Source organism: Microbacterium natoriense (assembly GCF_030816295.1).
Classification (GTDB): domain Bacteria; phylum Actinomycetota; class Actinomycetes; order Actinomycetales; family Microbacteriaceae; genus Microbacterium; species Microbacterium natoriense_A.
Window position 1 is genome coordinate 1,989,220 of the sequence record NZ_JAUSXV010000001.1, and the last position, 54,468, is coordinate 2,043,687.

At 68.0% G+C, this 54,468-nt stretch carries 60 protein-coding genes, 2 pseudogenes and 1 riboswitch (2 of these 63 cut by a window edge); of the genes and pseudogenes, 32 read left to right on the top strand and 30 right to left on the bottom strand.

The window, feature by feature from the left end:
• On the top strand, positions 1–125 hold the 3' end of the coding sequence (locus QFZ53_RS09080; RefSeq protein WP_307295572.1) for an aminotransferase class V-fold PLP-dependent enzyme. It extends 1,006 nt beyond the left edge of the window; only the last 125 of its 1,131 coding nucleotides appear in the window; its start codon lies beyond the left edge, outside the window; it ends in the stop codon at positions 123–125.
• A 255-nt stretch (positions 126–380) separates the two neighbouring features.
• Positions 381–1,667 (top strand): PhoH family protein, encoded by a 1,287-nt coding sequence (locus tag QFZ53_RS09085; RefSeq protein ID WP_307299379.1) that lies wholly within the window; start codon positions 381–383, stop codon positions 1,665–1,667.
• 90 nt (positions 1,668–1,757) lie between these two features.
• On the opposite strand, the gene QFZ53_RS09090 is transcribed toward QFZ53_RS09085, so the two are convergent.
• The 6 genes and pseudogenes from QFZ53_RS09090 to xseA form a co-directional block, all read right to left on the bottom strand.
• Positions 1,758–2,594 carry a type IV toxin-antitoxin system AbiEi family antitoxin domain-containing protein gene (locus tag QFZ53_RS09090; RefSeq protein ID WP_292910766.1) on the bottom strand — a complete coding sequence of 279 codons (837 nt, stop codon included), beginning with the start codon at positions 2,592–2,594 and terminating at the stop codon, positions 1,758–1,760.
• 204 nt (positions 2,595–2,798) lie between these two features.
• Positions 2,799–4,217: a class II fumarate hydratase gene (locus QFZ53_RS09095; RefSeq protein WP_307295573.1), complete on the bottom strand. Its 1,419-nt coding sequence runs from the start codon at positions 4,215–4,217 to the stop codon at positions 2,799–2,801.
• 50 nt (positions 4,218–4,267) lie between these two features.
• Positions 4,268–4,919 (bottom strand): annotated as a pseudogene (locus QFZ53_RS09100) (carbonic anhydrase).
• Positions 4,916–5,560 (bottom strand): DUF4245 family protein, encoded by a 645-nt coding sequence (locus tag QFZ53_RS09105; RefSeq protein ID WP_307295575.1) that lies wholly within the window; start codon positions 5,558–5,560, stop codon positions 4,916–4,918. Before QFZ53_RS09105 ends, QFZ53_RS09100 begins: the two are co-directional and overlap by 4 nt.
• Positions 5,557–5,787, bottom strand: coding sequence for an exodeoxyribonuclease VII small subunit (locus QFZ53_RS09110; RefSeq protein WP_045259082.1), 231 nt, complete (start codon positions 5,785–5,787; stop codon positions 5,557–5,559). Before QFZ53_RS09110 ends, QFZ53_RS09105 begins: the two co-directional genes overlap by 4 nt.
• Before the next feature lie 127 nt (positions 5,788–5,914).
• Entirely contained in the window at positions 5,915–7,192 is a 1,278-nt protein-coding gene (gene xseA / locus QFZ53_RS09115; RefSeq protein WP_307295578.1) for an exodeoxyribonuclease VII large subunit, read from the bottom strand.
• A gap of 53 nt (positions 7,193–7,245) precedes the next feature.
• On the opposite strand from xseA, the gene QFZ53_RS09120 reads away from it, so the two are divergent.
• The 3 genes from QFZ53_RS09120 to QFZ53_RS09130 all read left to right on the top strand — a co-directional run bounded on the left by QFZ53_RS09120 (position 7,246) and on the right by QFZ53_RS09130 (position 9,650).
• On the top strand, positions 7,246–8,325 hold the full coding sequence (locus tag QFZ53_RS09120; protein WP_292910754.1) for a 4-hydroxy-3-methylbut-2-enyl diphosphate reductase: 1,080 nt from the start codon (positions 7,246–7,248) through the stop codon (positions 8,323–8,325).
• Between the two features lie 267 nt (positions 8,326–8,592).
• The gene (locus QFZ53_RS09125) at positions 8,593–9,105 is read left to right on the top strand and encodes a DUF6264 family protein (RefSeq protein ID WP_307295581.1); all 513 of its coding nucleotides are present in this window, start codon (positions 8,593–8,595) and stop codon (positions 9,103–9,105) included.
• Entirely contained in the window at positions 9,102–9,650 is a 549-nt protein-coding gene (locus QFZ53_RS09130) for an MOSC domain-containing protein (protein WP_307295582.1), read from the top strand. Before QFZ53_RS09125 ends, QFZ53_RS09130 begins: the two co-directional genes overlap by 4 nt.
• A gap of 69 nt (positions 9,651–9,719) precedes the next feature.
• Here QFZ53_RS09130 and fbaA read toward each other — a convergent pair whose 3' ends face one another.
• Positions 9,720–10,748 (bottom strand): class II fructose-bisphosphate aldolase, encoded by a 1,029-nt coding sequence (gene fbaA / locus QFZ53_RS09135; protein WP_292910748.1) that lies wholly within the window; start codon positions 10,746–10,748, stop codon positions 9,720–9,722.
• Positions 10,749–10,931: 183 nt separating this feature from the next.
• On the opposite strand from fbaA, the gene glpX reads away from it, so the two are divergent.
• Positions 10,932–11,918 (top strand): class II fructose-bisphosphatase, encoded by a 987-nt coding sequence (gene glpX, locus QFZ53_RS09140; protein ID WP_307295585.1) that lies wholly within the window; start codon positions 10,932–10,934, stop codon positions 11,916–11,918.
• Between the two features lie 158 nt (positions 11,919–12,076).
• The gene (locus QFZ53_RS09145) at positions 12,077–12,367 is read left to right on the top strand and encodes a hypothetical protein (RefSeq protein WP_292907091.1); all 291 of its coding nucleotides are present in this window, start codon (positions 12,077–12,079) and stop codon (positions 12,365–12,367) included.
• 30 nt (positions 12,368–12,397) lie between these two features.
• On the opposite strand, the gene QFZ53_RS09150 is transcribed toward QFZ53_RS09145, so the two are convergent.
• The 7 genes from QFZ53_RS09150 to QFZ53_RS09180 all read right to left on the bottom strand — a co-directional run bounded on the left by QFZ53_RS09150 (position 12,398) and on the right by QFZ53_RS09180 (position 18,127).
• On the bottom strand, positions 12,398–13,678 hold the full coding sequence (locus tag QFZ53_RS09150) for a DNA recombination protein RmuC (RefSeq protein WP_307295588.1): 1,281 nt from the start codon (positions 13,676–13,678) through the stop codon (positions 12,398–12,400).
• Positions 13,679–13,731: 53 nt separating this feature from the next.
• Positions 13,732–14,286, bottom strand: a complete 555-nt coding sequence (locus tag QFZ53_RS09155) for a hypothetical protein (protein WP_307295590.1) — start codon at positions 14,284–14,286, stop codon at positions 13,732–13,734.
• On the bottom strand, positions 14,279–14,806 hold the full coding sequence (locus QFZ53_RS09160) for a hypothetical protein (protein WP_307295592.1): 528 nt from the start codon (positions 14,804–14,806) through the stop codon (positions 14,279–14,281). Before QFZ53_RS09160 ends, QFZ53_RS09155 begins: the two co-directional genes overlap by 8 nt.
• A gap of 11 nt (positions 14,807–14,817) precedes the next feature.
• Positions 14,818–16,590, bottom strand: coding sequence for an alpha/beta hydrolase (locus QFZ53_RS09165; protein WP_307295594.1), 1,773 nt, complete (start codon positions 16,588–16,590; stop codon positions 14,818–14,820).
• A complete protein-coding gene (locus QFZ53_RS09170; protein ID WP_292907101.1) occupies positions 16,587–16,883 on the bottom strand; it encodes a hypothetical protein in 297 nt (98 codons plus the stop codon). Before QFZ53_RS09170 ends, QFZ53_RS09165 begins: the two co-directional genes overlap by 4 nt.
• Positions 16,880–17,416 (bottom strand): hypothetical protein, encoded by a 537-nt coding sequence (locus tag QFZ53_RS09175; protein WP_307295597.1) that lies wholly within the window; start codon positions 17,414–17,416, stop codon positions 16,880–16,882. Before QFZ53_RS09175 ends, QFZ53_RS09170 begins: the two co-directional genes overlap by 4 nt.
• Before the next feature lie 102 nt (positions 17,417–17,518).
• The gene (locus QFZ53_RS09180) at positions 17,519–18,127 is read right to left on the bottom strand and encodes a 3'-5' exonuclease (protein WP_307295598.1); all 609 of its coding nucleotides are present in this window, start codon (positions 18,125–18,127) and stop codon (positions 17,519–17,521) included.
• Between the two features lie 59 nt (positions 18,128–18,186).
• On the opposite strand from QFZ53_RS09180, the gene QFZ53_RS09185 reads away from it, so the two are divergent.
• From QFZ53_RS09185 to QFZ53_RS09195, 3 genes are all read left to right on the top strand, one after another.
• Positions 18,187–18,927, top strand: coding sequence for a class I SAM-dependent methyltransferase (locus QFZ53_RS09185; protein WP_307295600.1), 741 nt, complete (start codon positions 18,187–18,189; stop codon positions 18,925–18,927).
• A 161-nt stretch (positions 18,928–19,088) separates the two neighbouring features.
• The gene (ychF, locus tag QFZ53_RS09190; protein WP_292907109.1) at positions 19,089–20,162 is read left to right on the top strand and encodes a redox-regulated ATPase YchF; all 1,074 of its coding nucleotides are present in this window, start codon (positions 19,089–19,091) and stop codon (positions 20,160–20,162) included.
• A 75-nt stretch (positions 20,163–20,237) separates the two neighbouring features.
• Positions 20,238–20,906, top strand: coding sequence for a hypothetical protein (locus tag QFZ53_RS09195; protein ID WP_307295602.1), 669 nt, complete (start codon positions 20,238–20,240; stop codon positions 20,904–20,906).
• 52 nt (positions 20,907–20,958) lie between these two features.
• Here QFZ53_RS09195 and QFZ53_RS09200 read toward each other — a convergent pair whose 3' ends face one another.
• Entirely contained in the window at positions 20,959–21,630 is a 672-nt protein-coding gene (locus tag QFZ53_RS09200; RefSeq protein WP_307295604.1) for a class I SAM-dependent methyltransferase, read from the bottom strand.
• 94 nt (positions 21,631–21,724) lie between these two features.
• On the opposite strand from QFZ53_RS09200, the gene QFZ53_RS09205 reads away from it, so the two are divergent.
• The 4 genes from QFZ53_RS09205 to QFZ53_RS09220 all read left to right on the top strand — a co-directional run bounded on the left by QFZ53_RS09205 (position 21,725) and on the right by QFZ53_RS09220 (position 23,987).
• Positions 21,725–22,549 (top strand): DNA-formamidopyrimidine glycosylase family protein, encoded by an 825-nt coding sequence (locus QFZ53_RS09205; RefSeq protein ID WP_307295605.1) that lies wholly within the window; start codon positions 21,725–21,727, stop codon positions 22,547–22,549.
• Positions 22,550–22,596: 47 nt separating this feature from the next.
• Positions 22,597–22,956 (top strand): Cd(II)/Pb(II)-sensing metalloregulatory transcriptional regulator CmtR, encoded by a 360-nt coding sequence (cmtR, locus tag QFZ53_RS09210; protein ID WP_307295607.1) that lies wholly within the window; start codon positions 22,597–22,599, stop codon positions 22,954–22,956.
• A complete protein-coding gene (locus tag QFZ53_RS09215; protein ID WP_373426323.1) occupies positions 22,929–23,630 on the top strand; it encodes a cation transporter in 702 nt (233 codons plus the stop codon). The genes cmtR and QFZ53_RS09215 overlap by 28 nt, the downstream gene beginning before the upstream one ends.
• Positions 23,631–23,819: 189 nt before the next feature.
• Entirely contained in the window at positions 23,820–23,987 is a 168-nt protein-coding gene (locus tag QFZ53_RS09220) for a hypothetical protein (RefSeq protein WP_307295609.1), read from the top strand.
• A 73-nt stretch (positions 23,988–24,060) separates the two neighbouring features.
• Here QFZ53_RS09220 and QFZ53_RS09225 read toward each other — a convergent pair whose 3' ends face one another.
• Positions 24,061–25,233, bottom strand: coding sequence for a hypothetical protein (locus tag QFZ53_RS09225; protein ID WP_307295610.1), 1,173 nt, complete (start codon positions 25,231–25,233; stop codon positions 24,061–24,063).
• A gap of 75 nt (positions 25,234–25,308) precedes the next feature.
• Between QFZ53_RS09225 and QFZ53_RS09230 the strand changes: the two genes are divergently transcribed.
• Entirely contained in the window at positions 25,309–25,875 is a 567-nt protein-coding gene (locus QFZ53_RS09230) for an alpha/beta fold hydrolase (RefSeq protein WP_307295611.1), read from the top strand.
• A gap of 34 nt (positions 25,876–25,909) precedes the next feature.
• Entirely contained in the window at positions 25,910–26,176 is a 267-nt protein-coding gene (locus QFZ53_RS09235) for a DUF4190 domain-containing protein (protein ID WP_307295612.1), read from the top strand.
• Between the two features lie 9 nt (positions 26,177–26,185).
• Here the strand turns inward: QFZ53_RS09235 and QFZ53_RS09240 are convergent, their stop codons facing one another.
• Positions 26,186–26,530, bottom strand: a complete 345-nt coding sequence (locus tag QFZ53_RS09240) for a LysR family transcriptional regulator (RefSeq protein WP_307295613.1) — start codon at positions 26,528–26,530, stop codon at positions 26,186–26,188.
• Between the two features lie 117 nt (positions 26,531–26,647).
• On the opposite strand from QFZ53_RS09240, the gene QFZ53_RS09245 reads away from it, so the two are divergent.
• The 4 genes from QFZ53_RS09245 (at position 26,648) to QFZ53_RS09260 (ending at position 30,873) form a co-directional block, all read left to right on the top strand.
• Positions 26,648–26,818: a hypothetical protein gene (locus QFZ53_RS09245; RefSeq protein WP_307295615.1), complete on the top strand. Its 171-nt coding sequence runs from the start codon at positions 26,648–26,650 to the stop codon at positions 26,816–26,818.
• 52 nt (positions 26,819–26,870) lie between these two features.
• On the top strand, positions 26,871–28,535 hold the full coding sequence (locus QFZ53_RS09250; protein WP_307295617.1) for an ABC-F family ATP-binding cassette domain-containing protein: 1,665 nt from the start codon (positions 26,871–26,873) through the stop codon (positions 28,533–28,535).
• A gap of 104 nt (positions 28,536–28,639) precedes the next feature.
• A complete protein-coding gene (locus QFZ53_RS09255) occupies positions 28,640–30,235 on the top strand; it encodes a cation:proton antiporter domain-containing protein (RefSeq protein WP_307295618.1) in 1,596 nt (531 codons plus the stop codon).
• The gene (locus tag QFZ53_RS09260; protein ID WP_292907131.1) at positions 30,232–30,873 is read left to right on the top strand and encodes a DUF1345 domain-containing protein; all 642 of its coding nucleotides are present in this window, start codon (positions 30,232–30,234) and stop codon (positions 30,871–30,873) included. The genes QFZ53_RS09255 and QFZ53_RS09260 overlap by 4 nt, the downstream gene beginning before the upstream one ends.
• A 7-nt stretch (positions 30,874–30,880) precedes the next feature.
• Here QFZ53_RS09260 and QFZ53_RS09265 read toward each other — a convergent pair whose 3' ends face one another.
• Positions 30,881–31,327 (bottom strand): DUF2231 domain-containing protein, encoded by a 447-nt coding sequence (locus QFZ53_RS09265; RefSeq protein WP_307295619.1) that lies wholly within the window; start codon positions 31,325–31,327, stop codon positions 30,881–30,883.
• A gap of 91 nt (positions 31,328–31,418) precedes the next feature.
• Between QFZ53_RS09265 and QFZ53_RS09270 the strand changes: the two genes are divergently transcribed.
• The 3 genes from QFZ53_RS09270 (at position 31,419) to QFZ53_RS09280 (ending at position 33,189) form a co-directional block, all read left to right on the top strand.
• The gene (locus tag QFZ53_RS09270; RefSeq protein WP_292907135.1) at positions 31,419–31,925 is read left to right on the top strand and encodes a sigma-70 family RNA polymerase sigma factor; all 507 of its coding nucleotides are present in this window, start codon (positions 31,419–31,421) and stop codon (positions 31,923–31,925) included.
• Entirely contained in the window at positions 31,922–32,611 is a 690-nt protein-coding gene (locus QFZ53_RS09275; RefSeq protein WP_307295620.1) for a zf-HC2 domain-containing protein, read from the top strand. Before QFZ53_RS09270 ends, QFZ53_RS09275 begins: the two co-directional genes overlap by 4 nt.
• A gap of 65 nt (positions 32,612–32,676) precedes the next feature.
• Positions 32,677–33,189, top strand: coding sequence for a COG4315 family predicted lipoprotein (locus QFZ53_RS09280; RefSeq protein ID WP_307295621.1), 513 nt, complete (start codon positions 32,677–32,679; stop codon positions 33,187–33,189).
• Between the two features lie 62 nt (positions 33,190–33,251).
• On the opposite strand, the gene QFZ53_RS09285 is transcribed toward QFZ53_RS09280, so the two are convergent.
• Positions 33,252–33,548, bottom strand: a complete 297-nt coding sequence (locus QFZ53_RS09285; RefSeq protein ID WP_307295622.1) for a Fe-S cluster assembly protein HesB — start codon at positions 33,546–33,548, stop codon at positions 33,252–33,254.
• 164 nt (positions 33,549–33,712) lie between these two features.
• On the opposite strand from QFZ53_RS09285, the gene QFZ53_RS09290 reads away from it, so the two are divergent.
• Positions 33,713–34,258: a Dps family protein gene (locus QFZ53_RS09290; protein ID WP_307295623.1), complete on the top strand. Its 546-nt coding sequence runs from the start codon at positions 33,713–33,715 to the stop codon at positions 34,256–34,258.
• On the opposite strand, the gene QFZ53_RS09295 is transcribed toward QFZ53_RS09290, so the two are convergent.
• From QFZ53_RS09295 to QFZ53_RS09305, 3 genes are read right to left on the bottom strand one after another with little or no spacing between them, the layout of a single operon-like run.
• A complete protein-coding gene (locus QFZ53_RS09295) occupies positions 34,259–34,765 on the bottom strand; it encodes a DUF6328 family protein (protein WP_292907144.1) in 507 nt (168 codons plus the stop codon).
• Between the two features lie 33 nt (positions 34,766–34,798).
• Positions 34,799–35,383, bottom strand: coding sequence for a 1-acyl-sn-glycerol-3-phosphate acyltransferase (locus QFZ53_RS09300; RefSeq protein WP_292907146.1), 585 nt, complete (start codon positions 35,381–35,383; stop codon positions 34,799–34,801).
• A gap of 41 nt (positions 35,384–35,424) precedes the next feature.
• A complete protein-coding gene (locus QFZ53_RS09305; RefSeq protein ID WP_307295624.1) occupies positions 35,425–36,012 on the bottom strand; it encodes a carboxymuconolactone decarboxylase family protein in 588 nt (195 codons plus the stop codon).
• A gap of 132 nt (positions 36,013–36,144) precedes the next feature.
• Here QFZ53_RS09305 and QFZ53_RS09310 point away from each other — a divergent pair, with 132 nt between their 5' ends.
• Positions 36,145–36,297, top strand: a complete 153-nt coding sequence (locus QFZ53_RS09310) for a hypothetical protein (RefSeq protein WP_307295625.1) — start codon at positions 36,145–36,147, stop codon at positions 36,295–36,297.
• Between the two features lie 18 nt (positions 36,298–36,315).
• On the opposite strand, the gene QFZ53_RS09315 is transcribed toward QFZ53_RS09310, so the two are convergent.
• Complete coding sequence (locus tag QFZ53_RS09315; protein ID WP_307295626.1) at positions 36,316–37,794, bottom strand: MDR family MFS transporter; 1,479 nt, start codon at positions 37,792–37,794, stop codon at positions 36,316–36,318.
• 155 nt (positions 37,795–37,949) lie between these two features.
• Between QFZ53_RS09315 and QFZ53_RS09320 the strand changes: the two genes are divergently transcribed.
• Positions 37,950–39,995, top strand: coding sequence for an ABC transporter ATP-binding protein (locus QFZ53_RS09320; protein ID WP_373426282.1), 2,046 nt, complete (start codon positions 37,950–37,952; stop codon positions 39,993–39,995).
• 4 nt (positions 39,996–39,999) lie between these two features.
• Here the strand turns inward: QFZ53_RS09320 and QFZ53_RS09325 are convergent, their stop codons facing one another.
• The 7 genes and pseudogenes from QFZ53_RS09325 to QFZ53_RS09355 form a co-directional block, all read right to left on the bottom strand.
• The gene (locus tag QFZ53_RS09325) at positions 40,000–40,773 is read right to left on the bottom strand and encodes an SDR family NAD(P)-dependent oxidoreductase (protein WP_307295627.1); all 774 of its coding nucleotides are present in this window, start codon (positions 40,771–40,773) and stop codon (positions 40,000–40,002) included.
• 110 nt (positions 40,774–40,883) lie between these two features.
• Positions 40,884–41,831 carry a glycosyltransferase family 2 protein gene (locus QFZ53_RS09330; RefSeq protein ID WP_307295628.1) on the bottom strand — a complete coding sequence of 316 codons (948 nt, stop codon included), beginning with the start codon at positions 41,829–41,831 and terminating at the stop codon, positions 40,884–40,886.
• 305 nt (positions 41,832–42,136) lie between these two features.
• Positions 42,137–43,267 (bottom strand): cysteine desulfurase family protein, encoded by a 1,131-nt coding sequence (locus QFZ53_RS09335; protein ID WP_307295629.1) that lies wholly within the window; start codon positions 43,265–43,267, stop codon positions 42,137–42,139.
• Positions 43,267–44,118 (bottom strand): carboxylating nicotinate-nucleotide diphosphorylase, encoded by an 852-nt coding sequence (nadC, locus tag QFZ53_RS09340; protein WP_307295630.1) that lies wholly within the window; start codon positions 44,116–44,118, stop codon positions 43,267–43,269. Before nadC ends, QFZ53_RS09335 begins: the two co-directional genes overlap by 1 nt.
• The gene (gene nadB, locus QFZ53_RS09345) at positions 44,118–45,602 is read right to left on the bottom strand and encodes an L-aspartate oxidase (RefSeq protein WP_307295631.1); all 1,485 of its coding nucleotides are present in this window, start codon (positions 45,600–45,602) and stop codon (positions 44,118–44,120) included. The genes nadC and nadB overlap by 1 nt, the downstream gene beginning before the upstream one ends.
• Positions 45,599–46,949 (bottom strand): annotated as a pseudogene (gene nadA / locus QFZ53_RS09350) (quinolinate synthase NadA). The gene nadB and the pseudogene nadA overlap by 4 nt, the downstream one beginning before the upstream one ends.
• A complete protein-coding gene (locus tag QFZ53_RS09355) occupies positions 46,946–47,656 on the bottom strand; it encodes an NUDIX hydrolase (RefSeq protein WP_307295632.1) in 711 nt (236 codons plus the stop codon). Before QFZ53_RS09355 ends, nadA begins: the two are co-directional and overlap by 4 nt.
• 267 nt (positions 47,657–47,923) lie before the next feature.
• Between QFZ53_RS09355 and QFZ53_RS09360 the strand changes: the two genes are divergently transcribed.
• From QFZ53_RS09360 to QFZ53_RS09385, 6 genes are all read left to right on the top strand, one after another.
• Positions 47,924–49,615, top strand: a complete 1,692-nt coding sequence (locus tag QFZ53_RS09360; RefSeq protein ID WP_307295633.1) for an ABC transporter substrate-binding protein — start codon at positions 47,924–47,926, stop codon at positions 49,613–49,615.
• Positions 49,616–49,659: 44 nt separating this feature from the next.
• Positions 49,660–50,655 (top strand): ABC transporter permease, encoded by a 996-nt coding sequence (locus QFZ53_RS09365; protein ID WP_307295634.1) that lies wholly within the window; start codon positions 49,660–49,662, stop codon positions 50,653–50,655.
• Entirely contained in the window at positions 50,648–51,622 is a 975-nt protein-coding gene (locus QFZ53_RS09370) for an ABC transporter permease (protein WP_307295635.1), read from the top strand. The genes QFZ53_RS09365 and QFZ53_RS09370 overlap by 8 nt, the downstream gene beginning before the upstream one ends.
• Positions 51,619–52,476, top strand: coding sequence for an ABC transporter ATP-binding protein (locus tag QFZ53_RS09375; protein WP_307295637.1), 858 nt, complete (start codon positions 51,619–51,621; stop codon positions 52,474–52,476). Before QFZ53_RS09370 ends, QFZ53_RS09375 begins: the two co-directional genes overlap by 4 nt.
• Complete coding sequence (locus tag QFZ53_RS09380; protein ID WP_307295639.1) at positions 52,473–53,333, top strand: ABC transporter ATP-binding protein; 861 nt, start codon at positions 52,473–52,475, stop codon at positions 53,331–53,333. Before QFZ53_RS09375 ends, QFZ53_RS09380 begins: the two co-directional genes overlap by 4 nt.
• A gap of 114 nt (positions 53,334–53,447) precedes the next feature.
• A riboswitch (glycine riboswitch) is annotated at positions 53,448–53,543 on the top strand.
• A 231-nt stretch (positions 53,544–53,774) separates the two neighbouring features.
• Positions 53,775–54,468: the 5' portion of a glycine cleavage system aminomethyltransferase GcvT gene (locus tag QFZ53_RS09385; RefSeq protein WP_307295641.1), read on the top strand. 491 nt of this gene lie beyond the right edge of the window; the window shows 694 of its 1,185 coding nt (coding positions 1–694); it begins with the start codon at positions 53,775–53,777; its stop codon lies beyond the right edge, outside the window.

The window sequence follows — 54,468 nt, forward strand, 5'->3', positions numbered from 1 at the left end:
TCGTCGTCACCGCGCGCGGATCGGCGGTGCGGATCGCCCCGCACGCAGGCACGGATGCCGCGACCCTGGAGCTCCTCGACGAGGCGCTCGGCGCGTTCGGCAACGAGACGTTCATCAGCGCGTAACGAATGGCGGCGTGTCGAGCCGCGGTTAAGCAGACGGGTGGTCGTAGCTTCTAGGCATCGGGCATGGCGCCCGATCGAGTCGGCCTCAGGTACGCGACTCGTGACCCCCTGGTCGACTCGTTCGAATAGCCGGGAATCCCCGGGTCGGGAGTGGTCGTGACCTCACGTACAGCGCAGCAGACAGGCAGCACCGCGCAGCAGCAGTCCACCCGCAAGACGCCTCGCCAGGCAGCATCCGCAGGTCCTGATCAGGATCTGCGCACCTATGTGCTCGACACGTCGGTGCTGCTGAGCGATCCTCAGGCGTTCTTCCGATTCGCCGAGCATTCGGTCGTGCTTCCCGTGGTCGTCATCAGTGAACTCGAAGGCAAGCGGAACGACCCCGAGATCGGCTACTTCGCGCGTCAGGCGCTGCGGCACCTCGATGATCTGCGCATCGAGCACGGCCGCCTGGACTTCCCCGTGGAGGTCGGCGAGGGCGGAACCCTGCGCGTGGAACTCGCGAACACCGACGCCTCGGTCCTTCCCGCCGGCATCCGTCTGAGCGACAACGACACGCGCATCCTCTCGGTGGCCATGCACCTCGCCCAGGACGGGCAGGACGTGACGATCGTGTCGAAGGATCTGCCGATGCGCGTCAAGGCGGCGTCGCTCGGCCTTCGTGCCGAAGAGTACCTCGCGGAGCAGGCCGTCGACTCCGGCTGGACCGGCATCACCACTCTCGACCTCTCCGGAGACGAGATCAGCGACCTCTACGAGAGCGAGGTCGGAATCAGCGAAGACGCCCGAGGGCTGCCGGTCAACACCGGCCTCATCATCCACTCCGAGCGCGGCTCCGCCCTCGGACGGGTGACAGGTGACGGGGAGTACAAGCTCGTGCGCGGCGATCGAGAGGTGTTCGGCATGCACGGGCGTTCGGCTGAGCAGCGGATCGCGATCGACCTGCTGCTCGACCCGGAGGTCGGGATCGTGTCGCTGGGGGGACGCGCCGGCACCGGAAAGTCGGCTCTCGCGCTGTGCGCAGGCCTCGACGCCGTTCTCGAGCGTCAGCAGCAGAAGAAGATCATCGTGTTCCGGCCGCTGTTCGCGGTCGGCGGGCAGGATCTCGGGTACCTCCCGGGCGACCGCGACGAGAAGATGGGCCCCTGGGGTCAGGCGGTGTTCGACACCCTCGGCTCGGTGGTCTCGGGCAACGTCATGGAAGAGATCGTCGAGCGCGGGATCCTCGAGGTGCTGCCCCTGACGCACATCCGCGGACGCTCGCTTCACGACGCTTTCGTGATCGTCGACGAGGCGCAGTCGCTCGAGCGCAACGTGCTGCTGACGGTGCTCAGCCGCATGGGCCAGAACTCGCGCGTCATCCTCACGCACGACGTCGGTCAGCGAGACAACCTCAGGGTCGGACGGCACGACGGCATCGCGAGCGTGATCGAGACGCTGAAGGGCCACGACCTCTTCGCCCACGTCACGTTGATGCGCTCCGAGCGCTCCGCGATCGCCGCGCTCGTCACCGAGCTGCTGGAGGGCACCGAGCTCAGCTGAGCGGTTCCACTTCCGGGGCCGACACGCCACATCGGGGGACGGATTCCGCATTTCGTCCCCTGATCTGGTGTGTCGTCCCCCGAACTGAATTCACGCGTGATCCCGCAGCCGGGTCATCGCGGCCAGGATGGCGGCTTGTACGGTCGACCAGTCGTGAACGACCTGGGCGTAGGTGAACCTCAGGGTCTCGTATCCGAGACGGGATGCCGCGGCATCCCGCACCAAGTCGTCATGGCGCCGATCAGGGCCGCTGTGATTCTCCTTCCCATCGACCTCGATGATCAGGCGATCTCCCACCACGAAGTCCACTCGTCCGACACCAGGGATCTGCACCTGACTCGCGAGGACGATTCCGATGATGTGAAGCCGCAGGCGCAGAAGGGACTCCAGACCGCTCTGCGCGTCGGAGCGCGCGATATCGACCAGCCACCGAGCCAATGCCGGCAGAGCGCGACGTATGCGCAGCGCAGCAGCACGGCTCAGCTTGCGGAGGTTCAACGCGGACTCCAACGAGGCGAAGAACGACTCGTCGCCCTCGCACTGGTGCAATTGAAGAAGTGCTGTCTCGATGTCGACCACGCCAAGGGGAACATCGCCGAGGAAGTAGTGGCTCGTGCAACGGCATCCGCGGTGCTCGAAACGACGTCCGCGGCGGCCTACCCAGACGTGCGGGCGGAGGTCGTCATTGAGCACCCAGACACCGTGCTTTCGGAGCGCGACCGCGCAGGTGAGCGCGCCGCCGTGCTGTGTCGCGGATCGCACTTCCGCGTGCACCGAGGTCGTACCGAATACGCCCGGACGCAACCGCTCCACTTCGCCATCGCGAACCGCACGCGACAGCCGCGGCCTGCTTATGCCGTGTGCCTGAAGAGTGGTCCCGCGAGCAATGCCGCCGAGGGAGATGAGGGTGGCGCGAGGATCGAGCATGTGCTCATCGTGCGAGGAACACTCCGTGTCGGCATCCGCTGATCCGCCAAGACGACGGACTCGGTGGAGAACTCCCGCCGCCTTGGCGATTGTGCAGGACGAACACAACGGGGGCCGACACACCAGATCGGGTGACGAAAAGAGGTCTTCGTCCCCCGATCTGGCGTGCCGGCCCCCGAAGAGGGATGCCCCGGGGACCCGGCGTCAGCCGGCGTGGGTCATGCTCAGCAAGTCGAGCTTCTCGTCGAGCTGCTCCAGCGTGAGTTCGCCGCGCTCCACGTAGCCGAGGTCGATCACAGCATCGCGCACAGTGATGCCCTTGGCGACCGAGTGCTTCGCGATCTTCGCGGCGGCCTCGTATCCGATGAGCTTGTTCAGCGGGGTCACGATCGAGGGGCTCATGCCGGCGAAGGCGGCGGCGCGGTCGAGGTTGGCCTGAAGGCCGTCGATCGTCTTGTCGGCGAGCACGCGCGAGGCGTTCGAGAGCAGGCGGATCGACTCGAGCAGCGCCGTACCCATGACGGGGATCGCGACGTTGAGCTCGAAGGAGCCGGATGCTCCGGCCCACGCGACCGTCGCGTCGTTGCCGATCACGCGGGCGCAGACCATGAGCACGGCCTCGGGGACGACAGGGTTGACCTTGCCGGGCATGATCGAGGAACCGGGCTGCAGGTCGGGGATGTGCAGCTCGCCGAGGCCCGTGTTCGGCCCCGAGCCCATCCAGCGCAGGTCGTTGTTGATCTTCGTCAGCGAGACGGCGATCGTGCGCAGGGCGCCGGATGCCTCGACGAGGCCGTCGCGGTTGGCCTGAGCTTCGAAGTGATCCTTCGCCTCGGTGATGGGCAGCTCGGTCTCGGCGGCGAGCAGCGCGATGACCTTCTGCGGGAAGCCGAGCGGGGTGTTGATGCCGGTGCCCACGGCGGTGCCGCCGAGCGGGACCTCGGCGACGCGGGGGAGTGCCGACTGCACGCGCTCGATGCCGAGACGGATCTGGCGCGCGTAACCGCCGAACTCCTGGCCGAGGGTGACGGGGGTGGCGTCCATGAGGTGCGTGCGGCCGGACTTGACTGCGTCCTTCCACAGCTCCGCCTTGGCCTCGAGGGCCACCGCGAGGTGGTCGAGAGCCGGGATCAGGGTGTCGATGAGTGCCTGCGTCACGGCGATGTGCACGGATGTGGGGAACACGTCGTTTGACGACTGCGAGGCGTTCACGTGGTCGTTGGGGTGCACGGACGCGCCGAGGATGCGGGTCGCGAGGGTCGCGAGCACCTCGTTCATGTTCATGTTGGAAGACGTGCCGGAGCCGGTCTGGTACGTGTCGACCGGGAACTCGCCGTCGTGCGCTCCTGCGGCGACCTGGTCGGCAGCCTGCGCGATCGCGTCGGCGATCGCGCCGTCGAGCGTGCCCAGCTCCTTGTTCGCCAGAGCGGCGGCCTTCTTGATGCGTGCGAGGGCGGCGATCTGCGTCGACTCCAGCCCCTTGCCCGAGATCGGGAAGTTCTCCACGGCGCGCTGCGTCTGCGCCCCGTAGAGCGCGTTCACGGGCACCCGCACCACACCCATCGTGTCGTGCTCGATGCGGTACTGCGCCTCGTCGCCGCTGCGCTGGTGTGTGTCGGTCATTCCGAACCCTCCTTGGTTTCGGGGGCGTTCCCCTGGATGTGTGTGTGGTGCTATCGGGGGTCTGTGGTGTCGAGGCCGACCGTGATGACGGGGACGGCGGTGCCTTCGGACAGGCGGTAGTTGGCGCCGACGATGCCCAGCCGGCCCTCGGCGACGGCGTCCGCTGATCAGCTCGGACGACTGCAGCAGATCGCGCACGGTGTTGCGCAGGTGCTCCTGGCCGACGAGTTCGGAATCGATGTCGGCGACCGTCGTGCCGCCGTTCTCGACCAGCACCTTGCGGGCGGCGGGCACGATCGGTGCGATGAGCTTCCAGATGTGCGGCGGCAGGGGCGCGGCGTCGATCGCGGTGCCGTCGATCGCGGCCCGGACGGCGCCGCACGAGTCGTGGGCCAGCACGACGATCAGCGGCACATCGAGCACGGCGACCGCGTACTCGAGGCTCGCCACGATCGACTCGCCGATGACCTGCCCGGCGTTGCGGACGACGAAGAGGTCGCCGAGTCCCAGGTCGAAGATGATCTCGGCCGCAAGACGCGAGTCGGAGCATCCGAACAGGGTCGCGACGGGATTCTGCGCGGCCGCGAGGGTCTTGCGACGGGCGACGTCCTGGTTGGGATGAGCGGGCGCGTCGGCGACGAAGCGCTGGTTACCCTCCTGCATCTGCTTCCAGGCGGCAGCGGGGGTGAGCGTCCGGGTCATGATGCCTCCGAGAGCGAATCGATCTGCGGTGTGAGGGATTCGGCGAGCTCTGCTGTCGAATCGGCCGATCGTGAGCCGTAGAGCAGCACGTAGTCGGCCCCGACCTGCGTGCCGATCGCGTACGTGATGTTCTGCTTCGCACCGGCGTCGCCGGGCTCGTACACATCCCACTCCCGACCGTCGATCCTGACGGTGTCGGTCGTCGCGGTGCCGTTCAGACGCTGCGGCGCCCAGGACGAGTCCGCGTCGAAGGCCTGGGCGAACTTGATGAATCCGCGTTCGTCCTCGTCTTTCGGGGCGAGCGTGACATCCCAGACCACGGTCGAGCCGCTCGTGAGCTCGGCCTTGTTCACTCGCCAGAATGTGCCCGGTTCGGGCACGATGACGGCGCGATCCATGGTCGATTCGACGTCTGCGGAGATGGCGGCGAGGTCGACGTGAGGCGCGGATGCCGGCTCGCCGCGGGGAACCGCGAAGACGATGACCGCGACGACGGCGAGAGTGACGATGAGGGCGGCGACCAGGCTGCGCACGTTCTGGCTGGATCGGTACGCGCGGCTGGACTCCGCCTTGCGTGCAGCGGTCTCCTCCGGGGTCTCTGGTCGGCCGAGCTCGGCGACGATCGGCGCGGGCTTGTTCACGATTCGTCCTCGTCGGATGCCGCCGACCGGGCGGCGTCGAGGCGGCGCTTCGCGCCGAGGAGCCACTCCTCGCAGCGGGCGGCCAGCGCCTCGCCGCGCTCCCAGAGGGCCAGCGACTGCTCGAGAGTCGGTGCGCCCTGTTCGAGCTCGGAGACCACTCTGACGAGTTCGTCGCGAGCGGCTTCGAACGACAGAGTCTCAACGGGGGTGTCGTTCTGCGCGCTCATTCCTCCATCCTACGTCGTGCCGCGGACGCCCGCCGGCAGACGGAATCGGCGAAGCATCCCCCGATCTGGCGTGTCGCCCCTGGAGTCGTGACAGGCCCAGGGCGTCGACGCGAGCGGGGGCGCCGACTCAGCGCCCTTCGGAGATCTCGCCGTCGGAGACGGCCGCCAGAGAACCCCGGTCGACAGTGATCGTGAGTGCGGTGCCGGCGGGCGCATCCGCCGCGTCGCGGAGGATGACACCTCCCTCGAGATGAGCGATGGCGTAACCGCGCGCGAGAGTCGCGGCGGGCGAGAGCGCGCGCAGTGATGCACGCAGCTCGGTGGTCCGGCGACCGGCCGTGTCCAGCTGCCGTGAGACCGTGTCGCGTCCGCGCGACAGCAGCAGCCAGAGTTCCTGCGCGCGTGTCTCGATGATCGGGTCGGGGGAGCGCAGCACCGGACGCGATCGCAGCTGCTCCAGCTGTGCGATGTCGTGACCGACGCGCTGAGTGAGCCTCATGGTCGCGCGAGAGCGCAGCTGGGCGATGAGCGCGCGCTGCTCGCCGACGTCTGGCACCACGCGCTTGGCGGCATCGGTCGGGGTCGACGCGCGGAGATCCGCGACGTCGTCGAGCAGCGGATGGTCGTTCTCATGACCGATCGCGCTGACGACGGGAGTGGATGCCGCGGCCACCGCGCGGATCAGCCGCTCGTCGCTGAACCCGAGCAGCGTCTGGGGGTCGCCACCGCCGCGGGCGATGATGATCACGTCGATCTCGGGATCGGCTTCGAGCCGCGCGAGGGCGGCGAGCGTGTCCGGCACGCAGCGATCGCCCTGCACTGCCGCATACTCCGTGCGGAAGCGCACCTGGGGCCAGCGCAGTTCGGCGTTGCGATGCACGTCCTTCTCGGCATCCGATCGCTCGCCCGTGATCAGGCCGATCACGTGGGGGAGGAACGGAAGGCGCTTCTTGCGGGCGGAGTCGAACAGCCCCTCCTGGCGCAGCTGCGCCCGGAGCCGTTCGAGTCGTTCGAGCTGATCGCCGAGTCCGACGTGCTTCATGGCCGAGACGGCGAAGCTGAAGTCGCCGCTCTTGACGAAGTAGTCCGACTTGACTGCGGTGACGACATGGTCGCCCACGCCGAGGTCGTTCGGGATCCGTGCACGCACGCTCGACCAGATGCGGATCGAGATCTGAGCATCGGAGCGCGTGTCCTTGAGCCGGGCGAACACGTTGCCGGCGCGCACGTTCCACGACGTGATCTCGCCCTCCACCCACACCGTGTTCCACCGCGCGATGAAGTCGCGGATGGTGGCGTTCAGCCGCGCGACCGAGGTCGGGGCGTCTGCCGTGGAGTCGCGGGGCGCGACCGCATCGGCCGGGGGCGTCTCGCCTGGGCCCGTCGCGGCTTCGAAGACCGTCATGTGCTCTCGTCTCTACCCGGCTCTGTACAGCTTGGCGGCGGTAGAATTCACATGTGACTTCGACTGCCGTGCATCTGCCTTCTCCGCGTGTCCCTCGAGTGCGTGCGGCGGCCGGGCGGCTTCAGGATAACCCGGTCGACGGACGCAAGAGGGTTCTGCTCGCCGCACCCCGCGGATACTGCGCCGGTGTCGACCGTGCGGTCGTCGCGGTCGAGAAGGCGCTCGAGCGCTACGGCGCCCCCGTCTACGTCCGCAAGCAGATCGTCCACAACATCCACGTCGTCACAGAGCTCGAGGACAAGGGCGCGATCTTCGTCGAAGAGGTCGACGAGGTCCCCGAGGGCGCACACGTCGTCTTCAGCGCGCACGGAGTCTCGCCGGCGGTCGTGAACGCGGCATCCGATCGAGGTCTGCACGCGATCGACGCGACCTGCCCGCTGGTCACCAAGGTGCACCGGGAGGCTGTGCGGTTCGCCCGTGACGACTTCGAGATCCTCCTGATCGGCCATGAAGGCCACGAAGAGGTCGAGGGCACCGCGGGCGAGGCCCCCGAGCATGTGACCATCGTGAACTCGCCGGCCGAGGCCGACACCGTCCAGGTGAAGGACCCCTCTAAGGTCGTCTGGCTGTCGCAGACCACGCTCTCGGTCGACGAGACGATGGAGACGGTGAACCGCCTCCGGACACGCTTCCCCGAACTGCACAACCCGCCGTCCGACGACATCTGCTACGCCACGCAGAACCGACAGGTCGCCATCAAGAAGGTCGCGGCTGCCGCCGACCTCGTGATCGTCGTCGGCTCGTCGAACTCGTCCAACAGCGTGCGGCTCGTCGAGGTCGCCCTCGAGCACGGCGCCAAGGCGGCCTATCGGGTCGACTACGCCGAAGAGGTCAAGCAGGAGTGGCTCGACGGCGTCGCGACGGTCGGCGTGACCAGCGGAGCATCCGTTCCCGAAGTCCTCGTGCGCGAGGTGCTTGACGCGCTCGACGGCGCCGGTTACCACGACGTCGAAGAGGTGCGCACGGCGGAGGAGGACCTCATGTTCTCCCTGCCCAAGGAGCTGCGACAGGACGCGGCGGGTCAGCGGGATGCGCGGGCGCTCGGCGGTCGGGTCTCGGGCGCAGCGGTCTGACCGCTGCCGCTCTCACGGTGGTTCACGATTCGATCGAACTGCATCTAGCGCTTTGGCATGCGCTTTCCTATGATCGGAGTTGCAGACGTCAGAGCATCGACGCTGCAGGTGGTGGATCGTCCCCAGCGTTCCGCGACCGACTTGGATGACGAGCGTCCCCAGTGCTCCGAGTCCGCGGCCCCGAGGAAGTCCCCACTTCGCCGGGGCCGCCGTCAGTTTCAGGGCCTGCTGTGAACCGCTCCGACATCGGGCCGTTAGCATGGCGGGATGAGCGATCAGCGGCCCCAGTACGGCGAACTCGCGACTCCGGAGGAGCAGCGCAGAGCTGCGGGGCTCCCGCCGCTGAGCGAAGTCGCCCCCGCGGCGCCCGAGCCGATCGCGGCGGCTGCGGCACCCGCATCCGCCCGGCCTCACCCGGTCGATCGCTTCGCGACGATCGCCCTCCTGGCCTACGGCCTCGTGAACGTCGTGATGACCGGGATGTCGTATCTCGATCTGCCCACGGTCCTGAACGAGGTCATGAAGATCCTCGGCATCGAGGGTGAGTTCACCGACTACGCGGCAGGGCGCCTGTGGGGCACTGTGGCCGCCGTCGTGCTCGCTGTCGGCTGGACCGCCACCGCCGTGCTGTCGGTCCGCCGACTGCGCCGCGGACGGATCACGTGGTGGCTGCCGATCGTCGGAGCGGTCGTGACGTCGTTCCTCGCCGGCATCTGCGTGATGGTCGCGATGATGGGAGATCCGGCGTTCGCCGACTACATCGTCAAGGCGGGATCGTGAGCCGGCTCGTGGCGGTGTGTGCTGTCCATCGGCTGCTGCCCGATGCCGGAACGGTCGGCATCACCGCGATCGACAAGAGAGCCGTCGACGGGCCGGTGAAGGTGGGGCCCTACGGCGCGTATGCGGATGTGCAGGCAGATCGCAAGCACCACGGCGGTCTCGAGAAGGCCCTGTACGCGTATTCGCAGGAGGACGCCGACTACTGGGCGTCGGAGCTGGCGCGAGAGCTGCCACCCGGCTGGTTCGGCGAGAATCTACGCGTCGAGGGCATCGACGTGAACGCCGCACTCGTGGGGGAGCAGTGGCGGATCGGGGCGAGCGTGATCGTCGAGGTCACGATGCCGCGCACCCCCTGTCAGACGTTCGCCCGGCGCGTGGGTGGGGACGCCGAGCGTGGATGGGTGAGGCGATTCTCCGAAGCGCGCCGCCTCGGTCCGTACCTGCGCGTCGTCAAGAACGGCAAGATCGAGGCCGGCGACGAGATCGTCGTGCTGCACCGCCCTGAGGGCGCGTCGACCATCCTCGACATCTACACCGGTCCTTGACGCAGAGGATCCTTCGAGGAAAAGAGAATGCCCCGGCCGTCGCGACCGGGGCATTCTTCGTTTAGCGCGTCAGCTCTTGGACTGGCCGTAGGAGCCGAGCTGGCGGGTCGACTCGACGACGCGCGCGGCCATCGCGGACTCCGCGACCTTGCCCCAGGCGCGAGGGTCGTACTGCTTCTTGTTGCCGACCTCGCCGTCGACCTTCAGGACGCCGTCGTAGTTCTTGAACATGTAGTCGGCGATCGCTCGGGTGTAGGCGTACTGCGTGTCGGTGTCGATGTTCATCTTGATGACGCCGTTGGCGACCGCCAGCGCGATCTCCTCGTCGGTGGAGCCGGAGCCGCCGTGGAAGACCAGGTCGAGCGGCTTGGCGGACGTGTTGTACTTCGCGGCGACCTGCTGCTGGATCTCGCCCAGCAGTTCCGGACGCAGCTTCACGCCACCCGGCTTGTAGACGCCGTGCACGTTGCCGAAGGTGAGTGCGGCGATGTAGCGGCCCTGCTCGCCGAGCCCGAGAGCCTGTACTGCCTGGTCGACGTCGGCGAAGGTCGTGTAGAGGGCATCGTTCGAGCCCTCGTGCTGCACGCCGTCCTCCTCACCGCCGACGACGCCGATCTCGACCTCGAGGATCGCGTTGATGGCCTTCATGCGGGGGAGGAGGTCCTTGGCGATCTCGATGTTCTCCGCGAGCGGCACAGCCGAGCCGTCCCACATGTGCGACTGGAAGATCGGGTTGCGACCGGCCTTCACCTCTTCTTCGGAGGCGGCGATCAGCGGCTCGACGAAGCCCGCGAGCGCGTCCTTCGGGCAGTGGTCAGTGTGCAGTGCGACCGTGATCGGGTAGTTCTTGGCGACCTCGGTCGCGAACCGGGCGAAAGCGAGAGCACCGGTCGCGCGAGCCTTGACGGTGTGCCCGGCGAAGTAGTCGGCACCCCCGGTGGTCACCTGGATGATGCCGTCGGAGCCGGCCTCGGTCAGGCCCTGGAGGACGGAGTTGATGGTCTGCGAGCTGGACACGTTGAATGCGGGGTACGCGAAGCCGCCGGCCTTCGCGCGGTCGAGCATTTCGGCGTACTGATCCGGGGTGGCGACGGGCATGAGAACTCCTGCGATTAGGTGAAGCCGGGACAGATGTCACTCTATCTGGGCATGCGAGCGGATGCCGTCGGAGTGACGCCCTCGACGATGCTCGCCTGCCATTCTGTTAAGAATCGAAATTCCTTCACCGTCGAACGAGAGAAAACCCCCGCCGAGGGAGGTGGAACTGGATACTGTTGCGGCATGGTGAGTCTGACTGGTGATCTGAGCCCTCTTCGTCCCGACCGCAACCTCGCGATGGAGCTGGTCCGCGCGACCGAGGCCGCGGCGATCCGCGCGGTGCCGTTCATCGGACGCGGTGCGAAGGAAGCGGCCGACGGCGCGGCGGTCGACGCCATGCGCGCCTTCCTCGGCACGGTCGCCTTCCAGGGCCAGGTCGTGATCGGCGAGGGCGAGAAGGACAACGCGCCGATGCTGTTCAACGGCGAGGTCGTCGGCACCGGAACCGGTCCGCTGTGCGACATCGCCGTCGACCCCATCGACGGCACCTCGCTCACGGCCGCCGGCCGTCAGAACGCGCTCTCGGTGATCGCGGTGTCCGACCGGGGCACCATGCTCGACGCCTCCAGCGTGTTCTACATGGACAAGCTCGTCACAGGGCCCGCGGGCGTCGGCGTCGTCGACATCCGCCTTCCCATCGGCGAGAACATCCGCCGTCTCTCCGCGGCCCTCGGGAAGCCGGTCGACGAGATCGTCGTCTCGGTGCTGAACCGTCCGCGTCATGAGCAGCTCATCCAGGACATCCGGGACGCCGGAGCCGGCACCCGTCTCATGAGCGACGGCGATGTCGCCGGTGGCATCAACGCCGCCCGACACGGCGCCCGCACCGACATGTGCGTCGGCGTCGGCGGAAGCCCGGAGGGCATCGTCACCGCCTGTGCGATCAAGGCTCTGGGCGGTCACATCCAGGGTCGACTCTGGCCGCGGGACGACGACGAGCGTCAGCGCGGTATCGATGCGGGTCTCGACATGGACAAGGTCTATGAGGCCGACGATCTCGTCAAGGGCGACAACACGATCTTCGTCGCGACGGGCGTCACCGATGGGCAGCTCGTCGCGGGCGTGCGTCGCGAGGGCGGATACATCTACACCGAGAGCGTCGTGCTGCGCGGCGCGTCTGGAACGCTGCGTCGCATCGCATCGGAGCACCTCGTCTCGAAGTGGCTCTGATCCGCCACCTCGACTGAGCGCCGGTCGGCATCGTTACCGAGACGGAACCGTGCCTGCGAGCGTGCAACCGGGAGTCCGTCGCGCCTCGTGTCACAATTGTCACTGGGTTTCTCACCGCCGACGGGTCGCACGACCCCGAAGGCACAGGAGGCGAGCAGATGACCACGCAGCACACGAACGGCCCCAAGGCCGCCGACACGAAGATCGTGACCACGAACACGGGTCGCATCCTCCGAGTCAGCGCCGATGACGTCGATGCGGCTGCGCGTGCCGCCGCAGCACCAGTTGCGGTCGTGCACCCGATCGACCCCGCTCGCCGTGCAGATGTGCTGTTCCGCAAGCGTCGCGACGAGGGGCACGAGCTCAGCGCGTGGTGGATGATCGGCGCATTCCTCGCGACGAGCGGCCTGGTCATCCTGCTGCTGTCGGGTGTGCCCGGCGTCGCCTGACCGCCGCATCCTCTCAGACCTCGTCTGCCTTCAGACCTCGTCGATCCGGGTCCGGATCTCGCCGATCTCGGCGCGCACGGGTTCCACGGCCTCCTCGTCTGCGTGCGGTAGGACAGCAGGCTCCGGGGATCGCACCGGGTCAGCGACCAGTTCGGTCGCGGTGAACCGGCGGGCGCTCGCCTCGATCACCTGGGGCGCTGCGTCGAGCGTGGAGGAATCGATACCCGGGAACTGGCGCGCCGTCACCAGTACCCGGCTTTCCAGCGAGCCCGCGAAGCGGTTGTAGCTGTCGACCGTGCGCTCGAGCGCCTTGCGCAGGTCGTCGGCGTGCCCGGCGAGCACACCGAGGCGGTCGTACAGCTGCGTGCCGAGGTTCAACAGTGCCTTCGCCTCGGTCGACACCTCCTGCTGCGTCCACGTGTACGCCACGGTCTTCAGCACAGCCCACAGGTTCACCGGCGAGGCGAGCGCGACGCGCCGGCTGAAGGCGTAGTCGAGCAGGGTCGGGTCTTCGTCGATCGCCGCGGCGAGCAGCGACTCGCTGGGCAGGAAGCAGATCACGAACTCGGGGCTCGCATCGAGTCCTGACCAGTAGGCCTTCTTCGCGAGAGCGTCGATGTGGGCGCGGACCGCCTTCACATGCTTCTGCATGTGCAGGCGTCGCTGGGCCTCGTGCGCGTCGCCGACAGGCAGCGCAGACGCCTCGAGATAGGCGTCGAGCGGCACCTTGGCATCCACCGGGATGGAGGCGCCGCCGGCCAGCCGGATCACCATGTCGGGTCGTCCTGTGCCCCGGTCGGAGGAGATCGTCGACTGCAGATCGAAGTCGACGTGGCGGGTGAGACCTGCGGCCTCGACCACACGCCTCAGCTGCGTCTCACCCCAGACGCCTCGTGTCGCCGTCGACTTCAGTGCCCCGGCGAGCGACTCGGTGGTGGCACGAAGAGCCTCATCGGACTCCTGGGCACGGCGCAGCTGCTCGGCGAGCGAGCCGAACTGCGCGTGACGCTCCTGCTCGATCGCCGCCACCTTGCTCTGCATCTGCTGCAGGCTCTCGCGCACCGGTGCGAGAGCGGTGAGGACGGCGTTCTGCTGCTGCACTCTCTGCGCCTCTGCACGCTGCTCCTCTCGGGAGTGCTCGACGGCGTCGCGGTACAGGTCGTACTGGCGGTCGCGGTCGTCGCGGGCTGCGGCGAGCTCGGCCTGAGCACGAGCGAGGTCGGCAGACCCGCGCGACGCGCGCACGTACCAGCCGAGCGCACCGCCCGCGGCGAGGGCGATGAGCAGGAGAACCACGGTGAGAGCATCCATGTCTTCATGATGCTCCCGGCATCCGACATCGCCGTGTTCATCGGATCGCCTGTTCACTCCCGGGGGAGGATCTCCCGCTCGAACTCCGCGTAGTCGGTCTTGTACTCGCCTTCGGGCGTTTCGACGCACGCGTTCGACTGCCGGATGCCGATCTCGAGCTCGTCGGCGCCGTATCGCGTGGCGCCGACCGTGAATCCACCGGTCTTGAGGTCGATCGTGATGTCGTCGCGAGTCAGCCGCGCGTTCGGATCGTCGCCGCCGATCTCTCCCTCATGGGCCCAGCCGAGCGATTCCAGCTCGGCCGCGACATCCTCGACCGCCGCTTGCCGGTCTTCCCCGACCTTGGCGCTTCCACCTGCGTGATACGCCACACCCCACCCGGTGAGGCTCCCGCCGCACTGTTCCAGATATCCGGCGACGCCGGCGTCGCTCAGATCTGCTGTGTCAAGGGCCTGCAGCACATCCTGCGCGGCATCGTCGACCACGGCTGCGTGCTTGTCGAGCTCTGCGCGCGCGCCATCGTGCGTGGCAGAGCACGCGGTGAGCAGCAGCGAGAGGGCTGCGAGGGCCGCGGTCTTCGTGAGGATGCCCGTCACGCGGTCATGCACGGGGGAGGATCTTCTTCTCGAGGTCCGCGAAATCGGTGTCGTGGACGCCGTCCGGCACACGCACGCAAGCGTCGGCATGGGTGATTCCGACCTGCATCTCGTCTTCTCCATAGGTCTTGCCGCCGATCACCGCGCCCCCGGCCTTCACGTCGATCGTCACGTCGTCCCGAGTGAACCGGGCCGACATCCGGTCGTCGCCGATCTCGCCCTCGTGCCGCCATCCGAGCGATTGAAGCTCTTCCGTCATGGTGTCGATCGCCCCGGCCAGGTCCTCTCCGACCGTCGCCGACGCGCCTGCGCTGTACGCCAGGCCCGGCTTGAGGCTGCCGCCGCAGTACTCGACACGTCCCGCGGCGGAAGCGCCCTGCAATCCCGCGGCATCCATGGCGAGCAGCACGTCCTGGGCAGCCGTGTTCAGCGTGTCCGCGCGGCGCTCGAGTTCTTCGCGGGCACCGGACGGTGTCGGCGCGCAGCCCGTGAACAGCAGTGTGAGCAGACCCACGACGGCGATCCCTCCCATCAGTCTTCTCATCAGTCCATCCCGGTGTCCGAGCGGTCCCGCTCGTTCGACGTGGGATCGCGATCCCATTCCGGGTCGACAGGGTCGCGCCACCAAGGATCGTACGACTGATCGGCGCTGTTCGTGTCGTCTCCGTGCCCGTCGACGATGCGGCCCAGATTGTAGAGCGACTCCGTGTCTCGATCGAAGTACTTCTCGTGGTCGGTCGTGTTGATGACAGGCCAGCGACTGGTCGACTCCGCTTCGAATCTCTGGGCGCCGAAGTCCTCCGACGAGGGATCCATGCCCAGGCCGACGTCGAAGACGTCATCCTTCCCGACCCAGCCTTCGTCGCCGAGGAAGCCCACCAGATCGCGGCTGTTACGGCCGGCGTAGACGTGATCCGCCCCGACGCTGAAGTCCGAGGCGTTCTCGGCAGGTCCCGTGCCGGGGCTTCCCACGAGCGCGACGTCGTCGACGGCGAGGTCGTGATCCGTCGCCGCGAAGGACGTCGTCGTGGATCCGTAGCTGTGCCCGATCGCCGTCATATGGGCCGGATCGTCCGCCCGCGAGGCGCGCAGGCCGTCGACCGCGTCCGCGAGCCGCGAACCGCCCTCCTCGGCGTAGCTCTCCGAGGGCACCTCGCCCCATTCGAGCAGGTCGCCCGCCGGTGTGTCGTATCCGAGCCAGAAGAGCGTCGCGACACTCGACCCGTCACCGCCATAGCGCGCGCTCTCGTACAGGTTGGCCGCCTGCTGGGCGTATCCGGGAGCATCCGTCATCTCCGTGCGGATGCCGGGGATCTGGATCGACACGTCATCCGCCGTGTCGAGATCGCCGACGCCGATCGCTACGCGGCCGTCGCCGTCGAAGGCATCGGGATCATACAGCCACAGCGTCCCACCCGGCTTCTCGTCGGTGCCCGGCACGACATAGTCGTCGGCGAGCTTCAACGCCGTTTCGGCGGCTTCGGCGTTCTCGAGTCGCTGCCGTTCGGCGGAGGTGAGCGTGCCCTCTTCCTCCTTCAGACGGAGCTCGGTCAGGTCGCTGTCGAGCAGCAGCCGGTTCGCGTCGTCACGCGTCCGCGCCGGCAGACCGTCGGCGCTTCCGAGCCGCTCCGGGTAAGCGGCGATCAGCGCGTCCTGCTCGGCCTCGGAGAGCCCCGCCCACCACGCGGCCATCTTCTCTGGGCCGTCGCCGGCAGCGGGCATGCTGCCGATCACGGCGAGGGCGAGCGGATCGATTCCGCCGGTCGCCTTTCTCGCCTCGGAGACCGTGTCAGCCCCGGTGAACAGCTGCACGAGGAAGTCCTCGTTCGCGGTCACTCGCTGCGTGAAGCTCGAGATGTCGGAGAGGATGCCGGATTGTCGTGACGTCAGGCTGCGGGCACGTTCCTGCAGCGCGGCGATCTCGGCCTCCGTCACATCGTCGGCGGCGTTCACGTCGGCGATGAGATCGGTCCGATCGCGGTGGTAGGCGGTGATATCGCCCTGGAGATCGGTGTGCTCGCTCAAGAGGGTGCGAAGCTGTTCGGCGAAGACATCCACTCCGCGTGCGACGCGTTTGAGCGTCGCCGCCATCGGCTCGTGCTTCTTCGCGAAGGCGGCTGCATGGTCGGAGTACGCCGAAGCCGCGTCTCCCAACCACAGGTAGCTGGGGGAGGCCAGGGCTGCCGCCTCCTCGGCGAACTCGCTGATGCGCGTCGCGTTCGAGAGCAGCGTGCCGGAGAAGGCCTCGGCCCCGGCGGCAGAACCTTCAGGGCGATCGACCGGATCGATGGCGGCGGGGACGTCGATCGTGGTCATCGCGTCTCCAGCTGTTCCATGCGCCGCGCGATCTCGGCGTCGAAGCTGGAGTACGTCCCGTGGGTGGAACGCAGCTCGTCGGCGTACACCTCGGAGGCGACGGACGCCGTTCGCTCTGTGGTCTCCCACATTTCGAGGAAGACCCGGGCCGCTCCCGTCGCGACCGTCGGCAGGCCGCTCGTCGATACGGACGAGAGTCCGTCGGCCGCCGCACGCAGCTGCGACGCCTGCGTGCCCCACCGGGGGATCAGGAGCTCGGTCGCGAGCGGGTCGTAGTACACGCCCCCGGTCATGACGCCGAGCCGATCAACTCACGGACGCGACTGGTGCCGACCGGCAGCCCCGCAGACGTGAGGCGCAGGAACAGGCGCCCGGTGTCAGGCGCGTACCCGAAGAGCAGGCTCTCGGAGCCGAGCTCGCCCGGGCGATCGGCGAGCACTCGCGGCAACCCGGTGGGCGGGGTGAACACCTGCCAGCCGTCGGCCGTCAACAGGGTTTCGGCGTCGCGCAGGTGGCCGATGCCCACGGCGGCGGGTGCATCGTCGAGCGTCAGGGTGATGCTGCGACGCACGGAGTCGTCGGTCGGGCCGGGAATCCAGCGGACCGACTGCACCGGCATACCGTGGCTCACGAGCCGGGCCCAGCAGCCGTCCGCTTCGGCGGTCACGAACTCGGCGAACGGTTCAGCAGCTCGCTCCGGCAGTCCGGAATCGGTCACCGGCGGTGCTTCAGGTGGAAGGACGACGATGTCGAGATCGGGATGGCGCCGTCGCACGACCGACCAGAACGGATCCTCGTTCACGGCTGCTGCTGGGTCGTTCGACATGGAGCCCCCTCTGCTCGGATGTGTTCATGCTATGGGGCGGAGTCCACGGCGCAGAGGGGGAGGACTCCCCATGCGCACGGGCAGTCGTACGGCGGGGTGGATTCAGGCGACCGCGCGCTCGGGCGTCGCGCGCTCGGATGTTGCGACGACGGGCTCGGTGATTCGGAGTCCGAGAGAGGCGGCGAGGGCGAAGACGTCGGATGCTCCGGCTCTGAGCGCCGAGTCGATCACGATCTGCGCGCATGCGCGGGCGTCGGCCAGAGCGTCGTGATGCGAGAACTCGGCGAATCCCGCAGCGGCTGCGGCCCGGGGCAGCCGGTACGAGTCGAGGTCGTACGTCTTGCGCGCGACCTGCAGGCTGCACAGCGAGCGGTACGGCGGGCACTCCAGTCCGGTCGCCTCGGACGCCCGGCGCAGTACGTTGACGTCGAAGCCGGCGTTGTGCGCGACCAGCACATCGGCTCCGGCGAACGCGCACAGCCGGTCGAACTGATCGATCCACGAGTCCGCAGTCTGCACGTCTTCGGGCTGGATCCCGTGGATCCTGACGTTCCACTCCTGGAACTCGTCGTGTCCGGCGGGCGGCTGGATCAGCCAGCCCGCGGTGGCGACGACTCGTCCGTCGCGCACGCGCACGAGACCGACCGAGCAGGCGGATGCCGGACTGGAGTTCGCTGTTTCGAAGTCGATCGCGGTGAAATCCAGTGGCACCTCCCCACCTTCTCTCCGACGGCGCGGACGGCTCGGAAGACTCGCCGTAGGCTGGCGACATGACTGACGAGATGGCGACCTCGTTCGGCGCGGAGGCCGAGAACTACGAGGCAGGTCGACCCGAGTACCGTTTCGATGCCGTCGTGTGGATGCTCGAGCCGATGTCCGAGGGATCCCGCCGTATCGCCGATGTGGGTGCGGGGACCGGCAAGCTCACGCGGGTGCTCGCGCATGCACCGGACGCGGAGGTCGTGGCGATCGATCCCGATCCCGCGATGCTCGCGATTCTGCGCGCGACTGTCCCTGGCGTTCCCACATTCCGCGGGTCTGCCGAATCGCTGCCGCTGCCTGACGCCTCCGTCGACGCCGTCGTGCTCGGGCAGGCGTGGCACTGGGTCGACCCCGTTGCGGCGTCGACCGAGATCGGCAGGGTCCTGAGGCCCGGGGGAGTGCTCGGCCTGGTCTGGAACATCCGCGACGAGCGGGAGGGCTGGGTGCGCCGGCTCACGGAGATCATGCACGGCAGCAACGCCGAGATCATGCTCGCAGGCGGCGGTCCCGTCGTCGCGGCGCCCTTCGGACCCCTCGAGGAGGAGTCGTGGGAGTGGGTGCGCCCGATCTCCCGTGCGCAACTGCACAGCATGGCAGCGTCGCGCAGTTACATCATCACCGCGTCCGACGACGAGAAGGCGCGCATCCGACGCGAGATGGACGAGCTGTTCGATGAGCTCGGCCTGCACGCCGACGCGACCATAGATCTGCCCTACGTCACCAGAGCGTTCCGCTCCGTGCGCGAGTAGCCTCGGCATCCGCCCTTCGGCATCCCCCCTTCCTTCCTGACGCGAGAATAGGTCAACCGCACCAGGGCAGGACGGATGCGGACGGAACCTCCTGTTCTCGTGCGGTTGACCTATCGCGGGCAGGCGGGGCGACGGCATCCGCGCCGGTAGACTCGACTCCCGTGGCTCTTACTATCGGGATCGTCGGCCTGCCGAATGTCGGCAAGTCCACCCTCTTCAACGCTCTGACCAAGAACGACGTGCTCGCGGCGAACTATCCGTTCGCGACGATCGAGCCGAACGTCGGCGTGGTCAACCTGCCCGACCCGCGACTGGACACACTCGCGGAGATCTTCAGCAGCGAGCGCATCCTGCCCGCGGCGGTGTCGTTCGTCGACATCGCCGGTATCGTGCGCGGCGCGAGTGAGGGCGAGGGTCTCGGCAACAAGTTCCTCGCAAACATCCGAGAAGCGGATGCCATCGCTCAGGTGGTCCGTGGATTCGCCGACGACGACGTCGTGCACGTCGACGGCACGGTGAACCCGGCATCCGACATGGAGACCATCAATGCCGAGCTCATGCTCGCCGACCTCGAGACCGTGGACAGGGCGATCTCCCGCTACGAGAAAGAGGTGCGCGGCAAGAAGATCGATCCCGTGGTCCTCGAGACCGCCGTCGCCGCGAAGGACGCGCTCGAGCGCGGCGTCCTGCTGTCGGTCTCGGGGCTCGATCTCGCCCCGATCCGCGAGCTGGGTCTGCTCACCTCCAAGCCGGTCATCTTCGTCTTCAACGTCGACGAGGCTGTGCTGACGGATGCCGCGCGCAAGGAGGAGCTCGCCGCTCTCGTCGCGCCCGCGAAGGCCATCTTCCTCGACGCGAAGATCGAGTCCGAGCTCATCGATCTCGACCCCGAAGACGCCGCCGAACTGCTCGCGTCGACCGGGCAGGACGAGTCGGGTCTCGACCAGCTCGCCCGCATCGGCTTCGACACCCTCGGGCTGCAGACCTATCTGACCGCCGGCCCGAAGGAAGCCCGTGCCTGGACGATCGGCAAGGGCTGGAAGGCGCCGCAGGCCGCGGGAGTCATCCACACCGACTTTGAGAAGGGCTTCATCAAGGCCGAGGTCATCTCGTTCGACGACCTCGTCGAGACCGGTTCCGTCGCCGAAGCCCGCGCGAAGGGCAAGGCCCGCCTCGAAGGCAAGGACTACGTCATGCAGGACGGCGACGTGGTGGAGTTCCGCTTCAACAACTGATGCGGGTGACGGCGCGACTCTGACGGCCGCCGAGTCCGCTTCGGCTCGAGTGGCCACGACCTCTAGACTTCCGAGGTGCAGAACGCTCCCACGAGTGCCCGCGGCACCGGGCGCATGGTCCTCATCACCATGGCCGCGGTCGTCGTGTTCGTGCCTGCCCTGCTCGCGGCCTGGATCGGATTCATCTTCCTCGCAGAGCGCGTGGACATGGATCTGACCGCGAACGAGGTGTTCGCCTGGCTCATCGCAGCGATCGTCGCGCTCGTGCTCTGGCCGATCACCTTGCGCGCGACGCGTCGGCAGTTCTGGGCACAACGCCAGCGCAAACTCGGAGATCCGGACCCGGCGAAGAATGTTCCCGGGCCGCCGGTGCCGAAGGTGCGCATCGCCACCGGCGACCTGCTGGGTCGTGTCACGGTCGTGATCCTCGGCGCCCTCGCGCTGCTGCTCATCAGCGGATCGCAGGAGATCACCACGCTTCTCACCCTCGGTATCGGCGCGGCGAGCAGCGGTCCGCGCTCCGCGTGGTTGCTTCTTCAGTTGGCGGTCTTCCTGCTGCTCTTCGCCCTGTTCCTGCCGGTGCTGTGGCTGACCGACCGGACGCTGAAGAGAGTTCCGCCGGCGGATCCACGTCGCCGGGCTCTCGAGATCAGGCAGGACTGGTACCTCGCCGCCGTGACCGCCTGGGTGGCGTGTCTGGTGCTCGGATACCTCTTCGCCTATCTCGTGCTCACCAGGCTCTGAGCACTCGACAGGCGTGCGCAGCGAGCGTCTCAGTGACAGCCGGCGAACGAGGTCAGGGCTTGGTCCACTCGATGGTGTGCCTGAACCCCAGATGACGGCGCATCTTCGCGCCGGGCAGCTCTTCGTCGACGACGACTCGAATCTGGGTGAAGGTCAGCTTCGGGTCCTTCACAGGGAACGGCGCCGCTGCCGACGGCTGCGTTGCGACCCACGGGTGCCTCATGAAGCCGATGATCGGATTCGTGAGCATCGACGCGGCATCCCACAACCGATCGACCGTCGACTCCGGTCGAGCGAGCCCGACGCAGAGGAACCGGCCACCAGGGTTCAGCAGCCGTCGCACCTGCTGAAGCGCGCCGGCGAGGTCGAGATGGTGCAGAACCGCGACCATCGTCACGAGGTCAGCACCGCTCGCGACCTCTTCGAGCCTCTCTGCACCGACCGTCACGTTCGTCATACCTGCGCAACGTGCCATGCTGGCGCGACGCATGCTCGCGTCGATGTCGGTGCCGTGAACGTGCGTGAAATGCTCGGACAGCACGGAGAGGAGTTGTCCGCGACCGCAGCCGACGTCGAGGGCTTCGACTCGTCGACTCGGCAGCCGGGTGATGATCCACTCGTGGAAGGCATCGTTGTGGCTCCAGGGATGCCTGTCGTTCAGTCGGCGCAGGGCGTCGGACGTTCGCCTCCCGAGCCTTCCCTGTGCTGCGCGCCGGATATCCACGACTGCAGTCTCGCATCTTCGGCCAAGGAGGTTCCTGCTCAGCGGATCTTGCAGGCTCCTTCTCGATGTCCTGAGCCGGTGGAAAGATGGGCGCATGCCAGAGTCTCCGGAGGTGCAGGCGCTCGTCGAGTTCCTCGATGAGCGGGTCGAGGGCCGCGTGATCGACGAACTGGAGGTCGCGGAGTTCCGCATCGTCAAGACGCGCGATCGCCCTCCCGTCTCGGTCGTCGGCGCCCGCGTCGCCGGCGTGCGGCGGTTCGGCAAGCACATCGGATTCGAGACGACGGCGGGGTGGCTGATGATCGGATTCGGCCGCAACGGCTGGATCCGATGGCAAGAGGCTGGTGGGCCCCCGAATGACCAGCCAGTGCCGGAGGTCGCGCGCATCGTGCTCGACGACGGTGCGGTCATGCGGATCGTCGAGACAGGCGACTTCCTCGCCGTCACCGCATCGGTCGTAGACCTGCCGACGGACGTCGCAGGCATCGCCGCACTCGGGCCGGATCCGCTCTCGCCGGACTTCTCGCGCGACGACTTAGAGCGTGCGCTCGGAATGCGCCGCAAGCAGATCAAAGCGCTGCTGCAAGAGCAGACGTCTCTCGCAGGTATCGGGAACGCCTACTCGGACGAGATCTTGCACAGGGCCAAGCTGCTGCCTGCCGCACATGCCGCAGTCCTCGATAGCAACGAGCGGGAGCGACTGTTCCACGCCACCGTCGACATCATGCGTGGTGCCGTCGCCGATCGCCGAGGACTGCCGCCAGACCGCCTCAAGCAGGCGAAGGTTGAGGCCATGGCGATACACGGCCGAGGGGGCTCTCCGTGCCCGGTGTGCGGAACGACGATCGTCGACCTCGTGTTCGGGGGAGCGTCGGCGCAGATGTGTCCGCACTGCCAGGCGGAGCAGCCCCGCGAGTGATCGCACTCGCTTGTTCGATTGGTCAGCGCCTGCTGTATAGTCAGCGTGTGCTGACTATAGCGACTCGCCTCGACGTGATGAACCGGCTCGGCCGGGCGATGGCCGACCCCACGCGCTCCCGAATCCTGATGACGCTGCTCGAGGGGCCGAGTCATCCGGCCGTGCTCGCCAAGGAGCTCGACCTGACGCGCACGAACGTCTCCAACCATCTCGCCTGTCTCCGCGACTGCGGGATCGTGGTCGCCGAGCCGGAAGGGCGGCAGACCCGGTACGAGATCGCCGATCCGCACCTCGCCGCAGCGCTCACCGCGCTCGTCGACGTGACGCTGGCGGTCGATGAGAACGCCGTGTGCATCGACCCGGCATGCGCGGTTCCCGGATGCTGCGACGGGGGAGATGCCCAGTGACCGCCGCGGTCATCACTCCGGCGAGGCGAGACGTCCTCAGGCGGCGCATCCGGATCGTCGTCGCGATCACGATCGCGTGGAACGTCGTCGAGGCGATCGTCGCGGTGCTCGCGGGCACCGCTGCCTCGTCGGCCGCCCTGATCGGCTTCGGACTCGACTCCGTGGTCGAGGTGCTCTCCGCGGCGGCGGTGGCGTGGCAGTTCTCGGCCCGCGACCCCGAGACACGGGAGAAGACGGCACTGCGGGTAATCGCCGTCTCGTTCTTCGCGCTCGCGGCTTACGTCGCCGTCGACGCCGTGCTGTCGCTCGCGGGGCTGCGCGAACCAGAGCACTCTCCGGTCGGCATCGCCCTCGCCGCGCTGAGCCTCGTCGTCATGCCGTTCCTGAGCTGGTTCGAACGCCGGACCGGACGCGAACTCGGCTCCGCATCGGCGGTCGCCGACTCGAAGCAGACACTGATCTGCACCTATTTGAGCGCGGCGCTGCTCGTGGGACTGCTGCTGAACAGCCTGTTCGGGTGGGCGTGGGCCGATTCGATCGCGGCCCTCGTGATCGCCGTCCTCGCGATGCGCGAGGGTATCGAAGCCTGGAAGGGCGACGCCTGCACTGCCCCTGTCGCGGTGCTCACGGGGGAGCAGAATGCCGATCACTGCGAAGACGGATGCTGTGGCTGACGTCGAACTCCGAGAATCAGATCGGTCTACCCGACACCCGGATGAGCGTGTCCTCCGAAGTGCCGACAGACGCGGAGGATCTCGGAGCCTAGGCTGAAGATCCGGTCGAGACCTGATGAGGGGGCAATGATGCCGACTTCCGCGGTGAGAGGAACACGAGCTCCGCACCGACTGCCACTCGGATGGGAGGTGGCGATCGACGTCGCGGCGGCGCTGGGGTTGTGGGCGCTCACCTTCTTCAATCAGTTCCCCGTCGCTGTGGTGTACACCGTCCCTATCGCATTCCTGTTGATCGCAATTCCGCAGGCGGTACGGCGTCGCAAGGGGGCAGCGACGAGCACTGGTTCGACAAGGTAGCCGCCGCGAAGGCAGCTGCGAAGCGGTGTGTGCCGCGGAAGACGACGGCGGGAGGGCACTGCCGACGAGGTACTCAGCCTCGGCGACGCTGCTCGGCCATCCAGGTGTGATTGACGATGGCGGCGGCGACGGCGTCTTTGTAACCGCCGGCATCCGGCCCGCGGTACAGGTCGCGTTCCCGGAAGGGCGACTGCTCGCGGTGGGGGCCGTCGTCGTTGATACGCCTCGCGAGCTCTGAGATGTAGTCGTGCCCGTCGATGCGATACGCGGCGCGCTCGGCCTCGTCGAGGCGGATGAGCGCCGAGGCGTCGACCATCGAGTTGACCACGTAGCGGGCCTGGAGGTAGAGCTCGCCGTTCTGCCCGACGAGGAACCATGCGCCCGGGCGGTGATCGAGGTAGCGCATCGCGTCGCGTTCGGCAGCGACCCGGGCCTGGTCGCCCCAGAGGTCGACAGGAGGGATCGCTTCGAGCGGATGCTGCCTCGCATCGTTCAGGACGTGATGTTGGAATGTCGCGGGGGAGTCGCGATAGAGGGCGAAGCAGATGATCCGTCGGCATGATGTGCAGGTCAGTTGGCTCTCCACGCGCTGCATGAGCCCCGAGGCGTGCAGCGGTTCGAGGTCCGTGAGTCTCACCCAGTGGAGATCTTCCGTGAGATCTCCGTCGTCCAGAGCCGCCTGCAGAGCGAGGGTCGTGGCGGCGACGTCGACCTCGTCGTCATCCGCGGCTCGGATCAGGAGATCCGCGCACACGGCGCAGCCGTCGTCATCCGGTGCGCACGACAGACCGGGCCGCTCCACCACGACCGCGATGCTCAGCAGATTGCCCGGCTCGTTCCAGCCTCTCCGATCTCGGAAATCGGCGCGCACGAAGCCGCCGTCGACCGGGAAGACAGGAGTGCCGAAACCTGCCCACTCGCGGGCGGTCCCGATCGCGCTCTTCAGGTCGTCGAGTGTCGCATCGTTGTTCGCGCTCGGGATCCACTCCGCGAGATCGACACCCTGTTGGGCGGGCGGCTCCGGCGTGAGGTGGAGCAGCGTGGCGACGACGGCATCGTCGTGCAGGATGATCTCACCGCCCGAGGCGAACAGCATCCGTCTGGACCGGTAAGCCGGAGCACCGATCAGTCGTTCTCTGACCTCGACGGGCTCGCCCCCGAGGGCTCGGATGAGGGACTGCACCTCGGGATCCTGTTTCGCGAGTGCGAGCGCATTGAGGATGAGGGGGAGTCCGCGTCGTACCACGCGACCATTATCGGGGCAGGTGGGCAAGCTACGCTGGAACCCGACCCGTGAACGCCGAGCGAGGAGCCGCACCCGATGACCGACACCCAGATCTTCGAGCCCGAAGGCCGCGCGATCCCCTTCGTGGATGAGGGAGACGGACCGGTCAAGCTCGTTCTGATCCAGGAGCACGGTCTCGCAGCCGACGTCCTCGGCGTCGTCGGCCACTACCTCGCTGAGGAAGCGGGCTTCCATGTGCTGCGCATCGGCCACCGGGGTGGCGCGGCCGGTGTCTCCTTCGACGACCGTGTCGCCGACGCGCTTGCGGTCATCGACCATGTCGGCATCGAAGACACCTGGTTCGGAGGACACGGCTTCGGCGGCACCGTCGCCCGTGCTCTCGTGTCTGCGCACCCCGATCGGGCCAACGGCCTCCTGATGCTGGGCGTCGAAGACGTCGACATCCCCGTCGCCCCGGCGATCCCCGTCCTCATCGTGCAGGGCGACGACGACACCGTCACTCCCGCAGCCAACGCCGAGCGCCTTCGTTCGACCGTGCCCGATCGCGCGAGCATCAAGCCGATCCCCGGCGATCACCTCTTCCCGATGCACCACCCGATCGAGACGGCGGTCGTCATCGAGGAGTACCTCGACTGGGACTGACACAGCTGCGGTGCGGGTGCCCTACTCTGATCCCGTGACCCAGATCGCTCAATCCGGCAGGACCAACACCCTCGCCCTCGTCGCGTTCATCGCGGCTTTCATGATTCCGCCGGCGGGATTCATCCTGTCGTTCTTCGCCCGCCGACAGCTCGATGAGCCGGGCAACGTTGAATCCGGTCGCGGACTCGTTCGATGGGCCATGGCGATCGGCATCCTCGGCACGCTGGCTCAGCTCGCGTTCTTCATCGTCTGGATCACTCTCTTCGCAAGCGCGTTCACGCAGTTCCCCGCTGCTCGCTAGATCGAGAACCTAACGCCCCTGGCGCTTCTTGTACGGCTTCGGCTGTCCCTTGACGACGGGCGCGCGGCCCTTTCCCTTCGACGCCTTCGCCTTGCCACCGGCCGGCGCGACGGGCTTCGCAGCGGGTTCGGGCTCTGTGGCGATCCGCTCGCGCGCCTCATCGAGCAGGAGGGTCCCTGCCGGGGTCAGCCGGGTCTCGCCACCGCGTGTCACGAGCGGATGGCCGACCTCGGCTTCGAGCTTCTCCAACGAGGAGTACAACGCGGCCAGGGGGATGCCCAGCGCTTCTGCGGCGCGCGGGAAGTGCTGCTCTTCGGCGATGGCGACGAATCGCCGGAGGTGGGTGATCTTCACGGGATCCGCTCCTTTCCCGCGTGCAACGCGGCCAGTCCTCCAGAGTACGCGGCTGCGCTCCGCGGCATCCGCGATACCGGCGTACGCTGGGCGTGTTGCCGATGGAAGGGACTCTACGTGTCTGATCAGCAGGGGGCTTCGCATCCCGACCACGTGCCGCGCCCGGATGAGCCGTCGATTCCCGAACTCGAAGAGGACGAGACCATCGCCCCGCGCCCGGAGGAGGAGATCGCCGATGTTCTCCGGGCGAGCCCGGATCTCGCAGATCACAGTCGGCACGACGGCTGAGCCTCGCGCTGCGAGGTGAATCGAGAGCCGCCTGCGCTGACAGGATGGAGTCATGACGGCAACACTCGTGGCTCAGGGCCTCTCCGGCGGCTACGGCCATCGCACCCTCTTCGATTCCCTCGATCTGACGGTCGCGCCCGGCGATGTCGTCGGAGTCGTCGGCGCGAACGGAGCGGGCAAGTCCACGCTGCTGAGGCTGCTCGCCGGCGTCGACTCGCCCCAGGCGGGCAGCATCGCCCTGGCTCCCGCCGACGCTTTCGTCGGCTGGCTGCCGCAGGAGCACGAGCGAGTCGTCGGAGAGACGGTCTCGGAATACATCGCCCGGCGCACCGGCTGCGGCCCGGCGACTCGGGAGATGGATGCTGCGGCCGCAGCGCTCGGCGACCCCTCCCTTGCCGCACCCGGCGTCGATCCGGCCGACGCGTACTCGTCCGCGCTGGACCGCTGGCTCGCCAGCGGCGCCGCCGACCTCGATGAGCGCATCCCTGCCGTTCTCGCCGACCTCGGTCTCGAGCTCGCCGACTCCGACGTGAAGGAGGCGCTCATGACCTCCCTGTCCGGCGGCCAGGCGGCACGCGTGGGACTGGCGGCCCTGCTCCTGTCGCGCTTCGACATCGTGCTTCTGGACGAACCCACCAACGACCTCGACCTCGACGGGCTCGAGCGACTTGAAGCCTTCGTGCGCGGCTTGCGCGGCGGCGTCGTGCTCGTCAGCCACGATCGCGAGTTCCTCGCCCGCTCCGTGACCCGGGTGCTCGAACTCGATCTCGCCCAGGGCGCGAACCGAGTCTTCGGGGGTGGCTACGACTCCTACCTCGAGGAACGCGAGACCGCGCGGCGCCATCAGCGCGAGAAGTACGACGAGTACGCCGAGAAGAAGGCCGACCTCGTCGGACGCGCGAGGACTCAACGGGAATGGTCGAGCCAGGGCGTGCGCAATGCGATGAAGAAGGCACCGGACAACGACAAGATCAGGCGCAAGGCGTCGACCGAGTCCAGTGAGAAGCAGGCGCAGAAGGTGCGTCAGATGGAAAGCCGCATCGCGCGGCTGGAGGAGGTCGAGGAGCCGCGCAAGGAGTGGCGGCTCGAGTTCACGATCGCCTCAGCGCCGCGCTCGAGCTCGGTCGTGTCCACGCTCAGCTCGGCCGTCTTCCGTCAGGGCTCTTTCACGCTCGGCCCGGTGTCTCTGCAGGTGAACGCGGGAGAGCGCATCAGCATCACCGGCCCGAACGGCGCCGGCAAATCAACACTGCTGCGCGCCCTGCTCGGTCACCAGCCTGCAGACGAAGGCACGGCGAGCCTCGGCGCAAGCGTGCAGATCGGCGAGATCGACCAGGCGCGCTCGCTGCTCGTGGGGCAGCAGCCGCTCGCCACCGCGTTCGAAGCCCTCGTACCCGAGATGGCGACAGACGAAGTGCGCACGCTGCTGGCGAAGTTCGGTCTCAGGGCCGATCACGTGGGTCGGCCGGTCGACGATCTGTCGCCGGGCGAACGCACGCGCGCCGGCCTCGCCCTGCTGCAGGCCCGCGGAACCAACCTGCTGGTGCTCGACGAACCGACGAACCACCTCGATCTGGCCGCGATCGAGCAGCTCGAGCAGGCGCTCGAATCGTATGACGGCACCCTTCTGCTCGTGACCCACGACCGGCGGATGCTCGCCACCGTGCGCACCGACCGGCGATGGCGGGTCGAGGCGGGACACGTCGAAGAGCTCTGAGCCTCGCGGCAACCCGCGGCGGCACCCGGTCCGGAGGCACCGGGCCATAGAGGTGCGGCACTCGCGATCGGTAGAGTCTGCATCAGGGATGAGACGAGGGTGCCGTGGACGTCATCGCGCTGACTCTGATCGTCGCCGCCGCGTTCGGCACGATCGCGCATCTGCTGCGCGTCCCGGCCCTCGTGGGCTTCCTCGCCGCGGGCTTCGTGCTCGGGGCCATGCACATCGAGCCCTTCGTCGGTCTCGAGCGCATCGCGGACATCGGCGTCACCCTGCTGCTGTTCACGATCGGGTTGAAGTTCGACGTCCGCTCGCTCCTTCGCCCGGAGTCCTATGGAACCACGGCGATCCACATGCTGCTCAGCGTGCTCGTCGGCGCCGGCGCGGTCGCACTGGCCGGCGTCATCGGGCTCACCGCGGTCGACGGCTGGCGGACTCTGGCTCTGGTGGGTCTCGCACTGTCGTTCTCGTCGACGGTGCTCTGCGTCAAGGTGCTCGAGGACCGCTCCGACGACGGCTCTCTGTACGGACAGACGGCGATCGCGATACTCGTGCTGCAGGACGTGATCGCCGTCGTCTTCATCACGGTCAACGCCGACGAGCCGCCGAGTCCCTGGGCGTTCGCCCTGCTGCTGTTGTTCCCGCTGGCGTGGCTGCTGCGCCGTCTGCTCGACGTGATCGGCCACGGCGAGCTGCTGGTGCTCTTCGGCGTGGTGATGGCGCTCGGGCCCGGCTATCTCGCGTTCGAGGCGGTCGGCATCACGGGAGACGTCGGCGCTCTCGTGATGGGCCTGCTGTTCGCCACGCACCGCCGGGCCATCGAGATGTCGAAGGCGCTGTTCAGCGTGAAGGAACTGTTCCTTGTGGGCTTCTTCCTCCTGATCGGAATGGGCGCCGCTCCCACGTGGACGGATGCCGCACTCGCCTTGCTGCTGTGCATCGTGCTGCTGCCGCTCACGTTCATCGGCTTCGTCTGGCTCGGCCGGCTGTTCGGGCTGCGCAACCGCACGGCGATCCGGACGGGACTGGTGCTGAGCAACTTCTCGGAGTTCTCGATCATCGTCGCGGCGTTCGGGGTCGGCGCCGGACTCCTGACAGAACGATGGCTCACCGTCGTGGCGATCGCCGTCGCCCTCAGCATGGTCGCGTCATCCATCGCGAACGCGCATGGCTTGCGGCTCATCACCGCCCTCACCTGGCTTCCCGCCCAGCAGGTCTCGAAGCTGCGCCCCGCCGACAGGCCGATCGACACGAGCGGTTCGGATGTCGTCGTTCTGGGCATGGGGCGCGTGGGCCGCGCGGCGTACGAGCGTCTGGTCGACGAGGGCGGTCTGCGTGCCCTGGGCATCGACAACGACCACGCCGTGATCACCCGGCTGGAGGGGGACGGGCTCAACGTGCTCGAGGGCGACGCGACCGATCTCGAGTTCTGGAGTCGACTGGTGTCCGGCGGATTCGTGAAGACCGTGGTGCTGGCGATGGCTTTCCACGGGTCCAACGCCTTCGCCCTCGAACGGTTGAACGAGGCCGGCTTCGATGGCCGGGTGGTGGCCGTGGCTCAGCATCCCGACCAGGTCGAGCACCTCGCGGCCCGCGGCGTCGACGGCGTCCTCAACATCTATGCCGGCGCCGGATACACCCTGGCGGGCCTCGCGATGGGCGAGGACGACGGTGCGGCCACCGGTAGCATCCAAGGATGACCCTTCGCTCCGCCCGAACCGCCGTGTGGATGCGCACGCTGCTCTCGATCGCAGGGGGCATCGTCGTCGGCGCGTTCGTCGTCCCGTTGCTGGGGGGCGTCGCCGGCATCCTCTCCGGGTGGGCCGCCTTCGCGCTCGTCAACGTGCTGTGGGTGCTGCTGCTGATCTGGCCGATGGATGCGGCCGCCACCAGGGAGCACGCGACCCTGGAAGCTCCGGGGCGGCGGGTCGCCCGGCTGATCTCCACGCTCGGGAGCGTGGTCAGTCTCGCGGCCGTGCTCGTGGTGAGCATCCAGGCGCAGCAGATGCAGGGTGTGGATCGGTACGCGCTCGCCGGAGTCGCCGTGGTGAGCGTCGCTGCGTCGTGGGCGCTGATCCAGGTGGAGTACGTGCTGCGGTACGCCCGCATGTACCATGCGGAGCCCGACGGCGGCATCGACTTCAATCAGAAGGAAGCCCCGGAGTACACCGATTTCGTGTACTTCTCGATCAACCTGGGCATGACCTACCAGGTGTCGGACACGAACGTCGAGGCCAACGCCATTCGGCGCATGGTCATCGCGCACACGGTGCTCAGCTATCTCTTCGGCACCGTCATCCTCGCCTCGATCATCAACCTCGTGGTCGGCCTCGGCTGAGACGCGGTCAGCCGCCCCAGACGGCTCGCGCTCCCGCCTCGCCGACGAGCACGACCATGATCGTGCTGCCAGCACCACTGACCACGGCCAGCACCGCGATGACGATGCGCGCCGCGCGGCGCGGCGCTCCGAAGCGGAACCAGCACCACTGGATGGCCGCGACGAGGAACATCGCGGCCGTCCACGGCCACAGCATCCGCCCGAGTTCCGCGTGCCGTATCACGGCCGGCACGGGGCCGACCTGCTGGGCGAGCGCTTCACCCGCGAGCATCGTGACGGGGACGAGCGCCAGCACGAGGAGCGCGGCGATCGGCGTCGCCATCCCGAGTCGTCGACGGACGGAGGGGAGCAGCGCACTGAGCGCGAGAGCCAGCGCGGTGAGGGGCACGAGCACGACCACCGCGTGCACGATCAGCGGATGCAGCGGGAGCCCGGCGATCTCGAAGAGGTCCATACTCGTGACACGGGAAGCGGCCCTTCGGAGTTCACCTGAACTTTCCGCGGGTCGATCTCGTGTCTCCTGCAGGACGACGAGGAGGTGGCGGATGCCGAGTGACGACGCGGCCCGACTGGGCGCGCTCTACGACGCGCACGCGGCGCCGATCTGGCGCTACGTCGTGCATCTCACGGGGGATCGCGCCGGGGCGGATGACGTCGTGCAGGAGACGCTGCTGCGGGCCTGGCGCACTCCTCGCATCCTGGCCGACGACCCGGAGAGCACCCGGTCGTGGATGTACACGGTCGCGCGGCACCTCGTCGTGGACGAGGCCCGCAGCGCGCACCGCCGTCGCGAGATCGCGATGGATGAGCCGCCGGAATCGGCGGTCAGGGACGCGACGGATTCGATCTTCGACGCGATCCTGATCGAGGAGGCGCTCGCAGCCCTCTCGATCGCTCATCGGGAGGTCGTCGTCCGCGCGTACTACGGCGGTCTCACCGTCGCGGAGATCGCGGAAGAGCTCACGGTCCCCGAGGGAACCGTGAAGTCGAGACTGCACTACGGACTCCGGGCGCTGCGCCTCGGACTCCAGGAAAGGGGAGTGACGCGATGAACGCCGATCACGAGCGATTCGCCCAGTGGGATGCCGCGTATCTCCTCGGCGCGCTGAGCGCCACCGACCGCCTCGACTACGAAGCCCATCTGGCTCGGTGCCCCGAGTGCCGCGCCGCCGTGGCGGAGGTCGCTCCCATGCTCGGCCTGCTGTCGCGCGTCTCTCCCGAGCGCGCCTCATCGCTGCTGCACGATGCCGAGCCGGAGTCTCCGGCTGTCGAGCACCGCGCGCGCGTGCTCTCGCTCGCGGCGGCACGGCAGCGCCGCCGTCGGATCTGGATCGTCGGAGTGGCCGCGGCCGCGATCATCGCGGTCACGTCGATAGGAATCCCGTTCGCATCGGGACTCCTGCAGCCACCGTCGAAGACGGTCGCCCTGGAGCAGGTGATCGACGCCCCGCTGTCGGCCAGCGTCACCCTCGCCGACGTGGCGTGGGGCACCCGCATCGACATGACCTGCGCATACGGCTCGTCAGGAGACGCACCCGAGGACGGGTGGGCGTACGCGATGGTCGTCGTCTCCGACGACGGCACCGAGAGCGTGCTGTCGACATGGCGTGCTCGGCCCGGGTCGACGGCGAAGCTCAGCGCCGGCACGGAGCTGCCTGCATCCGGCATCGCCGCCGTCGAGATCCGCTCGGTGCGGACGGGCGAGGTGCTGATGCGCACCGGCGTCGACGCGCTCTGAACTCTCGGCCGTCCTCTCTCGTGTACCCGATGACCGCACCCGCGGTCCTGCATAGGAGGTTCGACATGCTCTCGAGATTCAGGAAATCCGCGGCGCTCGCCGCACTGGTCATGGCGTTGACCGTCACCGCGTGCTCCTCGCCTTCAGGCGACTCCGACGGCGGCGGCGGTGCGTACAGCCAGCCCTCTGAGCAGGCCAGCACGCCGTCGAGCGACGGAGATGCGGCACAGCTCAAGGTCGCCGACTCGTCGCTGGGTCAGATAGTGGTCGACGGCGACGGCATGACCCTCTACATGTTCGACAAGGACACCCAGAGCTCGGGTGAGAGTTCGTGCACGGGGGAGTGCCTGACGAACTGGCCGCCGTTCACGACCGACAGCACCGCGACGCCGGAACTCGATGGCATCACGGGCGAGATCGGAACGATCACCACGGCGGACGGGTCGACGCAGATCACGCTCAACGGATGGCCCCTGTACTACTTCGCCGGGGACACGGCAGCGGGCGACGTCAACGGTCAGGGCGTCGGCGAGATCTGGTGGGTGCTCACACCCGCGGGCGAGCGGATGGCCGGGTAGCGGCAGGAACGAGCGGATGCCGCGGCCGGATCGGCCGCGGCATCCGGATCTCGAACCGTCGCTCAGACGGTCTGGGGCAGCACGGTGAACGAGACGGAACCCGCCTCGTCGACTCCGGCATCGAGGATCTTGTCGTCGAGGGCGGCCGACGCCGGCGCGTCGACGAACACCCGAGTGCTCGAGAGCTCGACGACCTGGTCCTCCGGCTCGGGGCGTTCAGCGACGCCCGCAGCGAGACGGGCGTCGTTCTCGGGCCCGGCAGGGGTCGAGTGGATCCGGAGACCCGCATCGGCCGCGTCGGTCTGGCGGCTGACCAGTGTCGTCACGATCGCGGTGGCGTTGTCGGTGAGGGTGAGCATGCGCTCTCCTTCCGGTTGGGGCATACCGAGGTCACGGCATGTCCGGGCCATGCTTCCGTGCGAGCGGTGGAGTGCTCAACCCCCTTGCGCCGGGCGCTCATCCGTGTCAACCCCCTGGGGCGGATCGCTCGGCGGCGCCTAGCGTTCCCTGCAGGAGGACACACATGCCTGAGAACACGAAGACCGCGAAGAGCTCCGCCCGAAAGACCCGGTCGGTGAAGAAGACGCCGCAGCAGAACGCCGAGTCGGGCTTCACCGCATCTGCGAAGCTGGGCGCCTCCCTGCAGGCCGTGCTCGTCGACCTGCTCGAGCTCGCCGTGCAGGGAAAGCAGGCGCACTGGAACGTCGTGGGCAGGAACTTCCGCGACACCCACCGCCAGCTCGACGAGATCATCGACGATGCGCGAGCGTTCAGCGACACGGTGGCCGAGCGGATGCGGGCCCTGCACCTCGTGCCCGACGGCAGAAGCAGCACCATCTCCTCGACGACCGCTCTCCCGCAGTTCCCCGCGGGAGAAGTGTCGACCGAGGAGACCATCGACCTCGTCACCGAACGTCTCGAGGTCGCTGTGAAGACCATGCGCGACGTCCACGACGCCGTCGACGAGGAGGATCCGACCTCGGCGGACGTCCTGCACGCGGTCATCGAGCGACTCGAGCAGTTCGCCTGGATGGTGAGCGCGGAGAACCGTACTCCGGCCGGTCGCTGATCAGCCGGGGTGTTCGCTTCGCGAACGCCTCTTGACCGCGAACGGCAGCCACACCCAGAGCGCGAGCACAGTGAGCAGGGAGAGGACCAGTGTGACCACTCCCGTCGTCCGATCGACGGTGAAGTCCACGATCAGAGTGGTGACTCCCGCAGTGAGCAGACCGATCACGAACAGATCGATCCTGACGATGCGCGCGGCCAGCCGGACGAGCTCGGGCTTGCGCCGTCGCCCGAACAGCGCCCGGTGCATGCCGACGGGGGCCAGCGAGAGGATGGTCGCCACGGCGGCCAGGGCGACGAGAACGATGTAGAGGTCGTGCTGCAGCGTGTCGAGATCGGTGAAGCGCTGCTGGAATGCGACCGCGAGCAGGAATCCGGTGAGAATCTGCGTGCCCGTCTGCATGACCCGCAGCTCTTGCATCAGTTCGTCCCAGTTGCGGTCGGCGCGCTCGTTCGGCGTCTCATCGCGCCCGTCAGCGCGGTCGTCGACGACAGGATCGGTGCTCATCCTCCCAGTCTCGCGGGCAGAGGCGAGGGGCGTCTAGAGCGCTGTCGCGGGCGGTGTCTCTTCGCGAAGCCTCGGTTCGGTGCGTCGCTCCGGTCGGACGCCGGCCTTGTCGGCGTAGAACTCCCTGATGCGATCCATGTCGCGGCTGACGTCGCCCGTGAGATCGAACGTGGGTCCGAGGCCGCACGTCATCGTGGTCCGGTCGACGAACCCGAGGGTCACCGGCATCCCTGTCTCTCTCGCGATGCGATAGAAGCCGCTCTTCCAGTAGTCGTTCCCGCCGCGGGTGCCGTCGGGCGTGACGACCAGGCCGAACACCGAGCCGCCGTTGACCTGATCGACCACATCGCTCACGACGCGCGCAGGATCGTCGCGGTCCACCGGGATGCCGCCCAGACGCCGCATGATCGGTCCGCGCCACCCGCGGAACAGGCTCTTCTTGCCCAGCCAGTGCACGTCGATGTCGAGGCGCCACGCGATGGCGAGCATCAGCACGAAATCCCAGTTCGACGTGTGGGGCGCACCGATCAGCACCGTGGGCCGTGTCGGGGCCGCCTCCGTGCGGAGGGTCCATCGGCTGAACGTCCAGAAAGTCCGGGCGAGGAAGCGTGTGAGCATCCGTCAACCGTACGGGAGAAGAGCCGGAGATCAGCTGTCGGTCAAGCGGTCCGCCGCGAGCCCGCGGCTGTTCGAAGCGCGTCGGAGACGGCAGGGTCGAGCCCGGGCACGTCGTCGAGGGGCACGGCGAGGGCGAGCAGCGCCCGGCTGAAGTAGTTGCGCGCCGCGGCGGCCAGTGTGATGTCGACGATCTGTCGATCGGAGTATCCGGCGTCTCGAAGCGATCGGGTGTCGTCGTCGGTCATCGAGGCGGGGTCGGCCGACAGGCGTTGCGAGTACCTGATGATGGCCTGCTCGGGGTCGCTGAACGCGCTGTCGTCGCCGTGCGCGAAGCTCGACATGCCGGCCTCGTCGACCACCCCCGCGCGCAGCGACTTGCGGCCGTGCGCGAGCAGGCAGTGACCCGAACCGATCTGGCGTGCCGCACCCAGGGTCGCGGCTTCGTACGCGCGCACGCCGATCGACGGGACGATCGCGCGGATCAATGCCATGAACGCCGCATGGGCTTCTGGATTGACCGCCATCGCTCGGGTATGAGCGAAGACGAATCCGTCTTCGCTCAGGTCGTCCGCGTACATCTCGGCGACGTGGCCGGTCGCATCGGCGACCGCCGGAGGCGTGATGATCATGGCAGCTCCTTCGCGTGCACACCAGGGCGACGCGAGAGCGGCCCCAGGCTCCTCCCGCCAGCGTACGCCGCACAGCGCGCTGCCGTAAGGGCGTTCGGCGCCACCTGGTTCTGGCAGGCGTACCATCGAGGGATGACTGATTCAGCGCGGGACACCGCGGCAGAGGCGCCGGAAGGCCTGCAGCCGCTGCTCGGAACCCTGGACCTGCTCAGCGACGCCGCCGCAGGCTACTGCAGCGGCGGCGTCTGCCACTTCCCGGCACCCTCCGTGCAGAAGGCCGAGTAGCGGCAGACGCCGATCCGGTCAGTGGCCTGAGGGGAAGTCCCCACCGGCATCGTCTGCAGGCTTGCTGACGAACGGGCTCAGGGCCACGGCCGCGAGAGAGATGATCGCGGCGATCAGAAACGCCATGCGCGCGCCGGGAGCCCCGGCGACCGCGGAGGTCAGCCCCTCAGTCTCGCCGGAGTGCAGGATCGCCGAGTACGTGACCGTCAGCACGGCCACACCCGCCGCTCCCGCGACCTGCTGAAGGGTGTTGAGCACTGCCGAGCCGTGTGAGTACAGCGACCGCTGCAGCGAGCCGAGCGACGCGGAGAACAGCGGCGTGAACGACATCGCCAGGCCGACCGACATCGCCGACTGCACGATGATCAGCACCCACCACACGGTGTGCTCGCCGACCGTCGAGTAGTAGAACAGCGCTGCCGACACGAGGATCGTCCCCGGGATGAGCAGTGTGCGGGTGCCGCGTGTGTCGTAGACCCGGCCCATCACAGGACCGAGCAGACCCATCAGCACCGAACCGGGCAGCAGGATCAGTCCGGACTCCAGCGAGCCCAGACCGGCGACGTTCTGCAGGTACTGCGGCAGCAGCGTCAAGGTGCCGAACATCGACAGCGCGAGGATCGACATGATCACGACGCCGAAGGTGAAGTTGCGCGAGCGGAACACGCGCAGATCGAGCAGGGCGTCGTCGATGCGCTGCAGCACCAGCTGACGCCAGACGAACAGGCCGAGGGCGATCGCGCCGACGACGAGCGAGATGATGCCGATGGACTCGCCGGAACCGCCCTCGCCGCCGAACTGGCTGAGACCGAACACCACGCCGCCGAAGCCGAGAGCCGCGAGCGGGATGGACAGCACATCGAGCGGCACCTTGCGGGTCTCGCCGAGGTTCGTCATCCACTTCGCGCCCATCGCGAGCGAGACGATCGCGATCGGCAGGATGATGGCGAACAGCGCGCGCCAGTTGAAGACCTCGAGCACGGCGCCGGCGAGCGTCGGGCCGATCGCGGGCGCGAGCGAGATCACCATTCCGACGCGGCCCATCATGCGCCCGCGCGACTGCGGCGGCACGACGTTCATGATCGTGGTCATCAGCAGCGGCATCATGATGCCGGTACCGCTGGCCTGGATCACGCGGCCGACGAGCAGCATGGGGAATCCGGGCGCCAGCAGGGAGACGAGCGTGCCGACCGAGAAGGCGATCATCGCGGCGATGAACACCTGTCGGGTCGTGAACCGCTGAAGGATGAACCCGGTGGTCGGGATGACCACCGCCATCGTGAGCATGAACGCACTCGTCAGCCACTGGCCGAGCTCGGGCGGGATGCCGAGATCGGTGTTCAGGTGCGGGATCGCGATGCCCATCGTCGTCTCGTTGAGGATCGCGACGAAGGCGGCGACGAGGAGCAGCCAGATCACCCGCATGTCCCTCGCCGAGATGGCTCCGGGTGCGGTGGCAGGGGGCGTGGAGATGGAGCCGGTGTCGACGGCAGACATGGGGCCTCCTGAAGGCGTAGCGAAGAGGGGGAACGTGCGAGTGCACCAGAGTCATTCAGCGTAACGGGATCCTCAGACATTTCATTCCGAACTCCCAGGAATCCGCTCCAGGCAGAACCGCTCCTCGTGTCGACGCCGCTGAGTACGCTGACAGGATGAGCATGGGCGGCGGACGAGGCGGATTCCACGGGGTGGATGCGCAGGCGCAACGCCGTATCAACGCGGCCGCCCCGCGCATCGACAGGTTGGGCGCGCGCGTGATCTCGCTGTTCCGCCCGTACCTGTGGCGCATCGGCTTCACCGCCGCGCTCGTGATCGTCGGAGCGGCGATCGCGGTGATCCCGCCGCTGATCGTGCAGCGCATCTTCGACGACGCGCTGTTCCCGGTCGCCGGTGGCGGTCCGCAGCTCGACCTGCTGCTTCGTCTCGTGCTCGCGACCATCGGGCTGTTCCTGCTCTCGGCCGCCCTCGGCGTCACGCAGACGTGGCTGACCTCGACCGTGGGAAACAGCGTGACCGGCGACCTGAGAGTGCGCCTGTTCGAGCATCTGCAGGCGATGGAGCTCGGGTTCTTCACGCGCACGAAGACCGGCGTGATCCAGTCGCGTCTGCAGAACGACGTGGGCGGAGTCTCGGGGGTGCTGACGAACACCGTCACCAGCATCCTCGGCAACACGGTGACGGTCGTCGCGTCCCTCGTGGCGATGATCCTCATCGACTGGCGCCTGACCCTGATCGCCGTCGTGCTCATGCCGTTCCTCATCCTCGTGCAGCGCCGGGTCGGTCAGCTGCGTGCCCGCATCGCGGGGGAGACGCAGGAATCGCTCTCCGAACTCACCTCGATCACGCAGGAGACGTTGAGCGTCTCCGGCATCCTGCTGTCGAAGTCGTTCAACCGGCAGCGCACCGAGGCTGCCCGCTACCAGGCCGAGAACCGCAACCAGGTCAAGCTGCAGGTGCGGCGGGCGATGAGCGGGCAGGGCTTCTTCGCCGTCGTGCAGGTGCTGATGTCGTCCGTCCCCGCGATCATCTACCTCGTCTCGGGCTATCTGATCGCGGGAGGAACAGGCGCGATCACGGCGGGCACCGTCGTCGCCTTCACGACCGTGCAGGCGCGTCTGCTGATGCCGCTGATGGGTCTGATGAGGGTGTCGCTGGACCTGCAGACCTCGCAGGCGCTGTTCGCGCGCATCTTCGAGTACCTCGATCTCGTCCCCGAGATCACCGACGCACCGGACGCCGTGCCTGTCGACGAGGCGCCCGGTCCGCGCGGACGCATCGAGTTCCGCGACGTGGTGTTCCGCTATCCGGACGCCGCGCCCGATACGCGCCCGACTCTGCAGGGGGTCTCGTTCGTCGCCGAACCGGGACGGCACGTGGCCTTCGTCGGGCCCTCCGGCGCGGGCAAGACGACGATCCTGTATCTCGCCCCGAGGCTGTACGAGGCGCACGGCGGTTCGGTGATGTTCGCGGGTGCCGATGTGCGCACGCTGACCCAGGAGTCGATCATCGACCAGATCGGGATCGTGTCGCAGGAGACCTATCTTTTCCACGCCACGATCCGCGAGAACCTGCTGTACGCGAAGCCCGGCGCGACCGACGACGAGATGATCGCCGCGTGCACGGCGGCCAACATCCACCACATCATCGCGGGCTTCGAGCAGGGCTACGACACCGTGGTCGGTGAACGCGGCTACCGGCTCTCAGGCGGAGAGAAGCAGCGCATCGCGATCGCACGGGTGCTGCTGAAGGATCCGCCAGTGCTGCTGCTCGACGAAGCCACGTCGGCGCTGGACACCGTGTCGGAGCGCGTGGTGCAGGAGGCGCTCGACGAGGCCGCGAAGGGACGCACCACCCTGACGATCGCGCACCGGCTCTCGACGGTCATGGGCGCCGACATGATCCACGTGCTCGACGCGGGAGCCATCGTGGAGTCGGGGACGCACGCGGAGCTGCTCGCGCATGGCGGGCTGTACGCCGAGCTCGCCGAGCAGCAGGTGGCGGCTTCGAGGGTCCTTGCGACCGAAGCGGTGCTCGAAGAGGAGGTCACGGGCGGGGCCGAGGCACCGCTCGCCGAACGCCGCGCCGATCGGGCGCCCGCGGACTCGGCGGGAGCCGACGCCGTGGCCGCGCTCACGGCGCCGGTCCCGCTGCTCGACGCGCCACGCGTCGACGACCGGGTCTATCCGACCGAAGACTGAAAGCTCAATGCGCTGACAGGCCGCCGTCGACGAACAGCGAGTGCCCCGTGACGTAGGCGGAGCCCGCGCCGGCGAGGAACACGGACGCCCCCGCGAAGTCGCCGGGCACGCCGTTGCGGCCGATCATCGTCCGCGAGGCGAGAGCTGCGATCTGCACCGGATCCTCCTGCAGCCGCGCGTTCAGGGGAGTCAGCACGAAGCCCGGAACCAGGGTGTTGCTCGTGACGCCGGTGCCGCCCCAGGCCTCGGCCTCTGAGCGCATGAGGGATTCGACCGCGCCTTTGGAGACGCCGTAGATGCCGCTGCCGACGAAGGCGCGGTGCGCCTGCTGCGAGCTGATGTGGATGAGGCGGCCGTAGCCGCGCTCGGCCATGCCGACCGCGTAGCGCTGTCCGAGGAGGAACGGCGCGAGCGAGTTCACCGTCATCGTGGCATCCCAGTCGTCCTCCGTGATCTCGGCGAATGCGGGGCGGATGTTGATGCCCGCCGAGTTCACGAGGATGTCGGGTTCGCCGAACGGCTCGGTCGCGGTCTCGGCCACCGCGCGGATGCCGTCGCGCGTGCTCAGGTCGCCGACCACGCCCGCGGCGCGGCAGCCGGCATCCGTCAGTTCGCGCACGGTGTCCTCGACGCGCTCGGATCCGCGGGCGACGATGACGGTGGCGGCGCCGGCTCGGGCGAGTGCGGTGGCGATGCCGCGCCCGATGCCCGAGCTGCCGCCGGTCACGATCGCGGTGCGACCGTCCAGGCCGAAGAGGGAGTTCAGATAGTCGTTCATGGAAGTCCTGATTCTGGAGAACGCGGACGGACGCCGTTCACAGCGGCGCGCCGAGTGCAGACAGGCCGCCTCGCGCGAGCGTCATCTGGGTTCTCCGAGACGGGCCGCGGTCACCAGGCGAGCGCCGCGACGAGAGAAGGATCGGGGTGGGCGTCGGCGAACTCGGGCAGTGACCGCAGCTCGGCGATGAACGCCGTGACCTCCGCGGCGTATGCGGGGTCGGGATGGGTGCCGGCGATCTCCTGGAGCGGCGGCACGTCCATGGTGAGGATGAGTTCGAGCCTAGCGGTCACCGCACGGTGCGCTCCGGCATCCCGCAGCACGGCGATGCCGCCGCGCAGAGCGGCGAGATAGTCCCGAAGAACGGGGAGTCGCGCTCTGCTCTGCGTGATCGATGTGCCATCGGCGCGCAACCGCCACTGCACGAGCGCGTCGGGGATGACGTCGAACGCGCGAGCGCCCGTGTACATGCGCTGCGCGACGATCTGATCCTCGTAGGCGACGCCTTCGGGAAACCGCAGATCCGCCCAGAACTCCGTGCGGCTCATCTTCGACCAGGCGACGATGTTCGCGGACGCGCGGGGATGCTCGAAGATCGTCGTGCCGAGACGTGCCGGGTCGGTGGCCGCAGCGACCCAGGGCTGCACGCGACCGGGCAGGTAGCGCTCCCCGTCGAAGCGCGAGCGCACGTACGCTGCGGCCACGAAGTCGCTGCCGGTCTCGACGAGCGTGGTGGTGAACCTCTCGAGAGCCGTGGGGGCGAGCTCGTCATCGCCGTCGAGGAAGCCGAGGAACTCGGTGTCGACCAGGGCGAGTCCGGCATTGCGGGCGCCGCCGAGGCCGATCGACTCCTCGTGCCGGACGGCGCGGAATCGCGGGTCGGATGCCGCGGCATCCGCGAAGACGGCGGCCGTCGCGTCCGTCGAGCCGTCATCGATGAGGATCGCCTGCCATCGGGACTCCGACTGCGCACGCAGCGATTCGAGGGCGGCCGGGGCGAATGCGGCGATGTCGCGACCGGGGACGATCACGGTCACGATCGGAGCGGATGCAGTCACCAGCCGAGTCTATGGCGGCCTACCCGCTCCGGGGCTCACTGGTCGTTGAGCGAGCGCAGCGAGACGAAACGCCTCGTGCTGCATGCGGCCTTCCGTGCAGCGATCGGATCCGCGTTTCGTCTCAGTCGCTTCGCTCCTTCGCTCAACGACCCGAGGCTGACTGGTCGTTGAGCGAGCATAGCGAGACGAAACGCAAGGACCCGAGACCCACTGGTCGTTGAGCGCGCAGCGAGACGAAACGCGACGACCCGATGCCTACTGGTCGTTGAGCGCGCAGCGAGACGAAACGCGACGAGTCGCGGCACTCACCCTCGGGAGACCGCGTGGACGGCTTCCGCGACGAGCGCCGCGAGTTGCCCTGCCGCGCTCTCAGGCAGCGCTGTCCTGCCGAACGTGAACCGCACCGAGGTCTGGGCGACCTCGGGCGGGATGCCGCAGGCGAGGAGCACGTGCGAAGGCTCGTCGCTCCCGGCTGCGCACGCCGACCCGCTCGACGACACGACACCACGGCGCTCCAGTTCGAGAAGCACGGCTTCGCCGCTGACGCCGGCGAACGTGAAGCTGGCCGTGCCCGGCAGGCGATGCTGAGGATCCCCGGTCAGCGCGGCCCGGGGCACGGTGGTGAGGACACCGTCGATGAACCTCCTCGTAGATGCCGCGACGCGGCTCGCGACGTCGGCGCGCTCGGCCTCCGCCAGTTCGAGTGCGGTCGCGAGCGCCACGGCCCCGGCGACGTTCTCCGTCCCCGAGCGCCGACCTCGCTCCTGCCCGCCGCCGTGCAGCAGCGGCTCCAGGGGAACGCGGCCGCGCACGGCCAACGCGCCTGTGCCCTTCGGCGCGCCGAGCTTGTGACCGGCGATCGCGATCGCGTCCGCACCCAGATCGGTCAGGGGGAGCCATCCGGCGGACTGCACCGCGTCGACGTGGAGCGGCACGCGGGCGGCGCTGGTGACCGCACGGAGCGCCGCCACGTCCTGCACCGTGCCGATCTCGTTGTTCGCGTGTCCGAGGGCCACGAGCGCGGTGTCCGGTCTCAGAGCCGCGGCGACCGCATCCGCCGTGATTCGCCCAGCGGAGTCGACGTCGAGCGGTGTCACCGTCACGCCATGGAAGCGGCGCAGGAAGTCCGCCGATTCGAGGATCGACTCGTGCTCGATCGGGGAGACGACCAGATGCCGCCGTGCGGAGCCGAGCACGATGCCCTTCACCGCGAGGTTGTTGGCCTCGGTGCCGCCGCTCGAGAAGATCACGTCTGCCGGACGCATCCCCAGCACCCTCGCCACACGGCGGCGGGCGTCTTCCAGCGCGCTCGCCGCCGCCTCTCCGACGGTGTGATGGCTCGACGGGTTGCCGAACACGTCAGTCAGGTAGGGACGCATCGCCTCGAGCACCTCTGGCCGCACGGGCGAGGTGGCGGCGTGGTCGACGTACAGCATCAGTCGATCCTGACGTCCAGTCCGAGGTCGAGGGCACGCGCCGAGTGCGTCAGCGCGCCGACGGAGATCACATCGACGCCGGTCTCGGCGATGCTGCGGACGGTGCCGAGGTCGACGCCTCCCGAGGCCTCCACCTGCGCCCGATCGCCGATCAGGGCGACGCCCGCCCGCAGATCGTCGAGCGAGAAGTTGTCGAGCAGCACGGTGTGCGCCCCGCCGTCGAGCACTGCCGCGATCTGATCGAGCCGATCGACCTCCACCACCACGTGCGTGGTGTGCGGAAGCCGCGCAAATGCCGCCCGCAGTGCTGCGGCGAGGTCTGCGCCCGAGCGCTGCAGCACCGCGAGATGGTTGTCCTTCGCCATCACCGCATCCGACAGCGAGTAGCGGTGATTGTGCCCGCCGCCCGAGACGACCGCGTGTCTTTCGAAGGCGCGCAGCCCCGGGGTGGTCTTGCGCGTGTCGGCGATGCGCGCCTTCGTGCCGTCGACCTGGCGCACGTAGCCGGCGGTCAGCGTCGCGATGCCGCTCATGCGCTGCGTGAAGTTCAACGCGACGCGCTCGGCGGTGAGGATGCCGCGGGCCGAGCCCGATACCGATGCCAGCACGTCGCCTGGCGAGAACTCGTCTCCGTCGCCGACGTGCACGTCGGTCGTGAGGGTCGGGTCGGTCAGCGCGAAGGCGGTGGCGAAGACCTCTCCGCCGCTGAAGACGCCCGGCTCGCGGGCCACGAGGTCGGCGGTCGCCGTGGCGTCGGCCGGCAGCAGAGCGGTACTGGTGAGGTCGCCCCACGGTGCGTCCTCCTCCAAGGCGGCGCCGACGACGCGGTTGATGGTGGCGGCGGTGAGCATCAGACTCTCTCCAGTTCCGAGGTTTCGATGTGATGGGCGCCGACGCTCACGGTTCGGGTCAGAGCAGCGGATGCCGTCGTCTCGGCGAGCAGGAGGAGATTCGCATCCTCGTGCTCCGCGACGGTCACCGGTTCCGACGCGGCAGCACGCCAGGTGCGGACGATCCCGAGAGCGTGCCCGAGACCGTCGTCTGTGCGGAGCAGCCCGACCTGCTCCCACATGAGCTGCTGCAGCGCGGCGCGCGTGAAGCGGCTCGCGTCCTCGTTCCGGTGCGGATCGGTGTCGCTGGAGACGCTCTGAGGCGACGCGAACTCATACCGGAGCGAGGGGGAATCCAGTGCCGCCGCGACGCGAGCACCGAAGACCGCGCCCTCGAGGAGCGAGTTGCTCGCGAGGCGGTTCGCGCCGTGCACACCCGTCCGGGCGGTCTCGCCGACGGCGAAGAGTCGTGCGAGGCTCGTGCGACCGTCGAGGTCGGTGGCGATTCCGCCCATCAGATAGTGCGCCGCGGGCGTCACGGGGATGGGTTCGCGAGACCAGTCGTAGCCTCGCTCGCGCGTCACGCGGTCGATCGTCGGGAACCGCGAGGCGAGACGGTCGCCGCCGAGCATCGTGGCGTCGAGCCGCACGGGTGAACCCTGACGGGCGGCTTGTCGCGCTATCGCGCGCGACACGACGTCACGGGGAGCGAGCTCGCCGTCGGGGTGGCTGTCGAATGCAAAGCGCCGGCCTTCGTCGTCGATCAGCGTCGCGCCCTCACCGCGCACCGCCTCGGACACGAGGAACGCCGGTTCGGACGCGAGGATCGTGGGGTGGAACTGCACGAACTCCATGTCCGCGACAGCGGCGCCGGCACGGAGAGCCGCGGCGATGCCGTCTCCCGTGGTGCCGACCGGGTTCGTCGTGTGCGAATACAAGTGCCCCGCGCCGCCGGTCGCGAGGATGACAGCATCCGCCTCGGCATCCGACGCCTGACCGTCGATCAGCATGCGGATGCCGTGCACCGCGCCGCCCCGCACCAGGAGGTCGACCAGGAACGCCTGCTCGACAACCTCGATCGTCGTCCGGCGGACGGCCGCGACCAGCGCCTGCGAGATCGCCGCCCCTGTCGCGTCGCCACCCGCGTGGACGATGCGCGCGTGGCTGTGAGCCGCCTCCCGCCCGAGCATGAGCTCGCCGTCGGGCGAGCGGTCGAACGCCACGCCTCGCGCGATCAGCTCGGCGATGCGGGTGGATCCTTCGTGCACGAGCACGTCGACGGCAGCGGCGTCGGACAGCCCCGCGCCCGCGTTCACGGTGTCGATCGCGTGCCTCTGAGCCGAGTCCCTCGGTCCGTACACGCCCGCGACACCGCCCTGCGCGAAGCCCGTGCTGCCGTCGCCGAGAGCCCCCTTCGTGACGATGCGGACGCGATGCCCCGCCTCGTGCGCGTGGAGTGCGGCTGTCAGGCCGGCGATGCCCGAGCCGACGATGACGACGTTCATCTCGCACCCGCCGCGGCCGGCGGCTTCGCCGCCAGCATCCGCTCCAGCGCGACCCGAGCGGGAGCCGCCACGTCGTCGGACACGGTGATGCGGTTCGGGGTTCGGCCGGCCACGAGCTCTTCGAGAACCCACGCGAGATAGCCGGGGTGGATGCGGTACATGGTCGAGCAGGGGCAGACGACCGGGTCGAGGCAGAAGATCTCGTGCTGCGGGAACTGCGCGGCGAGGCGGCGGACGAGGTTGATCTCCGTGCCGATCGCGAACGTCGTCGGTTCGGTCGCGGCTTCGATCGCCTTGCGGATGTAGTCGGTCGAGCCTGCCTCGTCGGCGGCGTCGACGACCTCCATCGGACACTCGGGGTGCACGATCACGCGAACACCCGGGTGCTCCGCACGGGCCTGGTCGATCTGGGCGACCGTGAAACGGCGGTGCACCGAGCAGAAGCCGTGCCAGAGGATGACCTGCGCGTCTTCCAGCTCGGACGCCGTCGACCCGCCGAGCGCTTTGCGGGGATTCCACATCGGCATCCGCTCGAGCGGTACGCCCATGGCCTTGGCGGTGTTCCGACCAAGGTGCTGGTCGGGGAAGAACAGCACGCGGCGCCCGCGCTCGAACGCCCATTCCAGCACGGTCTTCGCGTTCGACGACGTGCACACGATGCCGCCGTGACGACCGACGAAGCCCTTGATGGCAGCGGAGGAATTCATGTATGTGACGGGGATGACGGGAACGCGGCCGTCATCGTCCACGGCGTCCATGTCGCCGTACACATCGGCCGAGCTGCTCCCAGCAGTCCTCGACCTGGTCGATGTCGGCCATATCGGCCATCGAGCAGCCGGCCGCGAGGTTGGGCAGGATCACCGCCTGCTGAGGTGTGGAGAGCAGGTCGGCTGTCTCGGCCATGAAATGCACGCCGCAGAAGACGATGGCCTCGGCATCCGTGCGGCTCTTCGCGGCAGTGGCGAGTTGGAAGGAATCTCCCACGTAGTCGGCGTGCTGCACGACCTCTTCACGCTGATAGAAGTGCCCGAGCACGACCACCCGGTCGCCGAGCGTCCGCTTGGCGGCGCAGATCCTTGCGTCGAGCTCGGTCTCGCTCGCCTCGCGGTAGGCGGCCGGCAGCTCGCCCTGACGAGGAGCACCGGTCGGGGTCACGTCGCCCATCGAGGAGCCGGGTCCGTAGCCGGGCCGCGTGTCGAAGTCCCAGGGGCCGGCGGCGAGATCGGTGCTGCAGGTGGCGTCGGTCGACGCCCCGGTCACGATCGCCTGCAGATGGTGGTCGACCGACGGGTCGAGCCGGGTGACGGGTGCTTCGACAGGCTCAGCAACCCAGGAGTTCGGGGTCATCGGATGCTCGTTTCTTCGGGGCCGAGCGGGCCGCGATCGGCCAGCGCGACATCGGTGTTGTAGCGGTACAAGCGGGCGGGGCGGTGGCTTCCGGTGCGGAAGCGGTCAGTGGGGAGCAGGTTTCCCGAGGCCTCGACCTGGCGGCGGAAGTTGGCCGGGTCGAGGCTCTTTCCGAGGATCGCCTCGTAGGCTTCGCGGAGATCTGCGAGCGTGAACTCCGAGGGGAGGAATCCGTGCGCGACTCTGCTGTAGCCGACCTTGTTGCGCAGTCGCCACAGCGCGTACTCGATGATCTTCGCGTGATCGAACGCGAGGGAAGGCAGATCGTCGATGTCGAACCAGCGCACGTTCTCGGGGGCGCGACCCGACGCCCGGTGCGCCTCGCTCTGGGCGTCGACGTCGTCCTGACGCAACAGCGCCCAGTAGACGATCGACACGACCCGAGTGGGGGAGCGGTCCACCGCTCCGAAGGCGTAGAGCTGCTCGAGATAGCTTGGTGCGAGACCGGTGGTCTCGGAGAGGGTGCGAGCGGATGCATCGACCGGCGACTCCGCTGTCGTGAGCCAGCCGCCGGGCAGCGCCCATTGGTCGGCGAAGGGCTCCCGGGTGCGCAGCACGAGAGGCAGAGCGAGCACGGCGTCGCCCGACTCGGTGCGGCGCAGCGTGAGGATGACGGTGGAGACCGCCACGCGAATGCTTTGAGTCATAGTTACCTTAACCTCCCGTGACGATCTTAGTGTCTCTTTGACCCTTAGTGTCAATCGATGACGTCATCCGCCGTCGAGTCCGAAACGTTATCTGGTGCGAGCGGCGAGGCTTGTTCGTCAGGGAAGGGTTTGTTAGGTTACTGTCCTAACAAACCCTTCGGGTGGGTGTCATCCCGCCTCGGAAGGTTCCCGATGAGCCCCATCCGGGGTTCTGCTCCTTCCCGGAGCACATCCCTCCTGCAGTGCAGCACCGAGAGGAATACAAGAATGATCAGTAACGGAAAGCGCAGGATCGCGCTCACCGCCGTGGCGGGAGCATCCGTCCTCGCTCTGGGCCTCACCGGCTGTACAGCCGGTGGCGACGGGGGAGGCGACGCCGACGGCGACCGCGCCCTCCGGGTCTGGGCAGGCAGCCAGACCCCCATCACCGCGAACTACAACCCGTTCGCCCCCACCGTCCTGCACGGTGCGCTCGGCCCGATCTACGAGCCGCTGTTCTTCTTCAACAAGACCGCCGACGCAGAGCCGGTCGGCCTCATCGGCGATTCCTACGAGTACAACGAGGACGGCACGGTGATCACGATCACCATCAAGCCCGGCCTCACCTGGTCGGACGGCGAGCCGCTCACCGCTGCGGACGTCGCGTTCTCCTTCAACTACGAGGCGAACAACCCCGAGGGCAACGGTCTCGTCTCAGCTGAGGCGATCGACGACACCACGGCGGTCCTGACGTACTCGAGCGCGCAGTACACGACCGAGTTCCAGCGTCTCGGGTCGACCTACATCCTCCCGGAGCACATCTGGTCGGAGATCACCGACTTCGCGAACTTCGCGAACGAGGAGCCGGTGGGCTCCGGCGCGTACGTCGTCGACAAGACCACCAGCGAGTCGTACACGCTCGTCGCCAACGAGAACTTCCGCGACGCCGACGAGCTCGGGGTCAAAAAGGTTCAGTACATCGCCCTGGACACCAACCAGACCGCGCAGGATCTGTTCGCCGCCGGTGAGCTGGACTGGGCCGGTATGTTCATCCCGAACCCGGACGACGTGACCGCCAACGGGAAGATCGACTGGATCAACACCCCGCAGGACCCGACGGTGCTGTACACCTGCTCGAACGCCGAGCTCGGCTGCAGCGGCCCGCAGACCGATGTCGCCGTGCGTCAGGCCCTGAACGTCGCGATCGACCGCGCGGCGATCAAGGACAAGGCATTCGTCGGCATGACCGGTGACATCTCGCCGACCTTCGCGCTCCTCCCGCGCGACGAGAAGTGGGTCGCGGACTCCGCGAACGAGGTCAGCCCGCAGGAGGCCGACGCCGCCGAGGCAGGGAGCATCCTCGAGGCCGCCGGCTACGTCAAGGGCGGAGACGGGTTCTACGCGAAGGACGGCGCGACGCTGGAGCTCAGCCTGATCTCCGTCGACGGCTGGACCGACTACAACGACGCCGCGAAGCTCATCGCCGAGCAGGCGGAGGCCGCCGGCATCAAGGTCACCGCTTCGACGGTGCAGTGGCAGGAGTTCTCGGATGCTCGTCAGGGCGGCGACTTCCAGCTGATCGTGGGCGGTGTCGTCGGCACCTCCGTGGCCGACCCGTTCCAGATCTACCGCGACTGGTTCGGCGGCACCGCCGTCGAGTCGACGAGCCCCGTCGGCACCGAGGTCCCCGCCGGCCGCTGGAACTTCAGCCGCTACAGCAACCCGGTCGTCGACCAGGCGATCCAGGCCGCGATCAGCACGAACGACGAGGCCGAGAAGAAGGAGCTGTACGGCACCATCCAGACGGAGATCGTCCGTGATCTGCCGTATATCCCACTGGTGATCAACGCGACCCAGACCTTCTACAACACGAAGGACTTCACGGGCTGGCCGACGGAGGACGACCTCTACGCCTTCCCGCCGTCTTGGGGCGCGATCGCGGCAGGCTATGTCCTGACGCAGTTGCAGCCGGCCGAGTGAGTCGATAGGAGACGGGGAAGCAGGAAGTAAAAGGAATCAGTGACATGAAGTTCTATGCACGACGGATCGGGTTCTACGCGTTCACGCTGTGGGCCGCGATCTCCCTCAACTTCCTGCTTCCCCGGCTCATGCCGGGGAATCCGGCGGACATCATGATCGCCAAGATGCAGCGAGCGGGCGGTGAGGTCTCCGAGACCACCATCCGCAACATCAAGCTCCTGCTCGGCGGCGACGACTCCTCTCTGTGGGAGCAGTACCTCGCGTACTGGGGCCGCATGTTCCAGGGCGACCTGGGCGTCTCGGTGACGAAGTTCCCGACGGCGGTGACCGAACTCATCGGTCAGGCGCTGCCGTGGACGCTGATCCTCGTCGGAACCGTGACCGTGCTGTCCTTCGTGCTCGGCGTCGTGCTCGGCGCCTGGGCCGGGTGGAAGCGCGGCACCTGGGTCGACCACCTCATTCCGGCGACCACGGTGCTGCAGTCGATCCCGTACTTCTGGATGGCGCTGATCCTCGTCTCCGTCTTCGCTGTCGGTCTCGGCTGGTTCCCGATCTTCGGCGGCTACGACGTCTTCGACTTCCCGGACGGCCCGGAGCCGACCTGGGCGTTCTTCACGGACGCGCTGGCGCATTCGATCCTGCCCGCGCTGACGATCGTCATCTCGTCCGTCGGCGGCTGGATGTTCGGGATGCGGAACATGATGGTCTCCACCCTCGCCGAGGACTACGTCCTCACCGCCGAGGCGAAGGGACTGCGCCCGCGGCGTATTCTCACCACCTATGCCGCACGGAACGCGGCGATACCGTCGATCGCGGGGTTCTCGATCACGCTCGGCTTCGTCGTGGCCGGTTCCATCGTGATGGAGCAGGTGTTCACCTACCCGGGCATCGGCAAGCTGATGTTCCAGGCCGTCACGAACAACGACTACTCGCTGATGCAGGGCCTCTTCCTCGTGATCACCATCACCGTGCTCGCGGCCAACTTCATCATGGACCTCGTCTATGGCTTCATCGACCCAAGGGCTCGCCAGAATGTCTGACACCACGAACCTGATCGTCAAGGATCAGCCGACCACCGCTCCGGCGACGACTGTCGGTCTCGCGACCGCGACCATGAAGCGTCGTCGCCGTATCCTCCCCAGCACCTCGCCGAAGTTCATGACGGGCTCGATCATCGTCCTCGCGATCGTGCTCTTCGCGATCCTCGCGCCGATCTTCTCGCAGAATCCGCGCAGTACCGGCAATGAAGCGCTGCAGCCGCCGTCGGCGGCGCACTGGCTGGGCACCACCAAGCTCGGCAACGACATGTTCGCCCAGCTCGCGATCGGCGCGCAGGGCTCGCTCCTGGTCGGCGTCGTGGCCGGAGGGATCGCGATCGTGCTGTCGCTGATCTTCGGCGTCCTCGCCGGATACCTCGGCGGATGGCGGGAGGACGGCCTCGCGCTACTCACCAACGTTATGATCGTGATCCCCGGCCTGCCGTTGACGATGGTGATCGCCTCCTTCGTGGAGCAGCGCAGTTGGCAGCTCGTCGCGTTCGTGCTCGGCATCACCTCCTGGGCGGGCGCCGCATATGTCCTGCGCCTGCAGACCCGCTCCCTGCGCACCCGTGACTACGTGTACGCCTCGAAGGTTGCGGGGGAGCGCTCGTTCCGCGTCATCCTCGTCGAGATCATGCCGAACCTGCTGCCGCTGCTCACCGCGCAGTTCCTCTTCGCGATCATCTTCGCCATCCTCGGTGAGGCCGGTCTCTCCTATCTCGGTCTCGGCCCCAACTCGTCGATCACCTGGGGGACTATCCTCAACGACGCGCAGTCCGGTCAGGCGATCGGACGCGGCGCGTGGTGGTGGTTCGTGCCCCCGGGCATCATGATCGCGATGCTCGGCGCCGGACTCGCGCTGATCAACTTCGCGATCGACGAGGTCATCAATCCGAAGCTCCGCAACGCGCCCGAAGCCGCCCGCCGGGTGCGCAAGGCCGCCAAGACCAAGGGGGTCACCGCATGAGCGCGCCGGACGCTGTGCTGACCGCACGCAACGTGTCAATCGAATATGAGGTGGACCCACCTGTGAGGGCGGTCCGCGACGTCACGCTCACTCTGAACCGGGGGGAGATCCTGGGGCTCGCGGGTGAGTCGGGGTGCGGGAAGACGACGCTGGCGTATGGGATGAACCGGTTGTTGAAGGCACCGGCGTTGATGACGGGCGGTGAGATCGTGTTCCATGATCGGTCCGGCACGGATATCGATGTCGTCGCGCTTGATGGCGAGGGGTTGCGGGCGTTCCGGTGGGACAAGATCTCGATGGTGTTCCAGGGGGCGATGAACTCGTTGAACCCGGTGATCGACGTGAAGGCGCAGATATTCGACATCTTCGACACCCACCGCCCGGGCATGTCGAAGAAGGATAAGACCGCACGCGCCGAGGAGCTTCTCACGCTGGTGGGGGTGGATCCGTCCCGTTTGACGAGTTTCCCGCACGAGCTTTCCGGGGGGATGCGGCAGCGGATGATGATCGCGATGGCGTTGGCGTTGGATCCGCAGGTGATGATCATGGACGAGCCGACGACGGCGCTGGATGTGGTGGTTCAGCGTGGAATCATCCGAGAGATCATGCGGCTGCGGGAGCGTTTGGGGTTCGCGGTGATCTTCATCACGCACGATCTGCCGATGCTGATCGAGATCAGCGACCGGATCGCGGTGATGCTGCAGGGGCAGATCGTGGAGCAAGGCACAGCGGAAGAGATCTACCGGTCTCCGCAGCATGAGTACACGAAGCGGTTGTTGTCGAGTTTCCCCTCTCTGACGGGGGAGCGGGGAGATTTCGTGCGCACCGGTGTGAGCCAGGAGGGAACTCGATGAGCATCACGGCGGATGCCGTCCGCGGCACGGGCACGCTGGAGGCCCGGAACCTCACCAAGGACTTCACGTTGCGGTCCGGGTTCAAGAGCACGATTCTGCACGCGGTGAAGGATGTGTCGTTCACGCTCGAGCCGGGCCGGACGGTCGCGCTGGTGGGGGAGTCGGGGTCGGGGAAGTCGACGATCGCGCGGATGCTGATGAAGCTCGAGACCCCCACGAGCGGGCAAATCCTCCTCGACGGGCAGCCGTCGGGCAGCCACGGTCGCGCGCTGGCGGGGTACCGGTCGGATGTGCAGATGGTGTTCCAGGACCCGTTCGCATCTCTCAACCCGTTCCACACGATCATCCATCACCTGGAGCGTCCGATTCGTCTGCACCACCCGCACCTCACGAACGGGCAGGTGCGGGAGCGGGTGCTGGAACTGCTGGAGCGGGTGAGGCTGTCCCCCGCGGAAGGCTTCGCCGAGCGCCGCCCGCACGAGCTGTCGGGCGGGCAGCGGCAGCGCGTCGCGATCGCCCGGGCGCTGGCCCCCGGTGCCCGGTTCATCGTCGCCGACGAACCGGTGTCGATGCTGGACGTGTCGATCCGTCTGGGGGTGCTGAACCTCCTCGCGGACCTGCAGCGCGAGGAGAACCTCGGCGTTCTCTACATCACCCACGACCTCGCCACCGCCCGCCACTTCAGTGATGAGATCATGGTGCTCTACAAGGGCGACGTCGTCGAACGCGGCCCCGCCGACACCGTGATTCTCGACCCCCAGCACGACTACACCCGAACCCTCCTCGGAGCCGCCCCCGACCCCGAGAACCTCGGCCGCCTCCGCGACGAAGTCCGCGCCGAACTCGCCGGGAAATAACATCCGCCTTCGAATCGCGCGAATGGCCCGGATTCCTGCCGTGATGCATCCACTCGCGCGATTCGAACGCGCTGACCAGCCGCTAGACTGAACGCACAACAGAACACGGGCCGAATGACCCACGCGGGAGAGCCCCGGCGAACGCAGCCGGGCACCGAAGGAGCAAGCCTCCCCGCCAATCTCTCAGGTAACGCGTACCGCGCGGTTCCGGCCACTCTGAAAAGCGATTTCGAGCGAAGCAAGAAATCGGGTTGAGCGAGGGCGCACCGCGCCCGAGTCGAAACCCTGGCGAGACGATCTCCGCGAGTCTCCGCCTCCACGTTCGTCATCCGCCGACGGTGAAAGCCCTGCTCAGGGCGAAGCTCTCAGGCCCATGACAGAGGGGGAGTTCCGAGGAACGGCGACGTCGCCGTTCCACCCGCCCACGCCCGGGAGAACTCCATGTCCGATCCCCGCTACACCCCGTTGCGCGAACGCCACGAGGCGCTCGGAGCATCTTTCACCGACTTCGGCGGATGGCAGATGCCCGTGCGCTACACCTCCGATCTGGCCGAACACCACGCCGTGCGTCGGGCTGCCGGCATCTTCGACATCTCGCACATGGCCGAGTTCCTCGTCACCGGCCAGTACGCCGCGCAGTTCCTCGACTACGCGCTCGCCAGCAGCATCTCCGCGATGGCGGTCGGGAAGGCGAAGTACTCGCTGATGCTGGCCGAAGACGGCGGCATCATCGACGACGTGATCGCGTACCGCCTGGCCGATGACCGCTACCTGGTGATCGCGAATGCCGGCAACAGAGGCTACGTCGACGCTGCATTCGCCAAGAGGGTCAGGGCGTTCCCCTCGATGCTGGAGCGCGAGCTGCCTGCGCCCGCCCCAGGGGAGGAGCGCAGCTTCGCCGGTTTCCTCGGCGACCGCGGTGTCGACGTCGAAGACGTGTCCGACTCGTTCGCGTTGCTGGCGGTGCAGGGCCCGGCGGCTGAGAGGATTCTCGCCGAGACCTCCGGCATCACCGAACTGAGCACACCGTGGGCCGAGCAGAAGTACTACGCCTGGGCGGAGGCGCAGTTCCTGGGAGAGCCGCTTCTCGTCGCGCGCACCGGGTACACCGGCGAAGACGGCTTCGAGCTGCTCG

What these genes read in the sequence shown, in the direction of transcription:
- QFZ53_RS09090 (WP_292910766.1), bottom strand. Translation starts at nt 2,594, where the DNA reads ATGCTCGATCCTCGCGCCACCCTCATCTCCCTCGGCGGCATTGCTCGC.
- QFZ53_RS09095 (WP_307295573.1), bottom strand. Translation starts at nt 4,217, where the DNA reads ATGACCGACACACACCAGCGCAGCGGCGACGAGGCGCAGTACCGCATC.
- QFZ53_RS09110 (WP_045259082.1), bottom strand. Translation starts at nt 5,787, where the DNA reads ATGAGCGCGCAGAACGACACCCCCGTTGAGACTCTGTCGTTCGAAGCC.
- xseA (WP_307295578.1), bottom strand. Translation starts at nt 7,192, where the DNA reads ATGACGGTCTTCGAAGCCGCGACGGGCCCAGGCGAGACGCCCCCGGCC.
- QFZ53_RS09125 (WP_307295581.1), top strand. Translation starts at nt 8,593, where the DNA reads ATGAGCGATCAGCGGCCCCAGTACGGCGAACTCGCGACTCCGGAGGAG.
- fbaA (WP_292910748.1), bottom strand. Translation starts at nt 10,748, where the DNA reads ATGCCCGTCGCCACCCCGGATCAGTACGCCGAAATGCTCGACCGCGCG.
- glpX (WP_307295585.1), top strand. Translation starts at nt 10,932, where the DNA reads ATGGTGAGTCTGACTGGTGATCTGAGCCCTCTTCGTCCCGACCGCAAC.
- QFZ53_RS09145 (WP_292907091.1), top strand. Translation starts at nt 12,077, where the DNA reads ATGACCACGCAGCACACGAACGGCCCCAAGGCCGCCGACACGAAGATC.
- QFZ53_RS09150 (WP_307295588.1), bottom strand. Translation starts at nt 13,678, where the DNA reads ATGGATGCTCTCACCGTGGTTCTCCTGCTCATCGCCCTCGCCGCGGGC.
- QFZ53_RS09160 (WP_307295592.1), bottom strand. Translation starts at nt 14,806, where the DNA reads ATGGGAGGGATCGCCGTCGTGGGTCTGCTCACACTGCTGTTCACGGGC.
- QFZ53_RS09165 (WP_307295594.1), bottom strand. Translation starts at nt 16,590, where the DNA reads ATGACCACGATCGACGTCCCCGCCGCCATCGATCCGGTCGATCGCCCT.
- QFZ53_RS09170 (WP_292907101.1), bottom strand. Translation starts at nt 16,883, where the DNA reads ATGACCGGGGGCGTGTACTACGACCCGCTCGCGACCGAGCTCCTGATC.
- QFZ53_RS09175 (WP_307295597.1), bottom strand. Translation starts at nt 17,416, where the DNA reads ATGTCGAACGACCCAGCAGCAGCCGTGAACGAGGATCCGTTCTGGTCG.
- QFZ53_RS09185 (WP_307295600.1), top strand. Translation starts at nt 18,187, where the DNA reads ATGACTGACGAGATGGCGACCTCGTTCGGCGCGGAGGCCGAGAACTAC.
- QFZ53_RS09205 (WP_307295605.1), top strand. Translation starts at nt 21,725, where the DNA reads ATGCCAGAGTCTCCGGAGGTGCAGGCGCTCGTCGAGTTCCTCGATGAG.
- QFZ53_RS09215 (WP_373426323.1), top strand. Translation starts at nt 22,929, where the DNA reads ATGCTGCGACGGGGGAGATGCCCAGTGACCGCCGCGGTCATCACTCCG.
- QFZ53_RS09230 (WP_307295611.1), top strand. Translation starts at nt 25,309, where the DNA reads ATGACCGACACCCAGATCTTCGAGCCCGAAGGCCGCGCGATCCCCTTC.
- QFZ53_RS09250 (WP_307295617.1), top strand. Translation starts at nt 26,871, where the DNA reads ATGACGGCAACACTCGTGGCTCAGGGCCTCTCCGGCGGCTACGGCCAT.
- QFZ53_RS09260 (WP_292907131.1), top strand. Translation starts at nt 30,232, where the DNA reads ATGACCCTTCGCTCCGCCCGAACCGCCGTGTGGATGCGCACGCTGCTC.
- QFZ53_RS09265 (WP_307295619.1), bottom strand. Translation starts at nt 31,327, where the DNA reads ATGGACCTCTTCGAGATCGCCGGGCTCCCGCTGCATCCGCTGATCGTG.
- QFZ53_RS09270 (WP_292907135.1), top strand. Translation starts at nt 31,419, where the DNA reads ATGCCGAGTGACGACGCGGCCCGACTGGGCGCGCTCTACGACGCGCAC.
- QFZ53_RS09275 (WP_307295620.1), top strand. Translation starts at nt 31,922, where the DNA reads ATGAACGCCGATCACGAGCGATTCGCCCAGTGGGATGCCGCGTATCTC.
- QFZ53_RS09280 (WP_307295621.1), top strand. Translation starts at nt 32,677, where the DNA reads ATGCTCTCGAGATTCAGGAAATCCGCGGCGCTCGCCGCACTGGTCATG.
- QFZ53_RS09285 (WP_307295622.1), bottom strand. Translation starts at nt 33,548, where the DNA reads ATGCTCACCCTCACCGACAACGCCACCGCGATCGTGACGACACTGGTC.
- QFZ53_RS09290 (WP_307295623.1), top strand. Translation starts at nt 33,713, where the DNA reads ATGCCTGAGAACACGAAGACCGCGAAGAGCTCCGCCCGAAAGACCCGG.
- QFZ53_RS09295 (WP_292907144.1), bottom strand. Translation starts at nt 34,765, where the DNA reads ATGAGCACCGATCCTGTCGTCGACGACCGCGCTGACGGGCGCGATGAG.
- QFZ53_RS09300 (WP_292907146.1), bottom strand. Translation starts at nt 35,383, where the DNA reads ATGCTCACACGCTTCCTCGCCCGGACTTTCTGGACGTTCAGCCGATGG.
- QFZ53_RS09305 (WP_307295624.1), bottom strand. Translation starts at nt 36,012, where the DNA reads ATGATCATCACGCCTCCGGCGGTCGCCGATGCGACCGGCCACGTCGCC.
- QFZ53_RS09310 (WP_307295625.1), top strand. Translation starts at nt 36,145, where the DNA reads ATGACTGATTCAGCGCGGGACACCGCGGCAGAGGCGCCGGAAGGCCTG.
- QFZ53_RS09315 (WP_307295626.1), bottom strand. Translation starts at nt 37,794, where the DNA reads ATGTCTGCCGTCGACACCGGCTCCATCTCCACGCCCCCTGCCACCGCA.
- QFZ53_RS09320 (WP_373426282.1), top strand. Translation starts at nt 37,950, where the DNA reads ATGAGCATGGGCGGCGGACGAGGCGGATTCCACGGGGTGGATGCGCAG.
- QFZ53_RS09325 (WP_307295627.1), bottom strand. Translation starts at nt 40,773, where the DNA reads ATGAACGACTATCTGAACTCCCTCTTCGGCCTGGACGGTCGCACCGCG.
- QFZ53_RS09335 (WP_307295629.1), bottom strand. Translation starts at nt 43,267, where the DNA reads ATGCTGTACGTCGACCACGCCGCCACCTCGCCCGTGCGGCCAGAGGTG.
- nadC (WP_307295630.1), bottom strand. Translation starts at nt 44,118, where the DNA reads ATGCTCACCGCCGCCACCATCAACCGCGTCGTCGGCGCCGCCTTGGAG.
- nadB (WP_307295631.1), bottom strand. Translation starts at nt 45,602, where the DNA reads ATGAACGTCGTCATCGTCGGCTCGGGCATCGCCGGCCTGACAGCCGCA.
- QFZ53_RS09355 (WP_307295632.1), bottom strand. Translation starts at nt 47,656, where the DNA reads ATGACTCAAAGCATTCGCGTGGCGGTCTCCACCGTCATCCTCACGCTG.
- QFZ53_RS09360 (WP_307295633.1), top strand. Translation starts at nt 47,924, where the DNA reads ATGATCAGTAACGGAAAGCGCAGGATCGCGCTCACCGCCGTGGCGGGA.
- QFZ53_RS09365 (WP_307295634.1), top strand. Translation starts at nt 49,660, where the DNA reads ATGAAGTTCTATGCACGACGGATCGGGTTCTACGCGTTCACGCTGTGG.
- QFZ53_RS09370 (WP_307295635.1), top strand. Translation starts at nt 50,648, where the DNA reads ATGTCTGACACCACGAACCTGATCGTCAAGGATCAGCCGACCACCGCT.
- QFZ53_RS09375 (WP_307295637.1), top strand. Translation starts at nt 51,619, where the DNA reads ATGAGCGCGCCGGACGCTGTGCTGACCGCACGCAACGTGTCAATCGAA.
- QFZ53_RS09380 (WP_307295639.1), top strand. Translation starts at nt 52,473, where the DNA reads ATGAGCATCACGGCGGATGCCGTCCGCGGCACGGGCACGCTGGAGGCC.